General features: G+C 37.4%; 51 protein-coding genes and 2 pseudogenes (2 of these 53 running past the window's edge). 22 read left to right on the top strand and 31 right to left on the bottom strand.

The genetic code is table 11. The annotated features are described in order from the left end of the window. Positions 1–1002, top strand: partial view of a 3-deoxy-7-phosphoheptulonate synthase gene (locus J663_RS12120; protein ID WP_081404725.1) — the 3' portion only. Its footprint begins 108 nt before the window's first position; only the last 1002 of its 1110 coding nucleotides appear in the window; its start codon lies off the left edge, out of view; the stop codon is at positions 1000–1002. A gap of 72 nt (positions 1003–1074) precedes the next feature. On the opposite strand, the gene J663_RS12115 is transcribed toward J663_RS12120, so the two are convergent. From J663_RS12115 to ybaK, 9 genes are all read right to left on the bottom strand, one after another. Further along, complete coding sequence (locus J663_RS12115) at positions 1075–1818, bottom strand: adenosylcobinamide-GDP ribazoletransferase (RefSeq protein ID WP_033849944.1); 744 nt, start codon at positions 1816–1818, stop codon at positions 1075–1077. A gap of 106 nt (positions 1819–1924) precedes the next feature. After that, positions 1925–3493, bottom strand: coding sequence for a histidine-type phosphatase (locus J663_RS12110; RefSeq protein WP_033849943.1), 1569 nt, complete (start codon positions 3491–3493; stop codon positions 1925–1927). Positions 3494–3617: 124 nt separating this feature from the next. Then, a complete protein-coding gene (locus tag J663_RS12105; protein ID WP_033849941.1) occupies positions 3618–4217 on the bottom strand; it encodes a histidine phosphatase family protein in 600 nt (199 codons plus the stop codon). Then, a complete protein-coding gene (cobT, locus tag J663_RS12100) occupies positions 4210–5265 on the bottom strand; it encodes a nicotinate-nucleotide--dimethylbenzimidazole phosphoribosyltransferase (RefSeq protein WP_033849940.1) in 1056 nt (351 codons plus the stop codon). The genes J663_RS12105 and cobT overlap by 8 nt, the downstream gene beginning before the upstream one ends. 1 nt (position 5266) lies before the next feature. Continuing rightward, a complete protein-coding gene (gene cobU / locus J663_RS12095) occupies positions 5267–5785 on the bottom strand; it encodes a bifunctional adenosylcobinamide kinase/adenosylcobinamide-phosphate guanylyltransferase (RefSeq protein WP_032062329.1) in 519 nt (172 codons plus the stop codon). Further along, positions 5773–6399, bottom strand: coding sequence for a 2'-5' RNA ligase family protein (locus J663_RS12090; RefSeq protein ID WP_032062331.1), 627 nt, complete (start codon positions 6397–6399; stop codon positions 5773–5775). Before J663_RS12090 ends, cobU begins: the two co-directional genes overlap by 13 nt. Positions 6400–6503: 104 nt before the next feature. Continuing rightward, on the bottom strand, positions 6504–8651 hold the full coding sequence (gene mtlD, locus J663_RS12085; RefSeq protein ID WP_033849937.1) for a bifunctional mannitol-1-phosphate dehydrogenase/phosphatase: 2148 nt from the start codon (positions 8649–8651) through the stop codon (positions 6504–6506). 562 nt (positions 8652–9213) lie between these two features. Continuing rightward, positions 9214–11445: a TonB-dependent receptor gene (locus J663_RS12080; protein WP_033849934.1), complete on the bottom strand. Its 2232-nt coding sequence runs from the start codon at positions 11443–11445 to the stop codon at positions 9214–9216. Between the two features lie 158 nt (positions 11446–11603). Next, positions 11604–12071, bottom strand: a complete 468-nt coding sequence (gene ybaK / locus J663_RS12075) for a Cys-tRNA(Pro) deacylase (protein WP_017386867.1) — start codon at positions 12069–12071, stop codon at positions 11604–11606. Positions 12072–12261: 190 nt separating this feature from the next. On the opposite strand from ybaK, the gene J663_RS12070 reads away from it, so the two are divergent. From J663_RS12070 to J663_RS12055, 4 genes are all read left to right on the top strand, one after another. Beyond that, positions 12262–12564, top strand: a complete 303-nt coding sequence (locus J663_RS12070) for a hypothetical protein (protein WP_004792622.1) — start codon at positions 12262–12264, stop codon at positions 12562–12564. A 234-nt stretch (positions 12565–12798) separates the two neighbouring features. Beyond that, the gene (locus J663_RS12065) at positions 12799–14172 is read left to right on the top strand and encodes an ABC1 kinase family protein (RefSeq protein WP_033849930.1); all 1374 of its coding nucleotides are present in this window, start codon (positions 12799–12801) and stop codon (positions 14170–14172) included. Positions 14173–14400: 228 nt separating this feature from the next. Then, positions 14401–15684, top strand: a complete 1284-nt coding sequence (locus J663_RS12060) for an acyl-CoA dehydrogenase family protein (RefSeq protein WP_171073665.1) — start codon at positions 14401–14403, stop codon at positions 15682–15684. A gap of 23 nt (positions 15685–15707) precedes the next feature. After that, a complete protein-coding gene (locus J663_RS12055; protein WP_033849928.1) occupies positions 15708–16913 on the top strand; it encodes an acyl-CoA dehydrogenase family protein in 1206 nt (401 codons plus the stop codon). Between the two features lie 111 nt (positions 16914–17024). Here J663_RS12055 and J663_RS12050 read toward each other — a convergent pair. Beyond that, a pseudogene (locus J663_RS12050) lies at positions 17025–18248 on the bottom strand (alkane 1-monooxygenase). Between the two features lie 189 nt (positions 18249–18437). On the opposite strand from J663_RS12050, the gene J663_RS12045 reads away from it, so the two are divergent. Beyond that, positions 18438–19382 (top strand): AraC family transcriptional regulator, encoded by a 945-nt coding sequence (locus J663_RS12045; protein ID WP_033849926.1) that lies wholly within the window; start codon positions 18438–18440, stop codon positions 19380–19382. 48 nt (positions 19383–19430) lie between these two features. On the opposite strand, the gene J663_RS12040 is transcribed toward J663_RS12045, so the two are convergent. From J663_RS12040 to J663_RS12030, 3 genes are all read right to left on the bottom strand, one after another. Next, positions 19431–21296 (bottom strand): SurA N-terminal domain-containing protein, encoded by a 1866-nt coding sequence (locus J663_RS12040; RefSeq protein ID WP_032056987.1) that lies wholly within the window; start codon positions 21294–21296, stop codon positions 19431–19433. A gap of 131 nt (positions 21297–21427) precedes the next feature. Further along, a complete protein-coding gene (locus tag J663_RS12035) occupies positions 21428–21700 on the bottom strand; it encodes an HU family DNA-binding protein (protein WP_001043034.1) in 273 nt (90 codons plus the stop codon). A 169-nt stretch (positions 21701–21869) separates the two neighbouring features. After that, the gene (locus tag J663_RS12030; RefSeq protein ID WP_005069443.1) at positions 21870–22325 is read right to left on the bottom strand and encodes a phasin family protein; all 456 of its coding nucleotides are present in this window, start codon (positions 22323–22325) and stop codon (positions 21870–21872) included. Positions 22326–22533: 208 nt separating this feature from the next. On the opposite strand from J663_RS12030, the gene J663_RS12025 reads away from it, so the two are divergent. The 8 genes from J663_RS12025 (at position 22534) to fdx (ending at position 28649) form a co-directional block, all read left to right on the top strand. Next, entirely contained in the window at positions 22534–23181 is a 648-nt protein-coding gene (locus J663_RS12025; RefSeq protein ID WP_005076210.1) for a hypothetical protein, read from the top strand. A gap of 109 nt (positions 23182–23290) precedes the next feature. Next, on the top strand, positions 23291–23764 hold the full coding sequence (locus J663_RS12020) for an Rrf2 family transcriptional regulator (RefSeq protein WP_002117915.1): 474 nt from the start codon (positions 23291–23293) through the stop codon (positions 23762–23764). A gap of 1 nt (position 23765) precedes the next feature. Then, the gene (locus J663_RS12015) at positions 23766–24983 is read left to right on the top strand and encodes an IscS subfamily cysteine desulfurase (RefSeq protein WP_002117998.1); all 1218 of its coding nucleotides are present in this window, start codon (positions 23766–23768) and stop codon (positions 24981–24983) included. A gap of 66 nt (positions 24984–25049) precedes the next feature. Continuing rightward, positions 25050–25436, top strand: a complete 387-nt coding sequence (iscU, locus tag J663_RS12010; RefSeq protein ID WP_002117907.1) for a Fe-S cluster assembly scaffold IscU — start codon at positions 25050–25052, stop codon at positions 25434–25436. A gap of 30 nt (positions 25437–25466) precedes the next feature. Then, positions 25467–25787, top strand: coding sequence for an iron-sulfur cluster assembly protein IscA (gene iscA, locus J663_RS12005; RefSeq protein WP_002117986.1), 321 nt, complete (start codon positions 25467–25469; stop codon positions 25785–25787). 90 nt (positions 25788–25877) lie between these two features. After that, positions 25878–26396 carry a Fe-S protein assembly co-chaperone HscB gene (gene hscB, locus J663_RS12000; protein ID WP_002117921.1) on the top strand — a complete coding sequence of 173 codons (519 nt, stop codon included), beginning with the start codon at positions 25878–25880 and terminating at the stop codon, positions 26394–26396. 37 nt (positions 26397–26433) lie between these two features. After that, positions 26434–28293: a Fe-S protein assembly chaperone HscA gene (gene hscA / locus J663_RS11995; protein WP_033849922.1), complete on the top strand. Its 1860-nt coding sequence runs from the start codon at positions 26434–26436 to the stop codon at positions 28291–28293. Between the two features lie 17 nt (positions 28294–28310). Further along, positions 28311–28649 (top strand): ISC system 2Fe-2S type ferredoxin, encoded by a 339-nt coding sequence (gene fdx, locus J663_RS11990; RefSeq protein WP_009387062.1) that lies wholly within the window; start codon positions 28311–28313, stop codon positions 28647–28649. A 54-nt stretch (positions 28650–28703) separates the two neighbouring features. Here fdx and J663_RS11985 read toward each other — a convergent pair whose 3' ends face one another. The 8 genes from J663_RS11985 to J663_RS11950 form a co-directional block, all read right to left on the bottom strand. Further along, positions 28704–30170 carry an adenylate/guanylate cyclase domain-containing protein gene (locus J663_RS11985; RefSeq protein ID WP_033849918.1) on the bottom strand — a complete coding sequence of 489 codons (1467 nt, stop codon included), beginning with the start codon at positions 30168–30170 and terminating at the stop codon, positions 28704–28706. 56 nt (positions 30171–30226) lie between these two features. Then, on the bottom strand, positions 30227–30661 hold the full coding sequence (locus J663_RS11980; protein ID WP_002117900.1) for an HIT domain-containing protein: 435 nt from the start codon (positions 30659–30661) through the stop codon (positions 30227–30229). 201 nt (positions 30662–30862) lie between these two features. Next, positions 30863–34324: a transcription-repair coupling factor gene (gene mfd, locus J663_RS11975; protein ID WP_033849916.1), complete on the bottom strand. Its 3462-nt coding sequence runs from the start codon at positions 34322–34324 to the stop codon at positions 30863–30865. Positions 34325–34458: 134 nt separating this feature from the next. After that, on the bottom strand, positions 34459–34815 hold the full coding sequence (locus tag J663_RS11970) for a hypothetical protein (RefSeq protein WP_033849914.1): 357 nt from the start codon (positions 34813–34815) through the stop codon (positions 34459–34461). 81 nt (positions 34816–34896) lie between these two features. Then, complete coding sequence (locus J663_RS11965; RefSeq protein WP_081404739.1) at positions 34897–35829, bottom strand: Dyp-type peroxidase; 933 nt, start codon at positions 35827–35829, stop codon at positions 34897–34899. Between the two features lie 143 nt (positions 35830–35972). Beyond that, entirely contained in the window at positions 35973–36755 is a 783-nt protein-coding gene (locus J663_RS11960) for a glutathione S-transferase N-terminal domain-containing protein (RefSeq protein ID WP_081404724.1), read from the bottom strand. Between the two features lie 21 nt (positions 36756–36776). Then, entirely contained in the window at positions 36777–37283 is a 507-nt protein-coding gene (rraA, locus tag J663_RS11955; RefSeq protein WP_033849910.1) for a ribonuclease E activity regulator RraA, read from the bottom strand. Positions 37284–37295: 12 nt separating this feature from the next. Then, complete coding sequence (locus J663_RS11950) at positions 37296–37961, bottom strand: NAD(P)H-binding protein (protein WP_017399521.1); 666 nt, start codon at positions 37959–37961, stop codon at positions 37296–37298. Positions 37962–38173: 212 nt separating this feature from the next. Between J663_RS11950 and rpsT the strand changes: the two genes are divergently transcribed. After that, on the top strand, positions 38174–38440 hold the full coding sequence (gene rpsT / locus J663_RS11945) for a 30S ribosomal protein S20 (RefSeq protein ID WP_002117906.1): 267 nt from the start codon (positions 38174–38176) through the stop codon (positions 38438–38440). A 57-nt stretch (positions 38441–38497) separates the two neighbouring features. Here the strand turns inward: rpsT and J663_RS11940 are convergent, their stop codons facing one another. Then, a complete protein-coding gene (locus J663_RS11940; protein ID WP_002117975.1) occupies positions 38498–39232 on the bottom strand; it encodes a histidine phosphatase family protein in 735 nt (244 codons plus the stop codon). Between the two features lie 57 nt (positions 39233–39289). Further along, positions 39290–40147 carry a 3'(2'),5'-bisphosphate nucleotidase CysQ family protein gene (locus J663_RS11935; protein ID WP_033849907.1) on the bottom strand — a complete coding sequence of 286 codons (858 nt, stop codon included), beginning with the start codon at positions 40145–40147 and terminating at the stop codon, positions 39290–39292. A 294-nt stretch (positions 40148–40441) separates the two neighbouring features. Between J663_RS11935 and J663_RS11930 the strand changes: the two genes are divergently transcribed. Beyond that, on the top strand, positions 40442–40810 hold the full coding sequence (locus tag J663_RS11930; protein WP_005069482.1) for a hypothetical protein: 369 nt from the start codon (positions 40442–40444) through the stop codon (positions 40808–40810). Between the two features lie 59 nt (positions 40811–40869). Here J663_RS11930 and J663_RS11925 read toward each other — a convergent pair whose 3' ends face one another. The 7 genes from J663_RS11925 to J663_RS11895 all read right to left on the bottom strand — a co-directional run bounded on the left by J663_RS11925 (position 40870) and on the right by J663_RS11895 (position 51147). Further along, positions 40870–41529 (bottom strand): SOS response-associated peptidase family protein, encoded by a 660-nt coding sequence (locus J663_RS11925; RefSeq protein WP_031944137.1) that lies wholly within the window; start codon positions 41527–41529, stop codon positions 40870–40872. A 107-nt stretch (positions 41530–41636) separates the two neighbouring features. Continuing rightward, positions 41637–43370 (bottom strand): ABC transporter ATP-binding protein, encoded by a 1734-nt coding sequence (locus tag J663_RS11920; protein ID WP_033849905.1) that lies wholly within the window; start codon positions 43368–43370, stop codon positions 41637–41639. Positions 43371–43382: 12 nt separating this feature from the next. Then, positions 43383–44525 carry an ABC transporter permease gene (locus J663_RS11915; protein WP_033849902.1) on the bottom strand — a complete coding sequence of 381 codons (1143 nt, stop codon included), beginning with the start codon at positions 44523–44525 and terminating at the stop codon, positions 43383–43385. Positions 44526–44532: 7 nt separating this feature from the next. Then, the gene (locus J663_RS11910) at positions 44533–45471 is read right to left on the bottom strand and encodes an ABC transporter permease (protein ID WP_000881922.1); all 939 of its coding nucleotides are present in this window, start codon (positions 45469–45471) and stop codon (positions 44533–44535) included. A gap of 12 nt (positions 45472–45483) precedes the next feature. Continuing rightward, on the bottom strand, positions 45484–47517 hold the full coding sequence (locus J663_RS11905) for a M3 family metallopeptidase (RefSeq protein WP_081404722.1): 2034 nt from the start codon (positions 47515–47517) through the stop codon (positions 45484–45486). Then, a complete protein-coding gene (locus J663_RS11900; RefSeq protein WP_081404721.1) occupies positions 47518–49341 on the bottom strand; it encodes an ABC transporter substrate-binding protein in 1824 nt (607 codons plus the stop codon). Between the two features lie 15 nt (positions 49342–49356). Beyond that, on the bottom strand, positions 49357–51147 hold the full coding sequence (locus tag J663_RS11895) for an ABC transporter substrate-binding protein (RefSeq protein ID WP_081404720.1): 1791 nt from the start codon (positions 51145–51147) through the stop codon (positions 49357–49359). A 131-nt stretch (positions 51148–51278) separates the two neighbouring features. Here J663_RS11895 and J663_RS19315 point away from each other — a divergent pair. The 6 genes and pseudogenes from J663_RS19315 to J663_RS11870 all read left to right on the top strand — a co-directional run bounded on the left by J663_RS19315 (position 51279) and on the right by J663_RS11870 (position 57251). Next, positions 51279–51400, top strand: a pseudogene (locus tag J663_RS19315) (hypothetical protein). 520 nt (positions 51401–51920) lie between these two features. After that, a complete protein-coding gene (locus J663_RS11890) occupies positions 51921–54635 on the top strand; it encodes a TonB-dependent receptor (RefSeq protein ID WP_033849898.1) in 2715 nt (904 codons plus the stop codon). A gap of 109 nt (positions 54636–54744) precedes the next feature. After that, positions 54745–55458 carry an energy transducer TonB gene (locus tag J663_RS11885; RefSeq protein ID WP_033849896.1) on the top strand — a complete coding sequence of 238 codons (714 nt, stop codon included), beginning with the start codon at positions 54745–54747 and terminating at the stop codon, positions 55456–55458. 40 nt (positions 55459–55498) lie between these two features. Next, the gene (locus tag J663_RS11880) at positions 55499–56380 is read left to right on the top strand and encodes a MotA/TolQ/ExbB proton channel family protein (protein WP_075382891.1); all 882 of its coding nucleotides are present in this window, start codon (positions 55499–55501) and stop codon (positions 56378–56380) included. Between the two features lie 15 nt (positions 56381–56395). After that, positions 56396–56818: an ExbD/TolR family protein gene (locus J663_RS11875; protein ID WP_033849893.1), complete on the top strand. Its 423-nt coding sequence runs from the start codon at positions 56396–56398 to the stop codon at positions 56816–56818. Positions 56819–56837: 19 nt separating this feature from the next. Beyond that, on the top strand, positions 56838–57251 hold the full coding sequence (locus J663_RS11870; RefSeq protein WP_033849891.1) for an ExbD/TolR family protein: 414 nt from the start codon (positions 56838–56840) through the stop codon (positions 57249–57251). Between the two features lie 68 nt (positions 57252–57319). On the opposite strand, the gene J663_RS11865 is transcribed toward J663_RS11870, so the two are convergent. After that, on the bottom strand, positions 57320–57671 hold the 3' portion of the coding sequence (locus tag J663_RS11865; protein WP_033849888.1) for a GNAT family N-acetyltransferase. 98 nt of this gene lie beyond the right edge of the window; 352 of the gene's 450 nt are visible here — the last part of the coding sequence; the start codon falls outside the window, past its right edge — the gene reads right to left on this strand; the stop codon is at positions 57320–57322.

Genomic DNA, 57671 nt, shown 5'->3' with positions numbered 1-57671 from the left:
CTTAAGTCAGAACTTCCTTTATCTGACGTTGCTTCGCAAACTGTTCTAAAAGGCCGCGAAACTATCCGTAATATTTTAGATGGTTCAGATAAACGTTTGTTTGTCGTTATTGGTCCTTGCTCTATTCACGACCCCAAAGCTGCTCACGAATATGCTGATCGCTTAAAAGTACTTAGTGAAAAAGTTAAAGATTCATTGTATTTAGTTATGCGCGTTTATTTTGAAAAACCACGTACAACTATTGGTTGGAAAGGCCTAATCAATGACCCTGATATGAATGACTCATTTAATATCGAAAAAGGTTTACGTATTGGCCGTAAACTCTTGCTTGAGTTAAATGAAAAAGGTTTGCCATGTGCAACTGAAGCACTCGACCCGAACTCTCCACAGTACTACCAAGACTTAATTTCATGGTCTGCGATTGGTGCACGTACAACAGAGAGCCAAACTCACCGTGAAATGTCTTCTGGTTTATCATCACCAGTTGGTTTTAAAAATGGTACAGATGGTGGTTTAACTGTTGCAACCAATGCGATGCAATCTGTTAAATATGGCCATAGTTTCTTAGGTCTAAATGAAGACGGCCAAGTTTCAATTATTAATACAAATGGTAACCCTTATGCACACGTTGTATTACGTGGTGGTAACGGTAAACCGAACTATGACGCAGGCTCGGTTGCAGAAGCAGAAAATGCTTTAGCAAAAGCTAAAGTGAGCAACAAAATCATGATTGATGCGAGCCATGCTAACTCAAATAAAGACCCGTATTTACAACCACTTGTTCTTAAAAATATTACTGAACAAATTTTAGATGGTAATAAGTCAATCGTAGGTATTATGGTTGAAAGTCACTTAAAAGGTGGACGCCAAGATATTCCTGACAATCTTTGTGATTTAGAATATGGCAAATCAGTAACTGATGGTTGTATCGATTGGGAAACTACTGAAAAGACATTGCTTGAAATGCATGAAGCTTTAAAAGATGTTTTACCAAACCGCTAATTCATCTTTTTAAGATTGAAAATTAAGCCCTCATTTTTTGAGGGCTTTTTTATTTTTGGATGAAACTCAAAATTAAAGTAAATAAAAATAACTCAAAACAAAAGCAAAAAGGAGTACGGTTTCACTTAGTTCAATCGCTGCACCAACTGTATCCCCCGTAATACCACCAATTCTTTTAATAAACAGATGTCTTAAATAAACGAGACTTATTAAAAAACTAATGATGGCAATAAGTCCTTGCAACTCCCAATACAAAGGTAATAGTAGAACGAACCCAGTGATTATCCATGAAGTTGTTTTAGGTGAGTGATCTGTCAAAGAACGCCCTAACCCTTTTTCACGTACATATGGTGTAGTTAAGAATAAAATAGATGGCACCACACGCCCAAGGCTAGGAACAAAGACTAAAAATAACGTTTGATGCTGTTCAATCAATACATAAACCAGTGCAAATTTGAGCAAACATATGATAACTAAGCTGAGGGCTCCAATTGGGCCACAACTTGGATCCTTCATGATTTGTAAAGTTCGTTGTTTATCACCAAAACCGCCTACCCACGCATCGGCTGTATCTGCTAGCCCATCTAAATGCAGCCCACCTGTTAGCCAAATCCATAAAGTCATGATGATAGTAGCAAGCAAAAGAACGGGTAATTTAACTAAAAGACACGAGATAAGAAAAAGAACGCCACCAATAATCAGCCCAACCAGTGGATAAAACAAAATAGCTCGACCATTTTGTTGCGCCGTCGGCATTGTCTTTAGCTCAATAGGCAGAACAGTTAAAAATTGCAATGCAATCCAAAAAGGTGTCATATCCAAGTCTCTAACTGGTCTATATTTAAAAGCAAATTAAATTATGAAGAAATAAAAATGGGAATAGCAATCCCTATTCCCATTAAAGACTTCAAAAACTGAAAATCTATTGCATTTGATAGCACTGTTTCAATTTAATGTAGTCGTAGTAAAAACTAGTTGGTGTATAACGTGCATAGTTACATGCAGATTTAAATAAAGTTTCCTTTTCGTTATAAAGCATTTTTACCAAAGTAGAGCCTTGGCTATTTTGATAAATATCCCACTGTACATTTGCCGCCATAGGTGAAACTACTTCACCACGCCATGTACTTGTTGAATAGTTATAAGTCTGACGTAGTGGTAACGGCTGCATCATATTATGCAAATCTAAGCTAGTTGCCAGAGGAATAATAATTTCAGCATGGGCAAACCGTAAAACTGCTTTGTAAGCCTGAGCTTTATTCACCACAGCATCAACTTGTTGGAACAGATCCTGTTTGAGCCCTTGGGCAATTTCACTTGTGACTTGATTTGACTCTGTGAAACTTGGACCTTTTTCATAAAAATCATTCGCATCATTAAATTCAGCATAAAATTTTGCAGCATCTAACGGCATATATTTATCAAAATCAATACCTTTCAACTCATCTTTCATACCACCAGAAATTGAATAGAGCTCATAAATATAAGCTGCTGGATCTACTGCACTAGCAATCGTATTTTTGCCCTTACCTTTTTCTGTAATTTGCTCACCTTTAGGTGAAGTGACTGTAAAAGATCCAGTGTTGCTAAAACTATAACCTTTTGTACCAAGTTTCTTAATAAAGTCTGCTTTAAAAATCGGGCTGAGCACTATTTGAGCTGTTTTTTTAGCTTCTGAATTTTTTGATAACTCATCTAACTTTTGTGCTAAATCTTTATTATTTTCTTCAAACTCTTGATAGGCCTGACTAGCATCATAAATTTTTTGTTGGCTAGCACTCAGGGGTTGAGCTAAGTCTTCGTCTGCATTCAAACTATGAAAATAGAGTTTGAAACGATCTACGCCGCCATCTTCAACACTCGCCACGCTCTCACTTGATAAATTGGTATAAGACAATGGAAAAATTTTATCTTTCAGTTGCGGTTGTTGTTTTATAAGTTCAGCAGTGAAAAATTTAGCACTATCTACCGCACGATCCACCCCAGAACTTTGTACCAATATAGACGCCTGCGTATTTAAAAGAGTTGGTAAGCGCTGTAATAAGCGATCGGCAATACCGCGGTGTTCTAAAATACCAGTCATGGTTTCATTTCCATAACCGTACTGACGAATCCCTTCAACACCATAACCTAACAAAATATTCGCTTTCATCATTGCTTCTAAATCAGCACCTAATTGCTCACCTAATGGTGTTAAGGCATTTTCAGCTTTCGCCTGTTTCCATAAATTATAAAGTGCTAAATCATATTTCAGACTTGATAAACCTCTCGAACCGTGACGTGCCACTAACTCTGTAAAAACTGGCTGGAACCCAGTCGGCGCTTGTTCATAGCTTTTTAAGTCTTGTTGAGGTTGGTAAGGCGTTTTGGTTTGATAATATTTTGATGAGTTTGTAGATGGTGCAATTTGAGCTTCTTGATCATCATTGTTATTACAAGCCGCGAGCAATAATGATGCTGCAAGCACAGTTGTTTTAAATAAAATATTCATAAGCCAGATGTGTGATTAATAAGAAATGCCAATAGCTTAGATACTAGCAATGACAGTTCTATTACACAGGCTAAAATAACATTTTAAAAATAATAACTTACAAGTGTATAAAAATATAAAACTACTATCTTAACTTAAAAGTTAATTGACCATCTGTTTCAGAAAATTCGAGTGAATATAATTTTCCAAGCTCTGCCGGCATTTTAAGTAAGTCATCTAGAGGCTGTTGTCTGGCTAAACAAGCCAATAGCTTAATCACACCGCCATGAGTAATAACTAAAGCATGCCGTAAGTTTTGCTTTTGCATATACTCCAGCAAATCCTGAAAACCTTTAAGAACCCTTGTTTGAAACTGATTTAATGTTTCTGCGTGAGGTGGACAATATTGACTTGGTTTTTGCCAAAAGTTTGCCAGTAATTCGGGTGAGGTTTCATAAATTTGCTGAGTTGAGACGCCTTCCCAATCACCAAAATACATTTCCTTTAAGTCATGATTTAGAAGTAAAGGGAGTCCAGTTGTTTTAGCAAGTTGCTCAGCAAAACAAGCGCAACGTTTTAATGGTGAACTTACAATGACATCCCATGTCTGGTTTGTAACTTGCTCAATGGTTGACTGCATTTGCTGCCAACCTTTTGCTGTTAACTCATCATCTAAATGTCCACGTAAAGTATGGCTATATTGACTTTCGCCATGTCTGAGCAAATCAATTCTAAATTTACCCAATTTTATCCCCGCTAACAGCAGCTTCGGCAAATGTAGCCATCTGGTTGTGTAATACACATGCCATTTTAACCAATGCCAAAGCAGCGCCAGCACCACTACCTTCACCTAAACGTAAATTCATTTTTAAAATCGGCTCAGCATTGAGTTCTTGTAAAATACGTTGGTGGCCATATTCTGCCGATTGATGGCCAAAAAGCATCCAGTCACGCACTTTAGAATTCATTCGTACTGCGCATAAAGCAGCGACCGAACTAATAAAACCATCCACAATGATAGGTAAGCCCACCTGCGCACAGCGGATATAAGCACCTGTAATTGCCGCAATTTCCAAACCACCTACGGCGCATAATGTTTTGAAGACATCACCGACGACATGTTTATGGTGAAGTTCAATTGCCTTTTCAATCACTTCAATTTTATGTCTTAACTGATCGGCACCAATTCCTGTACCAACTCCAGTTAATTGCTCGGCAGTATCATTTAATAAAAGACATGCTAAGGCAGAAGCAGAACAGGTATTTCCAATTCCCATTTCACCCGCAATATAAATATCTGCACCTTTAGATTTGGCCGTGTCTACACTGTTTTTACCTAACTCTAAGGCAGCACGGCACTCTTCAGCATTCATTGCAGCTTGTTTGGCAAAATTTGCTGTGCCGGCACGAATACAATGACGTTCAACCCCTGCATATTCATATGCTTCACCAACTGTACCGCAATCAATCACTTGTAAATGAGCTTGATGATATTTGGCAATGACACTAATTGCTGCACCACCAGTCGTGAAGTTTTGTAACATTTGACGGGTAACGGCTTGAGGATATGCAGAGATATTTTCTTCAACCACGCCATGATCGCCAGCAAAAACTGTAATCCATGGATGGTTAATGTGTGGATGCGCATTTGATTGCAAACTAGCAAGTTTTACTGCTATCAGTTCTAGATCACCTAAAGCACCTGTAGGTTTGGTCAGTTGAAGCTGGTGTTGCTCAGCTTGTTGTTTTGCGTCCACATCAGGTTGCTGTACAGATTGTAACCACCAGTTCATTTTATTTCTCACCTTTTAAAATCATTGGAAAACCAGCCACACAAAACACAACCTTATCTGCAATTTGCCCTAGAGCTTGATGTAGTCTGCCTGCTTCATCGACAAACCGACGACTGATCTCACCGAGTGGTACAACACCAAGACCAGTTTCATTACTTACTAAAATAATTTCTGACTGAAGCGTGGGTAAAATTTTTAACAGCTGCTCACATTCAAATTTCTGAACATTTTGATCTTCTAAAAGTAACAAATTGGTTAGCCAAAGTGTTAAACAATCCACAAGAATAATTTGATTAGGTCGATCAATTTTTTGCAGAATCTTTGCTAAATATAAAGGTTCTTCAACCAAGGACCAGTGAGAAGGACGCTGATTTTGATGATGGGTTATTCGACTTTGCATTTCAGAATCTAGCGCTTGCGCCGTTGCAACATAAGTGACAGCTAATTGCCTGTCTATTGCCGTTTGTTCAGCCAGTCGGCTTTTGCCAGAACGGGCTCCACCCAAAATCAGTTGCAACATGCATCACCTAAAAACAAATGCTGATACGGATATAACTTACCTTGTAAAGTTTGAGCTTGATAATAACCAAATGTTAAATGCTCAACTTTAAGGTCAAATTCAGCCTGTTTATATTGTACAGGTAATTCAGAAATTTTTTGTAAAATCAAATCACTACTATAGTCTGTTTTATACAACCCCAAAGTGATGTGTGGGCAATAATCTAAAGCCGCAATTTCATTAGAAACTAAACCTAACTTTTGGCGTATCTGAAATAAGATATTTTCAGTGTCTCCTATTTCTACAAATAGAGCACTACTAAAGCTATCGATTGAACCAATTTTTAAATGAAACGGAGCAAAATCTTCTTTTTTTAAGATTTCTCTTTGCTGCTCAAATTCACTCAAACTAAAGTCATCACTATAAACTCTGGTTTCGTGGTCTAAAAATCCACATATAAACAGTGTGATATGATATTGACGACTATTGGGTTCTAATAAGAATTCTGAAAAATGCGCACGCAATTGATCTAGATAATGAACTAATTTCTGATCATTAATTTCTAGATACCACAATGCGTAATTTTGACGCCCAAGGTGCCATTCGGGATAATCCCGTATAGGTGTTGGCACCATGAGTGTGGAGGGTTTTAACAGCACAGTTTTAATTCAAAATTATTCAAATTTTGTATTAAAACATGTTTGTCTTTCAATTGTTGAGGTTAATTCAATAAGCAAACTCAAACATATTGATTTGATGTAGTTTTGGTATTGTTCAGCTTAATGTCCAAAGGTTGTTTACCTTGTTCAGAAAACAAATATTGGATAAGTTGAACCAATTCAGCTTCAAGCTGTCTTCTTTGAGTTGTACTCAAGTCTAGGTTCTGAATTTGTTGCTGCAGATGTTCAACAGCTTTAGTCTCTTCAATTTCTAAAAATTGAATCGCATAGGCATAACCTAAAGCAGCACCTTTTAATAAATTTTTATAAGGCAAATCATGACAAATATTCACAGCAATTGATGCCATGACACGTTCATTATGAGTGAGTTTGCGTAGTGGATCTCTAGCTACGCGTTGACAAGGATCTTTAAATGCATATTCACATGAGTCTAGAAAACTTTGTGACATTCGATCCAGATCTTTTGCATAGTTAGGTAATACAATAGCAAGTCCCTGCTTCACTTCTGCAATTAAGTTCTCTGCAAATGCTTTAACTAAATGATCACCCATGGCAACACCAATAGATTCATAACCCATTAAAGATGCATACCAAGCAAGCATCGCATGTACACCATTCCATAAACGATTTTTAATGAGTTGAATGTCAGTAATTTGGTCAACCAATACCACCTGACGCAACTTTTCAAGTAAAGGACTGCCTTTCTCTACATAGATTGGCATATCAGTTTCACTATGGAACAAGATTAAATCCATGCTTTGTAAGATATGTCCCGGCTGGAAATTACGGCGCATGTTATCAACATAGATAGAAGCCTGATTTAGTTTATCTTGATTCAGTTTATTACAGTCTTCAATTTCAATTTGGTCTTCTTGCTCCACATCTTCTAAATGCTGTTCAAGAAAATTATGTTTAATACGAAGTTGACGATATAAATTCTGATTAGAAAGTTTTGAAACCATGCGATTAACTACGGTGTCGCAAAAGTAATGCTCTTTTAAAATATGCTCGGTTACATCTTCATCGTTGGTTAACTCTAGTAGAGCTTCTTTAAGATGCTTCATAACCAAATATTTCGCACCAACCTTATTTAAAATAATTAGAAAGGTTAACGGTTCTATACATGTTTCAAGTTGCGAATTAAAACGCGCATATAACCCTTTTGCAATTATTTTTGCCTCAACTTCGATGGCCTGTTCGGGTAAACAAAGTGCGATCAAACTTGAATGGGTATACATCTCCAACATTTGTTGTTCATTTTCAGAATCAACAATGGTCATATTCTCAATACGTTCATCATAAGAAAATTGCCCATAGCGAATACTATAGGTTCCAAACGCATTTACAGCTTCGCGGAAAAGACTATTTCGTGTTGACGCAATTATACGTTTTGGTTTCGTATAACCATCCCAATGCGACAAGATCTGCGCTATATAACCACCGCCAATAGCACCGAAACCATGTATTCCAACAGTAAGCTGATTCAGACTTTGCGGAAAAGGTTCCTGTATCTCTGGCATATCCATAACAGGAATAAATTGGTCAAGATCAGTTAAAAAGTCATACATCTGGTCATAATAAAAATGCGCTTTTTCCAGCATTTCATCATTTGGTTCTTTAATATCTTTTAATAAAATCGTTAAACCTTTCGATGTGTGGGCTGAAGTTAAACCATTTTCAGAATCTTCAAACATAAGACACTGGTTGGCATCCAAGTGAAGTTGACTAGCAGTTTTTAAAAAGATTTCTGGATGCGGCTTGCCTTGCTCTACTTCATCACCACAGGTAATCACATCAAAAAATTTATAAACATTCGCATTAATTAAATATTCTTCTGCAATTGCCCTACGGCTTGAAGTCGCAACAGCCATTCTCAAACCAGATTTTCGTAAACGTTCTAAAACTTGAACTAAACCCTTTTTGATAGGTACGCCGTGTTTTCGAATATATTCGAGTTCCATCTCATCAGCTTTTTTTCGAATTTCTTTATATGGAACATTTACGCCATATAGACGTTGCGCCAATTGCTCAGCAGTAGTTGCACTTAAACCTAAACATTGCATTAAATATTCGTTTGAAAACTCCTGTCCAATGAGTTCTTGAGATGCTTGTTGCAATGTTTGAAACCGCAATCTCTCAGTATCAAACATTGTCCCATCCATATCGAAGATAGCTCCGTGAACAGGTTTTCCATGAAAAATAAGCACGTTTTTACCTCTTTTTTTGATCATGTTTTATTCAGGGTATACAAAAAATGGCTAAAAAGGCAGGATGTTAATAAATGAAACATTAGTGGTTATTTTTTAATCAAAAATATAATCGATCTGTTACTGAGTCAAGTTAAACATCCAAAAGAGTTGAAATATATAAATAATTATGAAATCAACTTTAACTACAAAAGCAGCAGGCCATCCTCGCCTGTTGCTTTTGGTTAGTTCTTTTTGTTGCGCTGATAATGTTTATTTTTCTTTGTTCCATTTACCGCTAGTTGAACCTGCCTATTTTTATAATATCCTGCAGGCGCTCACATACCAGAAATCAACTCATATTTTTCAACACCATTGTTATTGGAGTCTCTGGTATAACTTTAAATCGCCTAAAACTTAGCATTACAGTAGTAGACGTTAATCTTAATTACTAGAACGTTTCTCAACTTTCAATATGGATAATGATAATCATTTGCATTTAATAATGCAAGTTTATTTTATTATTTTTTAAATTTATTAAGGAATACCTATGATTTATAAATATTCCCTATCTCACTTCATATTAATAATTAAATGTATAACTGATGCCGTAAGTACGTCCTTCAGCTGGAATACTTTCTACAAGACCGTATACTTTTTCTGCTTGTTGACTATAGACTGTTCGATAGTCTCTATTCCAAACATTATATACACCAAAATCTATACGTCCTTTCCAAGCTGGAAAATGTGCCAAAACATCCATCGTGCTATAGCCTTTAATTTTTACAGCTGAAAGTGAGCCATCTTTTACTGCTTCATTTGTACCTTTTACAGCAAGCATTTGCACACGAGCACCATATCCTTCATCACTGTTCCACTCGGCAAAAACCGTACCTTTGATTGGTGAGACTTGAAAAGCATTCAACTCTTTCCATTTACCATCCGTATCTTTATATTGACCTCGCGTATAACCAAGTGTTCCTCCAACTTTAAACTCTTCCATAAATGGATAGGTCGCCGTTAGTTCAGCACCATAAACACGTTGGTCTTTGTCCATAACCTCAGCAACAGTTTCTTTATTACTGTTCTTGTAGAATTGAACAACTTTGTCTGAGGTATTATAGAAACCTGTTATACCTAGATTTAGACTCTGCTCTCCTTGTAAACGCCAGCCTAATTCATAGCTGTTTACACTAATAGGTTGGATGTTAGCGGTTGATATATTAAATGCATCACGCATCATCCGTTGTACATCTGGAAAACTAAAACCTTGAGAAAAATTAGCAAATATTTGCTGCTCATCTGTTAATTTATATATCGCTCCCAAATTGAATAAAACAGCATCGTCATTTACAGATCCGCTTGGTTGTATCCCATTTTTAGTCGAGTACTGTTCTGTTTCAGCTTTGATATATTGGTAACGAGTACCAGCTTGGACATTCATACGGTCTGTTAAAGCGTAATCACCTTGTAGAAAAATGCCAGCGCTTTGAATTGTTGTATTTGGACCGGCATCGGAAGTTTTACCTGTAGGTTTATAGGTCAAACCTGTATTAAATGCTGTGAAATGCTCGTAGTGTTGTTGATCTTTTTCATGTTCATAATCTAAACCATAAGTTAGATTAAGATCACGATTCATAATATTTAAATCACTTTGTACCGTTGAACGCAAACCAGCAACTTCGATTTTAGATTGAGATTGTTTTGCTTCTGTACCTTCTCCTCCTAAAAAGACTGGAAAGAAACGAGCATCTTCTTTACGGTAATATCCTTCTAAATTTAAGACCTGACCTAAAAGATCTTTATTTTGGTATTGAGTGTTGAATGCATAGCGCTCTGTAAAAGGCTGATTAGGTATTTCTAAACCCTTCTTCCCAATATATGAGTTAGGCGCTCCTCCATAAATATAATTTTTCCCATAATCAGGACCATAATTCGTATCTTGTTCATCCTTATAATACTGTGCACCCAAACTTAGTGATTGGTTATCAGTTAAATCTATATTTATACGACTATTAATATCAATTGTATCAGTATCAGGACGGCTACCTTGCATAGGTGCTATAGCAATACGATCACCATGGCTATCGAACTGAGATCCGCGACTAGTGAAATTAGCCCCTAAGAAACCATTTACATTATCTTTATTAAATGAAATAGATTGGCCAATTTCATAAGCTAGACTATCACTCCGAAATGTATCGGAAGACGTCATACCAAATTTAGTTTCAAAACTTACAGGTTTAGTCGAATCAGCACGTTTCGTAATAATATTAATAATCCCGCCGGTAGAACCTGATCCATAAATACTTGTAGCTCCTGAAAGAACTTCAATACGTTCAATCATGCCTGGACTAATACTATTTAGCTGCCGAGCAACATCGCGTGAGCCATTTTGTGATACGCCGTCAATCATAATCATGACATCACGACCACGCATTGTTTGCCCATAGTTGGTAGTCGTTCCACTACTCACCCCAAGTGATGGAACCAACTGAGCTAGAATATCGGCAATTTTCCGTCCAGCAGTTGCCTGTTGTTCAATTTGCCGCTTTTCAATCGTTTGAACTGTACCGGCAATTTCAGCAATATTTTTGGGGGTCCTTGTCGCCGTCACTATAATTTTTTGCAATTGAGCTACAGGCTTTTGTGTCGGTTGATTATTAAGGATTTCCTTTTCAATATTTGTATTTGCATAAACGTGCTGCGCAAATACTGCTGCTAGAGCAATACAACAAGGTTTTAATTTAAAATACTGTGATTCAGCACACATCAGATGATTTGAGTTAGCCCCAACCTTTTTGTATTGATTCATTTTCCCTTTCTCCAAACCCAAAAGTTATTAGATAGTTATAAGGCTCGGAATAATACTAAATATAAATAATAATGAGAATTGTTTTTATTAAAATAACTTGATTTAATACTACCTATCTTAAAATTAGTTAATTTAATGAGATAAGAAAAAGATTTATTTTACTCATCAAGCACATCAACAAATTGAGCGTTTAAGAGTTGTGCTAAATCTTTAGGATTTAAACCAATATCTAGTCCCCGTTTCCCTCCACTCACATAAATTTTGCTGAACTCTTGTGCAGATGCATCAATAACGGTTTTTAAGCGTTTCTTTTGACCTAACGGACTAATTCCTCCGACCAAATACCCTGTTAAACGTTCGGCATCTTTAGGATTAGCCATCTGTAATTTTTTACAGCCAAACGCCGTAGCAACTTTTTTTAAATTTAATTGATGATTAACTGGCAATACTGCAACAAAAAAATTTTTATCGTCACTTACCATTAAGGTTTTGAATACTTCCCTTACATCTAAATTTAGTTTTTCAGCTGCTTCTAATCCAAAACTTTTGGCATTTGAATCATGTTCATATTCATGAATAGAAAATTCAATTTTATTACTTTTTAACAGTCTACATGCAGGAGTCATAATAGGTTGTGTTATTGATGAAATTGTTTCGATTATAGTTTTTTTAGAAAATTTTTAAAATTCGCTTAGGCTATTTACAAGAGTTACATAAAAATTCAAACAGCAACTGAAGAAAAGATAATCTCAACTTGATATTCATGGCTCGACTCCATATATTTTATTTAGAATTGAAGTCTGAGCTGACAATTTTATGAGTTATAAACACAACAATCTGATGGCGATGCGTCACCGTTTTTGGGATGAATCTTCAGATTCTGTATTAAACGAAAAGCAATTTTTACAGCAGACATTAATTGAACAAGGTATTTTTAATAACGCAACTCTTGATGATGTTAAGTATTTTTTCTATACCCTACCTAGCATCATTATTGTAAAAGCTCATGCACTTGGTTTTATGCATGATTCAGTCAAGCAAATGTTATTACAACATATTCAGACCAATCGCCTTCATTTGATGCAAAAATCTGAATTGAAGATCCAATTTAAAATGTAATCTAAGTTTTTGTGCAAGATCAGTTTTTACCCTAGTTCTACTCACCTGAACGCTGTAAATTTCTTAGATTTTAAAATTGCTTAGGCTATTTTAAAGTTAATGAAATAAAGATAGCCAATTAGACTGATCATTCAGTCCGAGAGAACTATTTTAATACGCTCAAAACATGTAATATTCGTTACAATTTTAGATCACCAGCGTTTGGCTGCATGATGCGCATAGGATTCTATTTTCATGTCAAATCAGAAAGATAAGCTTAAGAGTTTAAAAACTTCTTCCATGGATCGACGCTTATCAATCGCGAAAGCTTCTTTACTTGCAGGAACACGTTGGGCAACTGCAAGTGCCTCTTCTTTATTTTCTAATGAGGAAGAAAAAGAAAAGAAACGTAAAAAAGCGATGAGCGAGCAAGCTAATTATCTGGTTTCTGAAATAGGTAAACTTAAGGGTTCTATTGTTAAGATTGGCCAAATGATGGCTCTTTATGGTGAACACTTTTTACCAGAAGAGATTACACAAGCATTAAATACTCTAAATAACCAAACTGTTGCCTTAGATTGGCCTGCAATTAAGCCACATCTACAGGATCAACTTGGCGCTAAGTTAAATGATTTAACAATTGATCATGAGCCAATTGGTACGGCCTCTCTCGCACAAGTACATCGTGCAACACGTAAATCAGATGGCTTAGAGCTAGTTTTAAAAATTCAATATCCTGGCGTTGCAAATGCAATTGACTCAGATATGAGTCTTTTTAAAAACATGCTTAAACTAACACGTATGGTGCCACAAACCCGTGAATTTGATCAGTGGTTTGATGAAGTACGTGAAATGATGCATCGCGAAGTTAACTATGATGTAGAAGCTGCGACTACCCGTCGTTTCGGTGAACGCTTAAAAGACGACGAGCGCTATATTGTTCCTACGATTGTAGATGAGTATTGCACAAATCAAGTGCTCTGCATGACTTTCGAACGTGGTGTGCCAATTAACAGCCCTGTTATGTTGTCATTACCTCAAGAACGTCGCAATCAACTCGGTGAAGCATCATTGGAGATTGCGGTTCGTGAAATTTTTGAATGGGGCGAAATGCAGACTGACCCTAACTTTGGTAATTACCTTGTCCGTTTGGGGAATGGTCAAGACATTCAGGACAAAATTGTATTATTAGATTTTGGTGCTATTCGCCAGTTTGATGAACACTTACTAACAGTTGCACGTCAACTCATTCAGGCTGGTTATCAACATAATAAAGATGCAATGGTGAAAGCCATGACTGGTTACGAGTTTTTTGATGCAATGCCTGAAAGTATTAAACCGGGTATGGCTGATGTCTTTTTACTTGCAACAGAAGCATTCAGCACTCCTGCAAATAACCCAGATATGCCCGCTGGTCTTATGGATGAACATGAACGTTATGACTGGAAGAAAAGTCAGCTTCATAGCCGTGTTATGCAACAAGCTAGTAAATCAATGGCATCACGTTATTTTTCGGTCCCACCAAAAGAGTTTATGTTTATTAGCCGTAAATTCATTGGAGCTTACACATTTATGACGGTTATTGATGCAAAAACCAATGTGCGACGTATGATTCGTAACTTTGCTTGATTTAATGCAGACTAGAATGATTCCATGTCATTCTAGTCAATCCTTCTCGACTCACCCAATATTAAAACTTTTTTAAACAAATAAAATCAAAAACTTATAATTTTATTATTTTCTATTTGCCATTTATCTACTCATTTTTCTAATGTCAGTAGCGACATAGTTTTTTAATATAAGGCGTGTCAGCATAAAACAATAACGACATTTTAGGACAATATAATCATGACAAGTATGATCAATAAAGCTCAGGGTTTGGGTTTATCGCTGATCACAAGATTGGCTGGAAGCGATGTACTTGATCAACTCAAGTTGCGTAAATTTGTTGAGAAATCTCTTTATCAAGGTTCAAAAGCAGGTTTTAGAGCATTAACTCAGACTCAAAAAGCATTTAAGCCCAAGCAAATTTCTCAACAACGTTTGCCTCGCCAGCAAAAAAATTTATTTGATTTAAGTCTAACTGAAGAACAACAAATGACTGCTGAGGCAATGACTCAATTTGCTCAAGAAGTTTTATTAGGATTGGCTCATGATGCTGATCAGAATGCTCAGTTTCCTGAAAGTCTTTGGCAATATGTTGAAGATTTAGGACTTAACTACTATGCACTTCCAGAGGCATTAGGTGGTGTTGCGACTGAACAAAATATTGTTAGTAACTTATTAATTGCTGAAAAACTAGCTGAAGGTGATTTTAGCCTTACAGCAGGATTACTCAGTACATTTAGCGTTATCAATGCAATCACACGTTGGGGTTCAGCCGAAGTTCAGTCGATGTATCTACCATGTTTTGCGGAAGACTCAGACATTACAGCAACCTTTGCAGTTCAAGAGGCAACTCCAGCATTTAATCCTTATGCTTTAAAAACAAAAGCATCACTTGAAAATGATCAATTTCTTATTAATGGCGAAAAAACATTAGTGATTTTAGGTGATTTAGCTGACGTATTTTTAGTAAGTGCAGACTTTAACGGTAAACCAGATATATTTGTCGTGCAGAGCAACGAAACTATTTCTATTAAAAACACTCCAGCCATGGGGCTTAAAGCGACTGAAACAGCAACACTTCACTTTAATCACACACCTGCTCTACGATTAGGTGCAACAGATTTTGATTACACTGCTTTTTTAGATTTGGGCAACTTAATGTGGTGTGCAATGGCTGTAGGTACATGTGAAGCTGTAAAAGCTTACTGTATTAAATATGCCAATGAACGAACTGCGTTCGGTGAACCTATTTCTCATCGACAAAGTGTCGCGTTCATGATTGCAGATATGGCTATTGAAATTGATGCAATGCGTATGTTGGTTTTAAATGCCGCAAGCCTTGCTGAGTCAGGCAAACCATTTCACCGCGAAGCTTACTTAGCACAGATACTTTGTGCTGAAAAATCCATGAAAATTGGTACAGATGGTGTACAAATTCTTGGTGGACATGGCTTCACAAAAGAACATCCAGTTGAACGTTGGTACCGCGATTTACGGGCTACTGCAATTTTACAATCTGGCTTACATGCTTAAATGATCAATCAGAGGATACTTTAATGAATTTACAAAATCCTAAAAAATTCAAAATGATGATTGATCAAGCACATGATGTTGCGATCAATGTTTTACGCCCTATTTCTCGTAAATATGATAAAGCTGAGCATGCATATCCAAAAGAACTTGATATGCTTGCCTCTCTCATTGATGGCATGAATGAAGGTGGCGAAGGTATTAATGCTGGAGCTGCAGGAGCTGGAAAGCGCGGTGATACCGACAATGAAGGTATTCGTAACGGAACCAACATGTCGACCGCTCTTGGAATTATTGAGATGTGTTATGGCGATACAGGCTTATTACTGAGTATGCCTCGTCAGGGTCTCGGAAACTCAGCTATTGCTGCTGTTGCAAATGATGAGCAATTAGAGCGGTTCAACGGAACATGGGCAGCAATGGCAATTACTGAACCAGGATGCGGCTCTGACTCTGCCGCGATCCGCACCACTGCAACCAAAGATGGTAATGACTACATTCTAAATGGTGAAAAGATTTTTGTGACCTCTGGTGAACGTGCTGATTCTGTTGTTGTTTGGGCCACGCTTGATCGTAAACTTGGGCGAGCAGCTATTAAATCATTTGTCGTACCCAAAGGTACGCCTGGAATGAAGGTTGAGCGCCTTGAACATAAATTAGGAATTAAAGCATCAGATACGGCTGTGATTAGTTTTATTGACTGCCGTGTACCTGCAGAGAACCTTTTGGGTAATGCTGAAGTAGATGTCGCTAAAGGTTTTGCTGGAGTAATGGAAACCTTTGACAATACTCGTCCTTTGGTCGCAGCAATGGCAATCGGTTGCGCTAAAGCTTCACTAGAACGTATTAAAGAGATCTTTAAAGATCAGCTTGACCCTGACTATTCTACCCCCTATCTGCATGCTTCTAATCTTGCAGCACAAATCTATCGCATGGAAGCTGAATGGGAAGCTGCTCGCCTACTCATGTTAAAAGCAACATGGATGGCTGATAACAAAAAGCCAAACTCTAAAGAAGCTTCTATTGCAAAAGCAAAAGCGGGTCGTGTTGGTAACGAGATCACTTTAAAATGTGTCGAGTTAGCAGCAAGTGTTGGCTATAATGAAGATGAGTTACTTGAAAAATGGGCACGTGATTCAAAAATCCTTGATATTTTTGAAGGTACTCAGCAGATTCAACAATTGATTATTGCACGTCGTGAGCTTGGCAAATCATCGAGTGAGTTAAAATAATAGCCAAAGGGAGTTTCAAAGCTCCCTTTATTTTCTATATAAGTCAAAATTTAAAAAGCCCTCTAGTCAAAATACTAAAGGGCTTTTACTTTTAAGAAATGAACTTTCTATTTATTCAGTAGATGTTGATTCTAATGATTTATCAACCACACCAAATTTCTTAAAAATTTTTGCGCGTCGTTTTGGTGAAATATTTGCTTTGTTCAAATCACCTTTATAGTGATCAAAAACTCGTTTATCCATCATTTTGAACCACAACGAAGGAATTAACGCAGGCAGTAACATACTTGCATAACCACTTGGTAATTCTGGCGCCTCATCAAAATGACGTAATGCTTGGAATGGGCGAGTCGGATAAGCATGATGATCTGAATGACGTTGCAATTGGTACAAGAATAAGTTTGTTACAACGTTGTTATTATTCCAGCTATGCTCTGGCATTGTACGTTCATATTGACCATTTTCTTTTTTCTGACGTAGTAAACCATAATGTTCAATGTAGTTAATAATTTCAAAAAGACTAATGCCGTAAAATGCTTGTGTCGCTAAATATGGAATTGTGCTTTTACCAAAAATTCCCACCATAGAAGCATGGAAAGCAGCGCTCATTCCCCAGCCCTGTAATAATTCATTATCTGTTGACCAGAACTCTTTTCCTTTACGTTTTAAACGATTTTTCTCGATCTCAATTGCAGACTTAAAAGAACCTACAACTGTACGGGGCCAGAACTCATAAAATGTTTCACCCATTCGTGAAGAAGCCGGATCTTCAGGAGTTGCTGCACGTTTATGGTGTCCATAAGGATGTTCGATACGGAAATGGTTATAACCAGTAGGAACCAAAGCAAGATGAGATAAAATATGATCAATACGATCATGTTTGTGGCTTAATTCATGGGCAGTATTAATCGCAATACCATTAATCGCCCCCATCGAAACACCGAGCAAAATTTTATCAATAAATGACGTGCTTTTACGGCTTTTTTAATAAAAACCATAAAAAATTTCAGCATATTGCAGGGGAATAAAACTCTTCACGAGACGTGAGTAATATGGATCTTTTTCAAGGAGTTTAATTTCTTCATCAGTTGGATTACGTGCATCCTTCCCAATAATCGTATCAATAGCTGGAATCACCACATGTAATAATAGTGGACCACCTAAAGCGAAAACTTTTTTTAATGGGCGTGGACCAAAATGGTAACCAGCTAAAATACCTAAACCAATTACAGGTAGAGCCGGACTAATCATCCATAAATAGCGCTTACGATCTATCTCACGCATAGACGCTGGCACTGGCATAAGTTCTTGCTGAACATTTACTGGTGCATTCATAGTCATATTTCCTTTTTCTATATATCTATATAGTTAAAGAAATACTAATTACTTAACAGTAGTAACCGTCCAAAAAACCTATTTCAAAGTCTTTGGCATTTTCTTCCACTTTTTTGTCCTAAAAACACATGTTGATCTATTCTTATAGCTCACTATAATTTTAATAAAATAATGATTGATCATATAAACATGGATGCACTAAGTAAGTTTTTTGATGATATTCACCTTAATAAGTCTGAATACATCTATTTAAAAGCTCAAGGAGAATGGGCTTTTAAAACACAAGATCAATCTGCTTTACTTGCCTATATTGTTTTAACCGGTTCAGTATATATTCAACTTAATGCTTTAGAAAAAATAATTGCGACAGCAGGAGATATTATTTTAATACCTTCTGGAAAAGCACATAATGCCACTGACTCAAAATCAACAGCGAATAAACTAGTAGATTCAATAGATATTACTTCGTTTTTTAACGGTCATAGACAAGACGCGATTGAGTTTGGCACCTCCTCTCAAGATACAACCTTGTTGCTCTGTTTGCGCTGTCAGATTGATACTCATATGGCAGGCCCTTTGATTAATGCATTGCCTTCGATTATGCATATTCAGCACGAAAATCAAACCAACCCACCCGAATGGCTACAAATTGGGCTTTATTTTTTAGCAATTGAAACTCAAAAAATCAGGCCGGGACATGACAAAATTATTGATCATTTGGTCAGCATTCTTCTCATTGAGTGCATTCGTGATCACGTTCAACAAATGACAGATCAACAAAACTGGCTAAGTGCGTTAACCCATCCTGAATTAAGTAATGCCCTATCTGCTATTCACAGCCAACCAGAAGTCGCTTGGACAGTTGAATCTTTAGCAGAACGATGCTGTATGTCACGATCCAAATTCGCAAATCTATTTAATAGTATTATTGGGGAACCACCTCTAACTTATTTGCAACATTACCGTTTTCGTTTAGCAAGTCAGTACTTACGCACAAGTAATTTTTCAATTCAGCAAATATCAAACAAAGTCGGCTATTCATCCGAAACTGCTTTTAGTCAGGCCTTTAAAAGAATTTTTGATTTATCACCTAAACAATATCGACAGCAATATATCGAACATCATCTCGATTAATAGAAAATAAAAAAAGCGCCGAAGCGCTTTTTTTATTTGATCAAATTATTATTTAATTTTTGCATGTGATTTTAAATATTGGCTGTAATCTTCCAATATTTGTTGACCACGAGATTGACGATAAAGTTGTTTTAGCTGTTGTAATTGATCAGCAGGAATAGCATTAGCGGCTGATGAATTTACATTTGAAACTGCAACGACTACCAGCTCATTTGGCAAGTTTGCTGTTGTAACAGACCACATACCCGGTTTTGGGGTAGCTAAACTAAATGCTGCACGTTCAATTTCACGCTTTAAACCCTGTGAACGACTAAATACGCCAGCTGATTCAAATGCGACTTTATTTTTAGCAACTACTTGTTCTGCTGGTTGAGTTTTAAACTCAGTCAACATGGTAGCAATTTTTGCTTGGGCTGCTTTACGCGCTTTCGCATCGATAACTTTGGCTTTTGCTTCATTCATCGCTTGCGCTAATGGTTTTACACCAGCTGCGTGGTAATCACGCACTTTAACCCATACCGTATCACCATTTGCTAATTGAATATTAGATGATGCATTACGGTCACCATTTTTCACATCATCATTAAATAACTTAATTTTGACACTTGGATCACTTAAATATGGGTTTTGAGTTGCTAAAGTTACACCATTCAATGATTCAACTTTTGCACCTTTTACTTCTTGTACAACAGCTTCTAAAGAATCATTACCAACAATTGTTTCATTCAAACTGTTTACGGCATCTGAATAAACCGTAGCAACTTTATTCTTTTCAACCTCAGCCGTTAAACGCGCTTTCTCAGCTTCAAATGAAGGGATTTGGTTAGCTTGAGTTTCTGCTTCAATAATATGATAACCATATTGTGTTTTTACTGGCTGCGAAACTTGTCCATTTTTCAAACTTAAAACAGTTTTATCAAATGCATCCGAGAAAACACCTGGAGCATATGCTTCAACTAAACCACCTTTTGCTTTTGAACTAGGATCTTCAGAGAACTGCGATGCAGCTTGTGCAAACGAAAGACCACCCTGAATTTTCGCATAAACTTCTTTTGCAAGTTTTTGAGCAGCTGCGTCATCACGAGCATCAGTAGTAATTAAAATATGCTTTACAGTTCGTTTAGCATCTTTTTTCTGAGTTTCAACAAACTTTGCATAAGCTTGCTGAAGTTCAGCTTCAGTTGCAGGAGCTGGTTTAGCCATCATTGATGGAGATAAGACAACATAATCAACATCAACCGAAGCCTGTTGCTTAAATTCATTTTGATGCTTGTTATAGTAATCTGTAGCTTCTTGATTAGATGCCGTTAAACCTGTTTTGTAAGCATCTAATTTAATACTAGCTAAATGTAACGTACGTTGTTCAGTTTGCAAATTCGCAATTTGCATTAGATCAACTTTGCTTACTAAAGAGTAATCAGCAAACGTTGACGTTAACATTTTCAATGCATGATCTTGACGTAGGCTTGCTATTAAACCCTGACTCGTCATGCCAATAGAACGTAAGTAATTTTCATAGAGTTTTTGTGAGAATTGACCATTCTCTTGCAAACTAGGCTGCTGAGCTAACATTTGCTCAATTTGAGCATCACTCAAAGAGATACCTAATTTTTCTGCTTGCTGTATTAATAGATTACGTGACACCAAAATATCGAGTGCCTTAGCCTGAATGACAGGCAAATTAAGTAAACTTTCATCCCCTTTAACAGCAGCTAAATATTGTTCTTTGTAAGACTGAGTTAAAGTTTCAAGGTCTTTTTTAGATATTTCTTGGCCATTTACTGTCTTAGCAACATCAGCCTTGTTTCCCCTATTAAAATATCCTTCAATACCTACAAGTGCTAAAGGGGTCAAAAACAAAATTAGAAGGACTTTGCCGAGCCAACCCTTAATGACTGTACGAAACGATTCCATAAGTATTCCAATATTTTATTTCGAGGAGAATTTTAACTGAAAAACCACAATCAATGAATGAGCAATATTGGTCAATTCAGATATTTAATAAAAAACGCGCCTATATTGGCGCGTTTATTCATCTTAAAAGATTAAGCTACTGAATCTTTAAGACCTTTACCAGCTTTAAAGCTAGGTACTTTTGTTGCTTTAATTTGAAGCTCTTCACCAGTTTTAGGGTTACGACCAGTGCGTGCAGCACGTTCTTTAACACTGAAAGTACCAAAACCAACTAAAGTTACTGTGTCACCTTTTTTAAGTGCTTCAGTAATTGACGCAATTGTCGCATCGAGTGCCTTGCCTGCATCAGTCTTAGATACTCCCCCTTTTTCAGCAATTGCATCGATTAATTCTGATTTATTCATGAATAAAACATCCTCTTAATATCGTTTGTTTAAGGTCCAAGGCTATAGTTTAAAAGGCCATGACGCCTTTATAGCAATGCTTTAGGGGAAAACGCAATACTAGAGCAGGGCTTTTAGCAAAAATAAATGCTAAAAAACTGTTATATATTTGCTAAATCCCAACATTTTTTTACTTTTTATTCAATTTTGCTTTCAACTGTTGATTTTCTTCTATTAAAGCATCCACCTTAATATGCAGTTGTACGAGCAGTTGTTCGATGTGTTGCAAATCCTTCGGCGTCACCAAACCAATACGGTTTAAAGAGTGATTAACACTCGTATCAAGAATCTTTTCTACTCTGTCTTTTGTTTCAGATACAGATTCTTTTGCTTTTTCTGTGACTTTGCCAACTGTATTGTCTGCCAAGTCTCCAGTTTTTGATTCTAGCTCCTCACCCACTTTAACCAAAGAATCAAAAAGCTTATTTCCCTCCTCTTCCGCACGTGAAAAAGCACCAAGTCCTGCTAGCCAAATTTGCTTAGTATACTTCCTAAAATCTAAAGCTGATTTTCTTGAACTTTTTGATTTTAATTTATTTTTTTCTTCCGACTCTTCTATCTGGGTATCTGTATTTGCATTATCCATTAATCTAAACTCCTAATCAGATGAGAGAAATGATGACTGATTTGACCACAAAATATTTCTATAATATCAAAGTAAAGACTTGATCCATTTACAAAACTGTTCTACAAAGCAAATAAGTCATGTAAATATATTTAACACGACATTGTGTTAAGTTTGGGATAGGATGTCCCATTCTTCGGTTAATTGCTATTTCTAAGGATAAACTTTTATGAGTGAAACGCAACAAAGACAAAAACATCCGCGTCTGTTGCTGAATATTGTTCTAATTATTTTAGAAACTTTTTTTTCATTTATTCTCACCCACGATGGTGCCCTTCGCTTGCAAGCGAAAAAGTTTATTTTGAACAAAACAACGATTCGTATTAATAGCTATTTACCTTTCTTTGACTTCTATGTTCAATTTACAGAAAAAGGTTTGTTATTCGATATTCACTCTTTTGATAGACGTATTGATCTTGAGATCAATAGTACGCTTATCGATTTAATTAAAATTTTTGGTTTTTCTAACCAACGCAGCCTTAAAAATATGCGTATTGATGGTGATGAGGAAACGAAAAAGGAACTTCTAGATTTAATTTCTCATTTAACTCTTCCAAAATTGCTAGTTGACTGGAAACAGTGGTTTAACACTTCAGATGATGAAGCTGAAACCCTTGCTTCACGTAAACGGATTGCTCCATTACTTGAGAAAATTGATCAACAAAGATCAGAGATCAACTCCCTTCACGTGGAAATTAAACAGTATCAAAATCGAATTACTCGCTTACAACGACGTCAACGAAATATTAACTTCTCCTTTGGTATAATTAGCCTAATATTTATTGTTTATTTCATATATAATTTGTGGGTTGCCTAATTTATTTTTCTATTTTGTTCCTACACTTGAATTAAAAATAAAAAAACTTGACTATTTTAGTCGGGATTCATAAAATCCTATTATCTAGTCTTAACATGTGTATCGAATCATGCGCCTTACAACTCGCGGTCGCTACGCAGTGACTGCTCTACTTGATTTAGCTTTGCAGCCAACTGAACAAACGATCACGCTCGCCGAAATTGCCGCACGCCAATCCATTTCAGTTGCTTATTTAGAACAGTTATTCGCAAAACTTAAGCGTCATGGGTTAGTTTCTAGTGTTCGTGGTGCAAATGGTGGTTACCATTTGGCTCGAAATGCTGATGAAATTACTGTGTTAGAAATTATTGAAGCTGTAAATGAAACGGTTGATGCAACACGTTGTGACCATAAAGGTAATTGCCAAAATGGTGCAATGTGTCTCACTCATGATTTATGGCAAGAACTCTCTCATCATATTGCCGACTATTTAGCAAAAATCTCTCTTGCCGACCTCATTAGCCGAGACAACGTTCAAACTGTTGCATTACGCCAAAATGTGACTGGCACAGATTCAGCTCTTTTATCGGGTACAGGTATTTGATATGAAACGTCCAATTTATCTTGATTACGCAGCAACCACTCCAGTAGATCCGCAAGTTGCAGAACGTATGATGGAGTGTTTAACTTTCGACGGTACCTTTGGTAATGCTGCGTCTCGTTCCCACGCTTATGGCTGGCAGGCAGAAGAAAAAGTTGAATATGCACGTGAGCAAGTAGCAAATTTAATTAAAGCTGATCCACGTGAAATCGTTTGGACTTCTGGTGCAACTGAATCAGATAACCTTGCCCTTAAAGGTGTAGCTCAATTCTATGCATCTAAAGGCAAACATATCATTACAAGTAAAATTGAACACAAAGCTGTTCTAGATCCTTGTCGTGAATTAGAAGAACAAGGCTTTGAAATTACTTATTTAGAGCCAGAACCACAAACAGGTTTAATCACTCCTGAAATGGTTAAGGCTGCCCTTCGCCCAGATACTATTCTTGTTTCTCTTATGATGGTAAACAATGAAATTGGTACAGTCACAGATGTAGCGGCGATTGGTGAATTAACACGTGCCAACAAAACATTTTTCCACGTAGATGCAGCACAAGCAGCTGGTAAAGTTGATATCGACTTATCTACGATGAAAATTGACCTTATGAGTTTCTCGGCTCATAAAATTTATGGTCCAAAAGGTATCGGCGCATTATATGTACGTCGTAGCCCGCGTGTTCGTCTAAAAGCACAAATTCATGGTGGTGGTCATGAGCGTGGTATGCGTTCTGGTACTTTGGCTACTCATCAAATCGTTGGTATGGGTGAAGCTTTTGAAATTGCAGGCAAAACAATGCATGCAGAACAAGAGCGTCTCCGTAAACTTCGTGACAAACTTTGGAACGGTTTACAAGACCTTGAACAAGTGTTCTTAAATGGTCACCCAACTCAAAACGTTGCAAACTATTTAAACGTTAGCTTCAACTTTGTTGAAGGTGAATCTTTAATGATGTCGCTTAAAGATGCTGCAGTATCAAGTGGTTCTGCTTGTACTTCTGCAACTTTAGAGCCTTCATATGTTCTTCGCGCATTAGGTTTATCTGATGAGCTAGCACACAGCTCAATCCGCTTTAGTTTTGGTAAATACACAACTGAAGAAGACATTGACCACGTGCTTACAATTACCAAAGCCGCTGTTGAGAAATTACGTGAACTTTCTCCGCTTTGGGATATGTACAAAGAAGGTATCGATCTTTCTACAGTTGAATGGGCAGAACACTAATTATTGAAATTAGTGTTTTAACCCTCATATTAATATTAGGCTGACCCCGAGGTTTGGAGAAGCGAAATGGCTTATAGCGAAAAGGTAATTGATCATTACGAAAACCCACGTAATGTTGGTGTTTTAGATAAAAACTCTGAAAATGTTGGTACAGGCATGGTGGGTGCACCTGCATGTGGCGACGTGATGCGATTGCAAATTCAGGTAAATGATAGTGGTGTGATTGAAGAAGCACGCTTCAAAACTTATGGCTGTGGTTCTGCAATTGCATCAAGCTCACTTGTAACTGAATGGTTAAAAGGTAAGACTCTTGATGAAGCTCAAGCGATCAAAAATATTGATATCGCAACTGAGCTTGCTCTTCCTCCAGTAAAAGTTCACTGCTCTGTACTAGCTGAAGATGCAATTAAAGCTGCGATTGATGATTACCGCAGTAAAAAATCTAAAGCTTAATTTGTTACCATTGTAAACGTTGGAGTTTTCATGATTCATTTAACTGAAAATGCTGCGACTCATATTAGCAATTACCTTAAAAATCGAGGTAAGGGTGAAGGCATTCGCGTGGGTGTGAAAACTTCTGGTTGTTCTGGGTTGGCTTATGTTCTCGAATTTGTTGATTCTGTCGATGAACATGACCAAGTTTTCGAACAATTTGGCGTTAAGGTTTTTGTAGATCCAAAAAGTCTTGTCTATTTAGAAGGCTTAGAAATGGACTACGTAAAGAATGGCCTTAACGAAGGGTTCGAATTTAACAATCCCAATAAAAAAGGTGAATGTGGTTGCGGTGAGTCTTTCACTGTATAACGCCCTCTTCTCCTTCCATCCTTTTCATTAAAACAGTGACTTTTTATAGCACTGTTTTAATGTATTTAATTAACGTGGACCTCCTTTCTAATGAATCATTTTGAGTTGTTCAATTTACCCGTAGAACTCGATATCGATTTGGCGAGCTTAAAATCTAGTTTCTTAAGTTTGCAACAGCAATATCACCCAGATAAAGCAGAAGATAAAGATCAGGCATTGATCAAATCAAGTGAAATCAATCAAGCTTTTAAAGTACTTTCGCAAGTAGATAGCCGCGCTGCTTATCTATTAGCGTTAAAAAAGCAAGATCACCACCTCGATCAATCCATTAGTGATTTTGAGTTCCTACAATCAGCTCTAGAACTTCGTGAGCAACTTGATGAAGCAACTTCACAAGAGCATTTAAGTACTCTTAAGCAAGAAGTTTTTCAGTGGATTGATGGCTTAGTTCGTGAATTTAAAATTGACTACTCAGATGAAGATTGGGGCGAAGCTCGAGATACTGTACGTAAATTACGTTTCTTTCAGCGCGTTCTTAACGATATTGAAAAAGCAGAAGATCAACTGTTGGATGATGAAGACAACTTTGATTTAGACGATGATTTTTAATTTGCTTTTTCCAATTTATATTCAAAGGATTTAACTCATGGCACTTTTGCAAATTGCTGAACCGGGTCAATCCAGTGCCCCACATGAACACCGCATTGCGATTGGTATCGACCTAGGAACAACACATTCTTTAGTTGCGACAGTGTTATCAGGCAAACCAAAAGTCCTTAACGACGAAAAAGAAAGACGACTTCTTCCTTCTATTGTGCATTATGGAAATGATGTCACTCATTATGGTGAAGAAGCAAAACCTTTCATTATTGCTGATCCAAAAAATACAATTGTTTCTGTAAAGCGTTTCATGGGACGCTCAAAAGCAGATATCAAATTTCAACACCCATATGAATTAGTGGGTTCTGAAAATGAGATGCCAGCTTTCGAGACACGTTCTGGTCGTAAAACGCCTGTTGAAATTTCAGCTGAAATTTTAAAACAACTAAAAGAGCGTGCTGAATCTAGCTTACAAAACCCAGTAAATGGAGCCGTAATTACTGTTCCAGCTTATTTTGATGAAGCACAACGCCAAGCAACACGCGATGCTGCACAGCTGGCTGGTTTAAATGTATTACGTCTACTAAATGAGCCAACTGCTGCTGCTGTGGCTTATGGTTTAGATCAAGAAACGAATTTAGCTACAGATCATAACTATGTGATTTATGACCTAGGTGGTGGTACTTTCGACGTATCAATCCTACGTTTTTCACAAGGTGTCTTTGAAGTATTAGCTACAGGTGGTCATACTGCTTTAGGCGGTGATGATTTAGATCGTCTCATTGTTAAGTGGGCTAAAAAACAATTAAATATTGATACGCTAAGTGATGAAAACTATGCAGTATTTATTGTTGCTGCTCGCCAAGCAAAAGAACAACTCTCTACACAAGAATCCGTTCAGTTAAAACTACTTGAAAATGTACTAACACTTGATCGCTCAACCTTTGAGAGCATTATTCAAGTTGCTTTAGACAAAACAATCAGTGTTTGCAAACGCGTTTTACGTGATGCAAAACTTGAATTATCAGATATTCAAAATGTTGTTTTAGTAGGTGGCTCTACCCGTTCGTATGCTGTTCAGCAAGCAGTTCGCAATGTGTTTAATCAAGAACCACTTTGCACGATTAATCCTGATGAAGTAGTCGCGATTGGTGCTTCTATTACAGCCAATCAATTAATTGGAAACAGCCAAGACGGCTCACTACTTTTAGATGTTACTCCTCTTTCTCTTGGCTTAGAAACCATGGGTGGATTAGTAGAGCGTCTTATTTCTCGTAATACAGCTATTCCGGTTGCTCGCCGCCAAGAGTTTACTACTTATCAAGATGGCCAAACTGCCATGCTGATTCATATAGTTCAAGGTGAAAGAGATCTAGTCGAACACTGTCGATCGTTAGGAAGATTCGTTCTTCATAGCATTCCTCCAATGACTGCTGGTCAAGCACGTATTGAAGTTACCTTTCAGGTAGATGCAGACGGCTTGCTTACTGTTTCAGCTCGTGAAACAACTTCAGGTGTACAAGCTCAAATTGATATTAAACCATCTTATGGTTTATCAGAGTCTGACACTGAACGCTTGCTAATTGAAGGTTTCCAACATGCAGAAGAAGACAAAAATCTGCGTCATTTAAAAGAAACCAAAGTTGAGGCCCAACGTGAGCTTGAAGCATTAGAACAAGCTTTGAAAGTGGATGTTGATTTACTCAATAATGAACAGCTCGAAGCACTTAAAGCCGCTGAAAACTTGCTTAAAGTACAACTTGAAGACAATGATATTCAAGCAATTGAAAAAGCTGTAGAACAACTTAAAGTACATAGTGATGCTTTTGCTGCACTACGTATGAATCGACATATTGACCACGCCTTAAAAGGTACAAAACTTGAAGATTGGTCAAATTCAAACTAAAGGTATAGGTGATCAATATGCCCCGCATTAAAGTACTTCCTCACGCTCAATTTTGTCCTGAAGGTGCAGAATTTGAAGTTGAACAGAATGCAAATCTTTGCCAAAGTTTGCTTGATCGAGGAATTAAAATCGAACACGCATGTGACATGTCATGTGCTTGCACTACCTGTCACGTAGTAGTTCGCAAAGGTTTTGATAGCCTAGAAGAAATGGATGATGTTGAAGCAGATCTTTTAGATCGCGCTTGGGGTCTTGAACCAGATTCTCGCCTTTCATGCCAAGTAAAAATTGTTGATGAAGATTTAGAAATTGAGATCCCTAAATATACAATCAACCACGCTTCAGAAAATCATTAATCGTGTTAATAAAAAAGCTGCTTTAAAAGCAGCTTTTTTTATGTTTTATAAACTCTAAACCTGATCTTGCCGGTCTATTTCTAAAGGTTTAACTTCATCTTCAAGTCTTAACTGTGCAATACCTTGAGTATTCACTAAAGTTTGTTGAACTTTAATTCGTTGAATCATTTTTTCAAGCACTTCTACCAGTTCAGGATATTCATAGTTTTGTACTTCCTCTAAATTAAGTACCAAGTGAAAGCCTTTATACTCATAATCAAACCATTGCTGATGATCTGACTTATTCCCTGTATATTTCTCCATCACTTGCCATGTCTTTACGGCACCTTGAATACCTTTTAGATAAATCGGTGTTTTAGGTGCGCACAGGAAATCACTTTTGATTAATTGATAAGTATCATCTGAAATTAAGATTTCATCTATTTCAGCAGCATATTGCAGACGAGCCGCTAAATTCACATCACGCCCCACAATCGTATAAGCCATACGATGGGTTGCCCCATAATTTCCTACGTGGCAATAACCAGTACTAATACCCATCCGGATATGCAATGCTGAGTAACCCATTTTTTTCCAGCGCTCGCGCAACAATTTCATTTGCTGACGCATAGCGATTGCCATTTCTACACATGCTTTAGCATCTTGCTCCACACCTTGTGAATTCGGATCACCAAAAAATATGAGGATGGCATCACCCATAAATTTATCGACTGTGGCTTCATACTGTTTAGCAATTTCTGTCATATGACTTAAATAATCATTAAGCAAGAATGCTAAATCATCTGGAATTAAAGTTTCTGATAACTCTGTAAAACCCTGAATATCAGAAAAAAACACCGTCATTTTTTTACGCTTATATTCAATCTTTGCTTCAGCCTCACCGCGCATGATAGATTGCCATAACTGTAATGGCGCATAACGACTTAATTGATTAGCAAAAGCAATATAGCGGGTCATTTGATCATAGTAATGTTGACGCTGCTGACTGATTTTTTTAACCCAACGATGCTGGTAGTAGTTTCCAATAGTAATAAACATAACCAAGCCAAGAAGTGTAATTACAGTCAATTCTTGGCTAGTAGCCTCAAAATATGTATAAAAACCAAATAAAAAGAAAGTACTTAAATAAAAAATAATCGCACCTAACAAACTGGTCAAACAAATGACTGCGAAAGAAATACGACTATTAATTGCTGAATAAAATAATGCGAAGAGTGCAATAAATGTAGGCACCAAATTAAGATGCAGACCTGCTAAGGTAACGGCTACAACAATTGCATCGATTGCAAAGAAAACACTTTTTTGAGTTTTTTTATCGAATTGGTACTGAAGCCAGTGTTCTAACTTCGAACTAATAAAAAGTAGGAATAGGAAAAAAGGTGGAACATAGATCTGATAATTAGTATTAGGTGAGGTAAAAGCATAGATCACTAAAATTAATGACAGAATTGAATATCCCATCAAACGATGAAAATATGCAAACTGCTTAGGCTCTCTATCGATAAACCTCTCTAATTGCACCCTATCCTCCACACCTCAATGTAGCCACATTCATATAAATGTGGCATTGCATTGATTTAGTCCATGCGCCAATCAAATGGCATATCACCTTGACCACGTAACGCAAGCATAAGAGTTTGACGCATATGAGCCAGCACATCATTTGTATAAGGAACCGCAGGTGTCCCCCATACTGGTTTAGGCCATGCAACATCATTCTGATAACGTACCACATGATGGAAATGCAATTGAGGCACCATATTTCCCAAAGCGGCAACATTCATTTTATCAGCGCGGAATACACGAGATAGCTGGCTAGATAACCAACTTGATTCACGTAAAAACTGTTCTTGGTCAGCTTGGCTCAACTCATATAATTCTGTGATTCCCGGCACACGAGGGATTAAAATCAGCCAAGGGAATTGCATATCATTCATTAAACGACATGTTGAAAGCGGGAAATCGCCTACAAAAAAAGTATCTTGAGCAAGTTGTGGATGCAAACTAAACATATCTTTTATAAATGACAATAAACAATAATGGCTAATACTATCACATCAGTTTTGATGTGAGTATTGCTAGTGTCTGGTTTGATTACAAATAACAATGATTTTATGCACTTATTATCCCAACAGACCGAGAAATCGTGCATAAAACTCTGTTATCAACATACAAATAATTTATATGGAATGAAAATCAATTTAAAACACTATTTAAGCATGTAATTCATTCAATAATTTCGCTAACAAATCATTAATAAATTGGATCCGCTTTTCCTGTTCTTCAAGCTGAACCATAACCTTTAAACGTTGACCACCTTCCATACGATAATAGGTTGGATGCTTTTGCATGAGTTGAATAATACTAATGGCCTGAACAGGTGTATCAGGCGAGAATTCAATATTGCCACCTTGCGTATTAATATCGATCTTAGTAATCCCCAGCTGTTCAGCTTTCAGTCGAATTTGGTGAACACTAAATAAGTGTTTAACTGATTGCGGTGGAACTCCAAAACGGTCAATAAGCTCCATACGGATATTGTCGAGCTTTTCTTGGGTATCTGTATTACTAATACGCTTATAGAATAATAAACGCTGATGCACGTCACCTAGATACTCATCTGGAATCAGTGCAGGAATGTGTAAATTAATTTCTGCAGTTAATGATAAAGGCGCATCAAAATTCGGTGTTTTACCTTGCTGAATCGCTTTAGTAGCTTTTTCCAGCATTTCCATATATAGGCTATATCCAATTGCCTGCATTGAGCCACTTTGCTGCTCACCTAAAAGCTCACCTGCGCCTCGAATTTCTAAATCTTCTGTAGCCAGCATAAAACCAGCACCAAGAGTTGAAGCACGTTGAATTGCATCTAGACGTTTTTCAGCATCACCTTTTAAATGCTTTATCGAAGGAACCAATAAATAGGCATAGGCTTGGTGGTGTGAACGTCCTACACGGCCACGTAATTGGTGTAGTTGAGCTAAACCTAGTTTGTCGGCCCTTTCTATCAAAATAGTGTTGGCATTTGGAACATCGATTCCGGTTTCGATAATTGTTGAGCATACCAATACATTGTATTCTTTGTGATAGAACTGTTGCATGACTTGCTCAAGTTCTCTTTCCCTCATTTGTCCGTGTGCAACAGCTACACGAGCTTCAGGGACAAGCACACGAATATTTTCAGCTGCTCTCTCAATCGTATCAACTTCATTGTGCAAGAAATATACTTGTCCACCACGCAGTAACTCACGCAAGATCGCTTCTTTAATAGACGCTTCAGTATGTTCTTGTACAAAGGTTTTAACAGCTAAACGACGGGCTGGTGGTGTAGCAATGATAGATAAATCACGCATTCCCGAAAAAGCCATATTAAGCGTACGAGGAATTGGTGTAGCTGTAAGCGTTAACATATCTACATCTGCACGTAATGCTTTAATACGCTCTTTATCACGCACCCCAAAACGGTGCTCTTCGTCGACCACCATTAAGCCTAAATCTTTAAACTGCACATTTTCTTGTAAAAGTTTATGGGTGCCTACCACAATATCGACTTTGCCTTCAGCAAGGTCTTCAATATTTTTCGTATGGGTTTTATTTGAACCAAAACGTGATAATACTTCAATACGAACAGGCCAATCGGCAAAACGGTCTTTAAAAGATTCATAATGCTGTTGAGCAAGTAATGTCGTCGGTACTAACACAGCGACCTGTTTGCCATTTTGCACCGCAACAAATGCCGCACGCATCGCAACTTCTGTTTTACCAAAACCAACGTCCCCACAAACAAGTCGATCCATCGGTTTAGCTTGTTGCATATCGTAAAGCGTCGCTTCAATAGCATTGGCTTGATCAAGTGTTTCTTCATACGCAAACCCGCTTGCAAATTGCATATAAAGTGACTGATCGACTTCAAAGCCAAAACCAGGTTTTGACTGACGACGTGCTTGTATATGTAACAATTCTGCTGCGACATCATGAATTTGTTCTAAAGCTTTACGTTTTGCCTTACTCCACGCATCAGTTCCTATTTTATGTAATGGTGCTAAGTCCGGATCTCCACCACTGTAACGACTAATAAGATGCAAATTCGTCACAGGCACATAAACTTTTGCCTCTTCAGCATAGTCTAATTGCAAGAACTCGTAATCTTGCCCTTCAATTGCTAAAGTAATTAACCCAGCATAACGCCCTACACCATGGTCAATATGAACAACAGGAGCACCAATGCTTAATTCGGTCAAACTACGAATTAGGAACTCTTCTGAAACTTCTTGCTGACGTTTACGACGACGTTGGACTACCCGATGCTCATATAACTGATTTTCTGAAATAACAGACAATTGATCAGTTAAAAGCAACCCACGGTCTAATGGCGCATTCGTAATCGCAATCGCAAACTGACTTTTCTGAAATTGCTCAAAACTATCTACACTAGGAATATCTCCCAGACTAGCACGCAAACCATCTCTTAAACTTTCTCGTCGACCAGCGCTTTCTGCAACCAATAAAACAGGATGATTTGCTTCATCAATATATTTTTTAACTACGGCAAATGGTTTGTCTTTTTTCGGATCAACTGGCAACTTAGGGGGTTGCTCAACCTTAAGATTTAGAGCCCCAGCTTTTTCTTCAACTGCTTCAGCGCTCACAAGCATACGTGGGAACTGATTTAAAGCACTTAGTAAGTTATTTGGTGCAATAAATAATTCATCAGGTGGGAGAATTGGCTGGTCTGCGTTATGACGTCTATCTTCATAGCGACGGAAAACTTCTTTCCAAAAACTGGTTAAATCAGTATCAATATCATTATTTGTAATTACAATGCAATTATTTGGAAAGTACGTTGTGAGTGTGCTTTGAGATTGCATGTAAGTTTTATCAAAAAATAATGGTAAATAAAACTCAATTCCCGGAGATGCGATTCCATCAAGAACATCTTGGTAAATTGGGTTTTTCTTAGGATTTGCGGTCGGAAAAAGTTCAGAATAACGATCTCTGAAAATAGAACGAGCTTCTTTTAATGGGAACTCTTTCGCGGGAAGAACTGTAAAACTTTTTAAAGTTGTGGTGGTTCTTTGCGTTTCTGGATCAAAGAATTTTAAAGTATCAATTTCATCATCAAATAGGTCAATACGGATAGGTGCATCTTGACCAGATGCAAAAATATCCATAATGCTGCCACGTACAGCAAACTCACCATGGTCGTAAACTGTATCTACTAAATGATATCCAGCTTGTACTAAACGTAGCTTCTGTTGTTCTAAATCAAATTTTTGCCCCACACGTATATCAAAATGCTCACCTAAAACCCAAGAATATGGTGCAACTCTTTGAGCTAAAGTGCTTGCTGAAATGAGCAATACACCTTTTTGCGGCATATTGGATAAAATCGCGAGTCGTTCTGAAACAATATCTTGATGAGGTGACAAGCGGTCATACGGCAAAATTTCCCAATCAGGGAAAATTGTCGGTTTTATGCCATAAAATTCAAGTTCACTTTCTAACTGAGCAACATGTTGGTTATTTCGAGCTACTACAACGAGCAAAGACGAATGCTGAACAGCAATTTCTTTGAATAATAATGCAGCAGATGAACCTAATAACGACCCTACCCAACGCTTTTCACCGGCTTTGAGCTGTTGTAAATTCAATTGAGAGATTTCTTGTTGAAACATGTATATGGCTTTTATCAGCTAAGAAGATATGAGCTCAATAGTAGCATGATGTTTTTAGTGAAATGAGTTATTTTTTTGAAAATCAAACTACTAGTTGGCCCTACTTTTTATATTTTTTAATCAATCAACTATGATTATTTATCACGCAAAAACAAAACATAATATTGATTTAAAATTTGTATAATCGCTTTGAGTTGAAGTAGCTTTTCTTGATTATTTTCCAATCTTGCAACATAACGCTGTGTTGCGATTTCTAGATCAATCTTTTCATTAATTTGTGGCGTAATTTGAAATAACTTTTGAAGATTATCAAAATTCTGTAATTTACGGTTTGAGAAATATTTAAGATGCTCTGACCACTTTTGATTAATCACTACATCATTAATGATAGGCCCACGTTCAGAATCAAATTTTAATTGATTCTCTTGCAAGTAAATTTGTTCAGGTGTCTCTTTCGAGCCTTGAAAAAGCTGTGTTATCTTTTTAAACATTTCATCACATCATATTTATTTCAATTTAAATAATGGAAGTAACCTAGTCACTCCCATCATTTGAGTCTTCTAAATTAAAGATTATTCATCGCCTAAATCATCAAGAAAATCTATAGTCGGTACAAAAAATAAAGTACCTGTTTGAGCAGTACTAAAGTCAAGTAACCGATCTAGGTTACCATGCTCATTGCCTAAAAACATGTTCTCAAGCATTTGTCGGGTTGTACTAAATTTACGCGAGTAGCCAATAAAGAATGTGCCATATTCATTTCTAGAAGGATTAGAAAAAGGCATATTAGCTCGCATAATTTTAAGTTCATTGCCTTCTGCGTCATGAGCTTTACTAACGACATTATGAGCAGTTAAAGGTTTTTCATCATCGCCGAGCTCAACATCATTGAACTTTTTACGGCCAATCACTTTTTCTTGCTCTTCGTCAGTTAATGAACGCCATTTGTCCATATCATGTGTATATTTTTGGATAAAAGCATAACTTCCCCCGATAAAGTCAGGGTCTTCATCGCCTACTAATGCCCACTGTGCTGCAATAACAGGTTCAGGATTCTCAGTCCCATCCACAAAGCCAATAATTGCACGACCGTCAAAATAACGAAAACCATGAACTTCATCAATTGGATACGTTACTTTACCAAGCTGTTGATTAATTATATTGCCTAACTCGTAACATAAGGCCTGACGATCAGCACGAATATGAAAAAATAAATCACCTGGAGTTGAAACAGCCGTGTATTTCGGACCTCTAATTTCTTGAAATGGTTGTAACTCTTGAGGCTTGGATTGCTCTGGAAATAATATATCCCATGCATTGGAGCTAAAACCTAAAGTAGCATTAAATTTACTATCTGGATAACGGTTAGTTAGACTTCTGGTTAGTGCTGAAAAATTAGCAGCAAAATCTTTTACTTTTTCTATTACAGAATCACCTTGAGCTAGCCCCAATACAATAAATAATGCATTTTCACCAGGAGCACTCGTTACAGGTTGAATTCTCATACATTCCATAAAATATGCCTTTTTAGGTATTTAAGCTTATTAATTTAGCATACTCATATTTTTTTCATACAACCTATTAAGAAATCTGATGTTAATAAGAGCTTAAGCAAAACGCCTTAAACTCTTACACAGATTAAGCTTAATCAACGTCCATATTGCTTTTTTAAATACTTTACGATTTGAGCAGACTCAAACATCTTCACTCCCGTATTTGGATCCACCAAATACGGCACCTGCATTTTATCTTGCATAATAGGCAACAGCTTTTCCCTTTTTCCACCTTCTAAAGGTATATATTTCCCTGGTTTTAAGCGAAGAATAGCAGGTCCCATATCTTGCCATCTCTCTTTTGCTACATTATGCAAAATATATGGAAGCTCAAGTTCAGAGAGTAGACTTCTTACAATTCGTGAATACGGACTTGCTTCAAAACTCCATAACTCAAGTTTTTGTTCAGGTGCAGCTCTATTAACAATTTTTTTATTTATCCATATTCCGCGAGCTCCATTTAATAGAGTTCCAGCAACTGCAGCATAAGGCATGTTTGGGTAACTCGAAAATTTCTGCGGCGTTTTCCCTGTCTTACCATAATGTTTAAATAAATGATGAATAATATCCTGTGATTCATATAGCTGATCGCCAGTATTTTCATCAATTAAAAATGGAAACTGTAATTTACCGCCTTTTTCTTTTACAACTGAACGATACTTTGTTCCACCTTTAGGACATGGATAAATTTCAACGTCCAGATTCAAAAGTGTAATCACTTCACGAACACGACGGCAAAATGGTGAACCTTCAAATTCATATAATTTCAAAGCCTTTACAGGTTGTTGTGGAAATGCTGTTCCTGAAACACCTCTACCACCTTCAGCAATTGCAGATACAACTGCTTGAAGTACTTTAATTTGATAAATCACCATCATGCCTTCCTTTATATTAGAGAATTAGACTAATTTTTCTTTTGCTATCACAACCCCATTATTATCAGCATAGATAAAATCACCAGATTGAATTGTGACTCCACCAAAATACAAAGGAATATCTACTTCACCAATGCCTTTACGATTACTTTTTTGTGGAATTGCAGCCAATGCATGTACTCCCAAATCTAAGGTCGCAAGTGCATCAACATCGCGTACACAACCGTAAATCACCACACCATTCCAATTATTTTTAACCGCTGATTCAGCAATCAAATCCCCCATGAGTGCACAGCGCATAGATGCACCACCATCCACAACTAATACTTTACCTGTACCATCTGTTGCCAATAACTCTTTTACACGTGAGTTATCTTCAAAGCACTTTACTGTTACAACCTGTCCCCCAAAAGTTTTACGTGCTCCATAACTTTGAAAGAACTTGCCATCCATTGATGGGATTACAACCTGTAAGTCTTTTTCAGGGTTATCATCTAATAAATCACATGTTACAAATGGTACTGTCGACACTTTAATACTCCCTTATCGAGTTTGTTGTATGCTCAGATTATCATATCGTTTAAAGGCTTCAATTTGCGTTAGCGCCGCTACGACCATCGTATGAGCCAATTGCTCGGCAGTTACTGGCTTATATTTGAATGGCTTTTGAAATTTATTCTCGATAAGTTTAAATAGACTTTGCCCTAAGTCTTCAATAAACCGTACATCGCTGCGTTTACCGATCAGTAAAGACGGTCTAAAAATAGATAGCTTTTCGAGTTCTAGACTCTCAATATAATCTTCTAACTGTCCTTTCACTTTATTATAGAAAATTGGAGAATTTGCATTTGCTCCAAGGGCACTCACTAGCAATAGATGAATATGTTTATCTTGCACTAAATCTGCTAAATGAGCATTGATTTCATAATCTACAGCGTAAAAAGCCTGTTTTGAACCAGCCATTTTTAATGTTGTTCCAAGACAGCTAAATGCATGGGTATGGCCATTCACATCTTCATCATTGAGTAATAAAAAATCCTCTATAACGAGTTGAGTAACTTTTTTATATGTATTAAGTAGTTGTGATTCTTTTCTGACCACAACAGTAATCGCTTCAAATTCCGGAGTTTGCTCAAGCTGTTCGACAAGCGCTAAACCCACAAGTCCCGTAGCACCTATCACAATTGCTTTTTTAGTACTTATAGTCATTTTTTATCCAACCCTCTTTAAGTTTGTATCAAATTTAACCTTTTCTTACCGTTTTAGCAGCCCCTAAAACCGCTTAAAATGCTCGCAAGGCTTGACTTCACGGTGTTGATTCATCACAATATGGCACTTGTTTACGGGCTGGTGATGGTTACACCAGTTTACTGAATTGACCACAGCCCGCCCAGACCAACTTATTTTCAAGGAGTGCAAGAGTGGCAAACTCTGCTCAAGCTAAAAAACGTGCGCGTCAAAACGTTACAGCGCGTAAACACAACGCAAGCTTGCGTTCTATGGTTCGTACCTACATCAAACGTACTTTAAGTGCAATCGCTGGTGGTGATTATGCTGTTGCTACAGAAGCTTACAAAAAAGCTGTTCCTGTAATCGACCGCATGGCTGATAAAGGCATCATCCACAAAAATAAAGCTGCTCGTCATAAGAGCCGTTTAAATGCTCAAGTTAAAGCGTTAGCTAACTAATTTGAACATGTAAAAAAAGCCCAATAGGGCTTTTTTTATTATCTATTGTTTTTGAGCTTATAGCACTTTATGAAATTTAGCTACATTCAGCTCATAGGCCTTTCCTCTCCAAATCCACTTTAATTTACAATTTGGAAACTCTTCACCTTCAAACCAGACAAATAATCCTTCCATCATTTCCGGCCAGTCTTCTTTCTTAATTTTATTCTCACCAGAAATTACAGCAACAATTGCTGCAATAATCGTGTCATGACTCACGGCTAAACTAAGACCGCCTTTAGTTTTTGGATGAGTCCGGTAAATAAGCTCTAGTACATCTAAAACACCCGTAATGGGATGTTTCATACCAGGTAATGCATTATTTACAAAACTATTAATAAAACCTAAAGCACCCTGCTTTTTAAAATAAGGAGCAGCTTGTTGTATATCCAACACAAAGCTACCCGGTTCAACAAGTAGCCCTTGCTCAATAATTTCAATTGTATGAGTATTTGATTGAGGACTTACATCGTCAGCCCCTTCAATCATGAGCGCAGCCGTATCGACACAGCGTTGTATTGGACTTGAAATACAATGCTGAATAACACGATCTGTATTTTTAATTAAGTAATTACCCCATGCCTGCGCAAGCTCACGTCCTTGAGGAGTAAGTTGGAGATCATAACCAGCCAAGCCCTGCCCATCTACAAGTTCTCTTAAAGAATGGCGCGTAAATAAGGTTACAGGAGTTGAAGCATCGGGCAATAAATCAATTGCTTCAAACATACTTTTAGGCAATAAATCGAGTGCCATCTTTATCTTGTCATCTTTTTTCAATACTTTGCCACTATAACATGTCTGGCATAACTCTCAATCGATAACACCTGATTGGGCTAATGCTTCAAATGCTATTTTTTTGCTTTCCTGATCACGAAAAGCGATAAAGCCCTTATTTAAAACCGTGTTTCTTTGATTATATTCAAAAGGTTTCCCATCCAGAGTAAGTAGACCACCGCCTATACTTTCTAAGAGACCTTGACCAGAACTGGTATCCCATTCAGAAGTAGGATGAAAGCGTGGGTAAATATCTATTTCACCTTCTAACATCATACAAAACTTATAGGCACTACCGGCTTCTCGTCGAATAATGCGATGTTCTTTTTCTATAGGTTGAATAAATTTTTGGTATTTTGGATTTTTACTACCGTGACTAAGTCCTATTTGTATGGGCGCATCTAGCGAAGTTGAACTAACCTGATATTGATACCATTGTTGTTGGCTAAAGCTATATTTAAAAGGTAAATCTTGCAGATATCCTAAGTACACAACTTGTTCACATGGCACGGCAATAACTGAGAAAACCGTTTCTTTGCCGTTGATGATGCTTAGATTGATCGTAAATTCATCACGTTCATGTATAAATTCTTTGGTTCCATCAAGCGGATCTAACATCCAGCAAGTAGACCAGTCATGACGGGCACTATAATCACTTTCTTCAGACAATACGGGCAACTCTGGAGTAATCTCTGCAAGATGTTTTAGTAAAAATCTATTTACCTTTAGATCTGCTTGGGTTACAGGTGAGTCATCTTGCTTTTCATGAATAGTAAACTCATAACCCGCAGAATAATTTTGATATTCTTCTAGTAAAATCTGACTCGCCTGTTCCAAAATAGGCAAAAGTTGATTAATTAAATTATCTTGTGGGCGCGTAGTTGTTATAAACATAAATATGCTCTACATAGTTTCACTTCTATTATAGGTGAATTATGAACAATTCCATATTCGCCAACAGTTTGATTTACTAAAATAGTCATTTATCTTAATCATTAGGCCGTTGCTTTCCGCCTATGCTATTTAGTTAATATGAATAATTATATTATTTATAAAAGCCTTTATTTCGTACAAAAAACAATCTATAAGTTATGAAAAATAAACAACTTAAATCAGATTTATCCATTTCCTTTTCATATATTTCTTGGTATGTTCAAGGACACAATAACAAGATGGAAGAAAGTGCACATGATGCTATATGGATATCATTTCTCGACAATAGAACATAACTGGGAAGACCTTAAGCCCTTAAATGAGTTTCTACAAACATTTGCAGATGATGATGGTGATGTTTCAACACGAGATAAAGAATCTCTCAAAGAAATCATAGCGAAATCTGATACAGCTTTGGCTCTCGCTAGAGAAATGGGTTGGGATGGTAGTTATACAGGCTGTCCTTATCTATTCTGGTTACCAAGTAAAAATAGCCAATCTTTTGAATATGGTTTTGTATTTAAACAGACCTCAGATAATACAACTTTTGTGATTTCACCGATTGAATTAAGCTATTTAGCTGAAGATTCCGAGGTACAAACATTAAGTAAAAATATTGAATAAGTCATATAGGTTATTGATTCAAATTTGACATCAATAACCTCATCTTAATTTTAGATAGATTAGTCAAACATGCTTAACTGAGGTGTAGGTTTTATAATTTTTTCTTTTGGGACATGAGAGCATTCAAACTCTTCAACTGGAAAACCTTCGATAAAGCTGGAAATATCTGGTGATTCTAAACTTAACCATTCATCTAGTCGGTCGTGTGGAATCACAATAACTGATCGTTTAACATCGCCTGGCTCGTGAAAGTCTTTCATCATTGGATGGTCTATAGCGTCCATGGTCAACATACTTGCAGAACGAATAATCGTTTCATTCATTTTGCAAATTTCGTAGATCGCTGCAATAAAAAAAGCCTGCCCATCTTTACGGCGTACACCCCACCGCTCAGGCTTATCATTTATATACTTACTTTCATAAAATTCGGTCACTGGAATCACACCAAATTTACATTTAAGTGCAGCTTCTTGAAAACTCGGTTTTTGGAAAATCGTTTCATGACGGGCATTGTAAGTATGTTTCGCTATGTTAGTATCTTCAGCCCATTTGGGAACCAATCCAAACATCACTTCGCGCCATTCAAACCCTTGTGGTGATTTGAATAATAGTGGCATTGTTCCTGCAGGATAAACCTCTTCGGCATAGCTAAAGCCGACCACAGGCAACTGAAGTTGCTGTAATTGGGCAAGCGTTAAAGGTTTAAAATTGGCGCACATAGCAAGAATAAAATACTCTACATTTACTTCTTTTATTTTATAAGCATTTACCACATAAACCAAATAAAAAGGCACTCGAAAGTGCCCTTAACGACATAACTTTACGCTTATGAAACGTGTTGAATCCCTTTAGGAATGGCCTGTAATAGTCGTTTAGTATAATCATGTTGAGGATGTGCATAGAGCTCATCTGAATTGGCTATTTCTACAACCTCGCCATGATTCATGACCATAACCTGATCAGAGATATATTTCACGACCGATAAATCATGTGAAATAAAGATATAACTTAGTCCAAACTCATCTTGTAAGTCTTGCAATAAATTAAGTACTTGTGCCTGAACTGAAACATCGAGCGCAGAAACAGATTCATCACAAATTAAGATTTCAGGCTTTAGCGTTAAACAGCGTGCAATGGCAATACGTTGACGTTGTCCACCTGAAAACTCATACGGATATCGGTAGTAAGCTTGTTCAGGTAAATTGACTCGCTCAAGCAGTCCGAGAGCAATTTGCTTGCGCTCAGCATGATCTTTACCAATGTTATGAATTTGCATAGGCTCTAATAAAATCTGCCCGATGGTAAAGCGCGGATTAAGAGACGCATACGGATTTTGAAAGATGATCTGGATTTTCCGTTGATATTTAGCAAACTCTTTTTCAGTTAATGAAAGAATATCTTTACCTTCGATGAAAGCCTGCCCACCAGATGCCTGATGTAAGCGCATGAGTAATAGCCCAACAGTCGTTTTACCTGAACCTGACTCACCAACTAATCCTAAGGTTTTTCCTTTAGCCAGCTTAAAAGAAACACCTTTTACGGCCTGAAACTCTTCTTTGCCAAATAGACCTTTACGGCTATAAAAGCTTTTTTTCAGGTCTTTTACTTCTAAAATGATTTGTTCATCACCATTTAAGCCACGTTTGCGCTCGGGAATTTCTGAAGCATCAAAACTTTGCTCGACCAATACATCGTCTTCTTGACGCATAAAATCGCTGGTCACTGGTAAACGATAAGGTCTTTGTGACATTTGCGGGCGGCAATATAACAAAGCTCTCGTATATACATCTTTAGGCTGTTCAAGGACCTGATCAGCAGCACCTTGCTCTCTAATCTCGCCATGACGCATTACAATGACTTTATCTGCAATTTCACCAACCAATGCTAAATCGTGGGTAATAAAAAGCATCGACATTTGACGGCGCTTACGCAATGACTCGAGCAAATCAATAATTTGCTTTTGAATCGTAACATCAAGTGCAGTGGTCGGCTCATCAGCAATCAGCAGTTTAGGTTCACAAGCAATCGCCATAGCAATCATGACACGTTGCTGTTGACCACCCGAAAGTTGATTTGGATAAGCGTCAATTTTAGTTTCAGGTGAAGGAATACCTACTTCTTTAAGCAACTCTAAAACGCGTTGTCGGGCCTGTTTACGGCTCAATCCCATATGCAAACACAACACTTCTGCAATTTGATTGCCAACCGTAAAAACTGGATTTAATGATGACATCGGCTCCTGAAAAATCATCGCAATATCTTTGCCACAAATTTTACGCATCTCTGTACGAGATAAGCTCAGTAAATCTTTGCCTTCAAATATAATTTTACTTTGCTCATCAATTTTACTCTGACCTACAGGCAGCAATCCCATAGTTGCCAAAGAAGTAACCGATTTACCACTCCCCGACTCACCCACTAAAGCAACCGTAGTATTTGCAGGAATATCAAAAGTAATTCCTTTTACGGTTTCAATATATTGCTTATCTTCACCTTTAAAACTTACTCGTAAATTTTGAACATGCAGTAACGGCGCATTCTTATTTTCTTGTTCTAACATTTGACCTTCCTCTTATTTTAGTTTTGGGTCTAATGCATCACGAAGTGCATCAGTAAACATTGAAAATGCCGTTACCAAAACAGCCATTGCGACAGAGGCTGCTACAAGCTGCCACCATTTGCCTAAAAGAAGTTCACTTTGTGCTTCATTTAGCATACTCCCCCAAGACACTACGCCTACTGGCACACCGAAGCCCAAGAAACTCAAAATAACTTCAGATTTAATAAAAGAAACCACCAGAATTGACATTTGGACCAAAGCGATATGGCTGACATTTGGGAAAATATGAATGAACATACGGCGGAAGTGACCAACACCAATTGCTTTGGCAGCAAGAACGTACTCACGTGCAGTGTGTTTCATATATTCAGCACGAATTAATCGATAAACACCCGTCCAGCCCGTTAAACCTAAAATCAGAACAATAGATAGAATGCCTTTTTGTTGAAGTACGGCAGCAATAGCGAGAACTAATAACAAATATGGAATTGAGGTAAAAATGTTATAAAACCAGTTGAGAATATCATCAACCCAACCACCGAAATATCCAGAAATTGCGCCTAAAAGTGTACCAATTCCTACTGCAAGTAAAGCCGATATCACCCCAACAATAATTGAAGTTTCAGCACCTTTAATAGTTTTCTTTAAAACGTCCTGTCCCCATTTATCAGCTCCAAACACAAGGGTACTTTTCAGTTCTGCTTGTTGATCAAGTAAATGTCCTCCAAGTTGCTGATCGATCGCTTTCATATCATCGGCTAATGGGTCAACTACACCATAATAATCAATTGCACTTCCAGAGCTCTTTTCTTGTTTAATTTCAGCGTTAAGCTTGTTAATTACATCTTTTAAAGGATCGACTGGATTTTCTGGTAATTCTTCCTCAATCGCTGCCGCCTTTTGCCCTGCATCTGTTGTCTTATCTGCCCCTATAAATGTAGGCGGTGCATAACTTACGGCTACCTCTTTATTCCAGTCAGATGCAATCACGCCCGTCATTGATAGAACCAAGATAATAAAATAAAGTAATACAATCACTAGCGATGACATTGCGATCTTGTCGGCCCGAAGACGACGCATGGCAAGTTTCCACAGGCCAGATGAATGAGCTTCGGCTTTTGTTTGTTGTTTTCTTTTTGATAAAACGCTCAGCATAGCCCACCTACTTCAACTGTACACGTGGATCAACCACTTTGTAGACCAAATCGGCAATCAGGTTAAAAATCATGGTTGCAGCTGCGATGTAAACTGTAATTGCTTTAATAACAGGAAAATCACTCCGCTCAACTGCAATAATCACTTCTCGACCAATCCCGGGAATACCAAAAAAACGTTCAATTAAAAATGCGCCTATGAGCAATGCAGGTAAAGTTGACATCACATCGGTAATAATCGGAATTGAAGCATTACGCAGTACATGTACACCTAAGATTCGGCTTTCACCCACACCTTTAGCCCGTGCTGTTCGAACATAGTCCTGATTAATTTCATCAAGCACAAAGCTACGATATAAACGTAAAGTCGGGGCAATACTCACCACCAGCATGATTAGAATTGGTAGTAAAGCAAACTTAAATAAATTATCAGTAAAGGTGTCGCTCCAGCCTTGCACAGGAAACCAACTTAGCTGATACGCCAGAACATATTGAAAAACGATAATGTAAACTAAGATGCTGATCGACATGCCAATGGTACATAACATCATGACCATACGGTCAGTTAGAGATCCACGTACCGCGGCAACAGCCAATGCCAAAATAATTGAAATAACCGTCTGTAAAATAGTCAGTGGAATTAGAAGCGTGAGTGAAGGTCCTAATCGGGTTAAAATAATTTGAGAAACAGGTTCGCCAGTACTCCAACTCGCACCATAATCAAAAGTCAGTATTTGTTTAATGAAAATCCAGAGCTGAACGTAATAAGGCTGATCGACACCTAACTGCTTACGAATGTTTTCGATCTGCTCAGGATTAGACATCTTGCCCGCTAAAATATAGGCAGGATCGCCACCTACCCAGTTAAAAAGAATAAAAATAAGTAAGACTACCCCCAACATCGTTGGAATCATCTGCCATAACCGCCGAATAACATATGCCAGCATAGTGATAATTCCTTATTTAACCCGTTGTCCGGTAATTTCATTAAAAAACGCTTTGTTATCAGGTTCACGGCCAAGGAAATCTTTAACTAATTCAGCTGCCGGTTTTTGGCTACCTTGTGACAAAATGGTTTGACGGTAACGCTGTCCAACTTGCGGGTTATTAAGGTTGTCCCCATATGCAGAAAGCATGTCTAAAGCTAAAACCTCAGACCACATATAGCCGTAATAACCTGCTTGATAACCGCCCATCAAATGCCCAAACTGCCCAGGAAACTCGGTTGTTGGTACATAACCTAAGGCTGTAGCAGCTTCCATTTTTTGCCAATTTTCTAAAGGTTTTACTTTTAAGGCATCAGCAGTATGCAATGACATATCGTACTGTGCATAAAGGGTCTGACGCGCATAACGTAAGCCACGACCATAGTTATGTACTGCTTTTAATCGGGCAATTAACTCATCGTCAACACGTGGACATGCTGGATCACAATAATCAGCCACTTTAGATAAAGTCTCTTTACGGCGTGCCCACTCTTCATACATTTGAGATGGTGCTTCTACAAAATCACGCTCTACGGATGTTCCAGACTGACTGGTATAGCGGGTATTTGACAAAATGCCGTGTAGAGCATGACCAAACTCATGGACAAACGTTTCAAGCTCATCGCTATTTAGCCCTTTACGATTAAAGTTCGTAACTAGGGCTGAAACTGGTAAGCGGTTTGTTAATGTGCTACCACCATATACTCCCCAAACGGCGGCATGGCCATACTTCCCTTCGCGAGGGAATTTATCCATATATAAGCCACCAAGGAGTTTTCCTGTTTTCTTATCAACTACATCGTAATATTCAACTTCATCCTGCCATGCTTTAACTTTGACAGGTTTAAAATCAATACCATAAAGGTCAGATGAAATGGCAAACAACCATTTTTGAGTAGCTAAAGTTGGGAAATAATCACGAAGTTTTTCCTGATCAATCTGATATTTGCTCTTACGAAGTTTTTCACTCCAGTAAGCTTCACTCCAACGTGTAATCTCGGTTTTTTCTAATGGCGTTTTTAAAGTTTGCGCTTTAAATGCACGGAGTTCTTCTACTTCTTTACGTTCAAGTGGTGCTACTGTTTTTTGGACTTCTGCTAAAAATTGATTTACAGCCTCAGGTGTTTTAGCCATACGGTCTTTTAAAACCCAATCTGCATAACTTGCTTTTCCAAATAACTGCGCAAGCTCATAACGCAAATCAATTGCCTGTTTAAGTAGTTTTAAATTTTGTTCAGTACCCCTTCGAGTAAAGGCAATTTGATATCTTTTTCGAGCATCATCATTATCTGCCAACTCCATAAAAGGACGGTACTCTGGATATTCAAAACCTAATAAATAATTGCCTTTAGTATTTTTCTTTAATGCTGAAATATAACTTTGAGGTAAGCCTTTCATCTCTTCAGGAGTAAACTCAAGTTTCTCTGGATTATCACGGACGTTACGGGCATATTCTTGTTCTAGTTTAGTCAGCTCATCCAGAATAGCTTTCATTCGTGCACGCTTTACTGGCTCAAGTTGAACACCTGTGTCTTCAAACTGATCTAGAATATCTTGACGATATTTTTGGTCTATCGGATCAGTAGCTTTGGTATTCTTAATGACGTTATATAATTTTGAATTTTGGAATATATCAGTATGAAACTGATTAATTTTGATTTCACAGTCTTCAGCTGCCTTACGTAACTTTGCATCTGGGTCTACGTTACTATATAGACTTATAGGACCTGAGAAATCTTCAAAATGCGCAAAAATTTTATCCCACTTTGCCAATATAGGTGCCGCTGCTGCATTATCTTTAACAGGCGTTTTTTCAAAATTTGAAATCTCTTTCTGAATCTTTTTTAAATTCGCATCACACCATGCTGGAAGTTGTTGTGCTTTAAGTAATGGCAAAGTAGGACGTGTTGTCTCTGCCGTTGCAAATTGACTTATACCCATGGTCAACATACATAAGGTTGTCATTTTCAGTGCATTATTTTTCATCGTATCTCCAATTTTTTTCATTTAATGATTAGATTTAGTATTTGTATCAATATCGAAATACATCCACTCTGCATGTAAAATTGGATGCTTCTTATATCCAATGATTTTGGGTTGAGCCAGCATATTCCGGTAGCGTGCATATGAGATTTGGACAGGCATATACACTTCTAACAACCGTGTCATTTTTCGATAAAGTGCATCTCTCTCAGCACCTGCTTGCATTTGTTGCGTTTGGCGATACAACTGATCAAACTCTGGAATAGAGCCACAAGACCAGTTCGTCATATGTGTATTAGGTCCATAAAAATTCTGCATAAAATTATCCCCATCTGGATAATCGGCTATCCATGCAGAAGACCCGAACATACCGTCGCATTGTTTTTGCGCACGAATAAGATCTGCAAAGAGCATGGGTTTAAAGACCATACGGATATTCAAACTATCAAAATTTTTCTTCCAGAGTTCAGCGCTTTGCTGTCCAATACTGTCACTACGCGCCATATATTCAATGACAAGTGGTTTTCCGTCTGGTTGCGTACGCCAACCTGAGGCATCTTTTTTATAGTGATATCGATCTAATAGTAAATTTGCTGCTTTCACAGAATATGGCGTACTGGTTCTGTATTGAGGGTCATTACCCACTACACCTGGTGGAATTGGAAAATGTAGACGCTGTGCATCATCATTTCTTACTAGTTTAATTTCTTGATCTATTGAACGAGACATCGCAATCGCACGGCGTAAAGCAATTTTCTCTTTACTCATTCCCCCAACAACTGGATTTTTAAGATTCCAATAAATATAACTAATTTCGGGGTCAACAATGCGAGATAACTGCACACCTTCTTTAGCAAGTTCAGGTCTTAGTTTGCCGTCTTTAACCGCTTTTGCGACCAGTTGGCCTTCAAGCTGAAATATATCAACCTCACCACGCTGAAATGCTAGCCACCGCGATTGGTTTTCTTCCATCACCTGAATATCAATTGTGCCGATTTGGGGCATTTTTTTACCTTTAAGTCGCTTCACAATTGCCTGATCTTCAGGGCTGCTGGCATTAAAGTTCCAAGTAAAGCCCCGATAATCAGGATTCGCTTTTAAAACAATACGCGATGCTGGTACCCACTTGCTCAGCACATAAGGACCTGTACCTACAGGATGGCCCATAACATAACCGGCTTTGTCTTTATACTTTTCGATGACTTCACGTGCCACTGCACCTGTCGGGTCATGGGCCAGTAATAAAGGAAAGTTATAGTCTGGCTTAACTAAACGAATCACCAAAGTGTATTTATCAGGTGTTTGTAAACCACTTACCTTTTGGTCATAGTTAAATTTTCCGGATTTATTAGCTGCTTTGACTAACGCATCCATACCTTCAATTTTGTTTTCTAATAACCAGCTATTTGGAGAGCGCAGATTCGGGTCCAATAAACGCTTAAAAGAATACGCATAATCATTGGCTGTTAATTCTCTAGGTTTGCCTTTAAAAACAGGGTCTGGCGTAAAATAAACTCCCTTTTTAATGCGAATGATATAGCTCAGACCATCGGCACTGACTTCTGGCATAGCAGTTGCTATTTGCGGAATAAGCTTTGCCGGCCTTGCTAAATAATCATAGGTATATAGAGTTTCAAATATCGAAGTGGTTACATGCGCCGAATATAAATCATGGATATAAGCGGGGTCGAAACCTGTCTCAGCTGTTGGAAATACGTAACGTAAAACTTTATTCGGATCGGCTGGGCTTTTCGCAAAAATACTTGTAGATCCCGTTAAGGCCATACTAGCGAATAGCAAGCTGATACTACAATGCTTGAGCTTTTGTTTTAAATTTTCAGTCATCATGATCTTTATCTAAAATTATTTTTTAATAGGGGTAATATCAAGATATTGCCAGTTTGTATTCATCATAGGATGAGGTTTAAAACCCTGAACTTGTGGCCGTACTAACCAGTTACGAATTCGAGTTACATGAACAATCCATGGGTTATCAGCTTCAATCTGGCGATTGAGCTTTTCATAATATGGTAGACGTTGTTGCGGTGGTAAATGAATGGCCTGAGTATAAAGAGCGTCATATGTTTTAGACTGATAACAAGCATGGTTTCCCTGACCAGCATTAGGTCCATAAAGCAACTGTGCAAAATTATCTCCTTCAGGATAGTCAGCAATCCATGCCCCACTCCAAATCATATATTTACATTGAGTTGCGGCTTTTAAGTTATCTGCAAAATTACTTACCTTAAAGTCAGCTCGAATGCCAATTGCATCCAGATTCTTTTTCCAGAGTTCGGAGTGAATAACTGAAGCCGAGCTATTTTCCGTATTGATTTTTAAAATCAAAGGTTTCCCGTTTAGCTGGGTTCTATAACCATCAGCACCTTTTTTATAACCATAATAATCAAGTAATTTATTTGCTAGCAGCGGGTTGTACGCTACGCTACTTTTATATTTCGGATTATAGCCATTCACACCTTCAGGTATAAACATTTCAGCCCGAACAGCTTGCCCTTTATAAGCCTGTTTTATACTTTCTTTTTGGTTGTACGACAAAGTAATTGCTCTACGAAGAGCGATCTTTTCTGGGCTAAAACCACCAATCACCGGATCACGCATGTTCATCATCGTATAGGTAATTTCAGGTTCCTTATATGGGAAGTGTTTAATTCCTCTCTTCTTAAAAGAAGCTTTAAGCTGATTTCCATCTAAAGCTTGAGGAACAGCATTTGCTGTAAGTTTGTCAAAGTCTAGTTGACCCGACTGGAAAGCTAACCATCGTGACTGCTCTTCTTCAATAATACTTACGACCACCTTTCCAATTTGTGGCATTTTCTTTCCAGACATTTCCTTAACAAGCTGGTTATCCCAAGGTGTTCCTGTCGACTTAAAACTCCAGATGAAACCACGATAATCAGGATTAGCAACTAACTCGACCTTACTTCTTGGTACATACTTACTTAACATGTAAGGGCCAGTACCTACAGGATGCATACCAATACGGTCACCGTAATAATCGACAACCTCTTTAGCAACTCCGCCAAAAGTAATATAGGCAAGAATATAAGGGAAATTATAGTCTTGGCGAGTTAAGTTAAATTGCAAAGTATATCGATCAAGTGCTTTGACTCCTGCAATTGGAGCAGCATAATCAAATTTTCCAGTTTTCTTTGCTTGGGCTACAACCGCATCGGCACCTAGTAACTTACCATCAATGAATGAAACAGACGGTGCTCTATTTTTAGGATCTAGAATACGTTTAATTGTATAGACGTAGTCTTCGGCTACTAGCTCACGGCGTTTACCTTTAAAAGCGGGATCATTAGTAAAATAGATACCTGGCTTAATTTTAAAAGTATAAACTTTACCGTCTTGTTCCACTTTGGGCAGGCTCTCTACTGTATAGGGAGCTAACTGTAATGGACGTGCCAGATAGTCATATTTGAGTAAAGGCTCAAAAATTGCTTCAGCAATATTAGCACTATAGAAATTGGTAGTTTTAACCATATCAAAGCCATCATCTGGGGCTTCATAGGCAACATGCAAAATTTTGTTTGGTTGTGCTGGTGTAATTGCGTAAGCACAAGGAACTGATGTAATAGCCAGACTTAAAATGGCGAGCTTAAAAAATTTTAATTTCAAGTTCATACCCACGTAATTAGTTTTTTAAAAGATATTATCCTTTTGAGTAACATCTAAATCTGCATAAGAAAAGTTCTTTTTCAACAGATAAGCCTATTTAGGTTTAATTCTTTACTTTTCTATGAGCATTTTTATTTGAACAAATGGAAAAACAAAGTCAAAAACCCAATCTTTTGTAACTACTGAAAATAAAGCGAATTTCATGCCATTTATTAATATTCATCACAAAATAATTAATAATATTAGAAATTCATATTTTTATTAGATACTTAAAATGGTTTGAACTATATAAATAAAAGTAACTTTTTGCCAAATATTATATTTGCATATGTTAATCATCCAATACCTTAAATGCACAAATAAAATACATTAATGACACATTATGATTCATATTAAGACAAGCCAAATTAACAAATAATTATAAAATAAGAAATTGATTTAAAATAAAAAATATAACAAAAACCGACATTATAAATAGTATAACATTACATATAAAAAGGTTCTAAAACGATACATTTTTATTTATTAAGCATGTGAAGAGTCCAGTAATGTATATTTTTTATACAAAAAAATTTGAAACTTTTGGCCAGCGTTAAAAAATTTTCCAAACGGAAAATTTATTTTTGCTTAATAAAAGATGAACCTTCGTGCTGAACCATAATAAAATCAATATATATCAATATTTTGCATAAACTAAAAAAAGAAAAATATATAGTTGGCACTTGCTTTGCTTAAAAACTTTCCAGCAATATCGCTAACGACAACAAAAAGGGATCAAATCCACGATGAAAAAAAAATACAATGTTCGATCTCAGGCAACCCCCAAGATCAGCAAAACAATTCTTAAATTAAGCACCCTTAGTTTAAGTATGATGTGTCTTACCCTGGCACAGGCAGCAGAAACTGAACAATCAAGTACTGATGAAAAACCAACAAAAGTCGTAAAAGTTGCCGTTACAGGTTCTTCAATCAAAGGAGTTGCAGCACAAAGTGCTTCCCCCATTACCATCGTAAAAGTTGATGAAATCTTAAAACAAGGGGTAACAACAACAGAGGAGGCATTAGCAAAGATCAGTGCAAACCAATCAAGTTTTGTTACTGCTCAAAATGTAGGTGCTAGTGGAACGGTAGGCTCAGCAGCTGACCTCCGAGGAATTGGTGCCAATAAAACCTTAATCTTACTTAATGGTCGTCGTTTAGCTGCAAATGCTTATGATAGTGGCGTTACCAACTTAAATATTATTCCGCTAGCTATGTTAGACCGTATTGAGGTCTTACGAGATGGCGCATCAGCAATTTATGGTACAGATGCAATTGGTGGTGTAATCAACTTCATTACTAAAAAACAATTTACTGGTTTAAACATCAGTGGTGGTTTGACGCAACCAGAGCAAAATGGGGGGGATACACAAGATGTAAGTGTATTTGGTGGTTATGGTGATCTTGATGAAAATGGATTTAATATTTTTGGTGTCATCGATTACCGACATGGTAACGACGTTATGGCTAAAGATCGTAAAGTTAGTAAACGTGGAGGATTAATACCAGAACTAGGTATTACAAAAGGGAGTAGCGGTAGCTTTCCCGCTAATTTTTATGACAAGGAAACTGGTGCCGAAGGAAACCCATATGCAGCCACGGGCTGTGGAGGTAACCCGCTCGTTTACGTACAGAATGGATCCTGCCGTTACAACAGTCAGGCAGTGATTGGAATTGTTCCAAAAACTGAAGACATCTCAGCACTAGGGCGTGCTACTTTTAAACTCAATGATAATTTAAATGCTGTAGCGGAATACGTCTATGCGCGTAATGAAATTACTACCTCTGTGGCTCCAGATGTTTTCTTTGATTTAACATTAAATCCTGATAGCAAATATTATCCAGGTAATGGTATTACTCCTGGAATGAATAATGTGAGCGGTCCACTTGAACTTTATATTCGTTCTCAAGCTGGTAATCGTGTTAGTTCTAGTATTAACGAGTCACATCGTGTATTCGGTGGTCTAGAGGGTGAAGCATTCGGTTGGGATATTAATACTGGAGTTACTTATGCTCATAGCGAAGCGGAAGATCGATTAAACAGTGGGTATCTTAACTACAACAAAACTCAAGAGGCTTTAAATAATGGTATTTTAAACCCATTCGGTCCACAAGCACCAGAAGATGCAGGTTTATGGGATACATTAGGTGTAACTGGTGCTTATTTAAAAGCAGACGTTGACTCAACTACTGTTGATTTCACCGCCAGTCGACCTATATTTAAATTACCTGCCGGTGACGTTGGTTTTGCAATTGGAACTAGCTATCGCCACGATGAATGGACCTCAAACGTAGTATCTGAAGTGGCTAGTCAAGCACCAAGTACAGGAGTTGATCCGAATGAACCTACGAATAAAGGAAAAAGAGATATTAAAGCAGTCTTTACTGAACTGCATATTCCCTTACATAAAACTTTAGAAGCTCAACTTGCTGCTCGTTACGATGATTATAGTGATTTCGGCGATACGTTTAATCCTAAATTCGCACTTCGTTGGGAACCAATTAAACAATTAATGTTCCGTACTTCTTATAGTACAGGATTCCGAGCACCAACTTTATGGGAAGTAAATGCTCCTAATTCTATAACAAATACTTCAGCCTATCATAATGACCCTGTACTTTGTCCGAATGGCCCTCCTAAAAAACCAGGAGATACTCTTCCACCTGGTGGTGTTGCCAGTCGTGATTGTGAAACCCAATTTGATCGCAAAAATGGAGGAAATAAAGATCTCGACCCTGAAGAATCAAAATCATTTACTGCTGGCCTAGTTCTAGAACCAATTAAAAATTTAGTTCTAACTTTAGACTACTTTAATATTGAAGTTGAAAATCAAATTGCTGCATTACCTGAGATTGATATTTTTAACAATCCAACAAAATATGCCGACAAGTTCGTACGCAACCCAGATGGAACACTTAACCATATCATTACTACTCAAGACAATATGGGTGATTTAAAAACTTCTGGTGTCGATGTAAGTCTAAATTATATAACCCCAATGACAACAACAGGTCGATTTGGCTTTGGAATCGATGGGACTTATGTCATTAAATATAAATATCAAAATGAAAAAGATGGAGAATGGATTAGTAGTTTAGGCACATATGTTGGAGATGCCCCAATTATTCGTTGGAAACATACTGCTAATTTATACTGGAATTATCAAAACTGGGGCGTAAATTTCCAACAACAATTCACTCGTGGTTATGATGACCAAAACTCAAGCTCCACTGTCAAGGCAGGTTATCAAGACCACAAAGTGAGCGACTATACAATTTATAATATTTCAGGTACTTACAAAGGCTTTAAAAATCTAGAAGTCACCGCAGGAATTAAAAATATTTTTGATGAAGATCCTCCTGCTTCAAATGTTGGTGACAACTTCCAAATGGGATATGACCCACGTTACGCAGATCCTTTAGGACGTACTTACTTTGTACGAGGTACATATAAGTTCTAAATGGTTGTTCTGCAAATATAACTCTCAACGGTTAGTTTGCAGAACAAATACTCATTCTTAGCCAAACAGTCATTTTAAAAATTGTTTGTCTACAGTTTCAGGAGTAACTATGGGCATGACTTTTACAGACATAGAAAATAAATCTGCCAAACGCCTAATTGGTATTGCTGCAGTTATTTTTCTGCATCTTCTTGTTGCCTATATTCTGATGTCAGGTTTAGCAAACAATATTCAAAAACCAGCAGAAAAACCTGTGGAATTACAAATTATTCAGGACATTAAGCCGCCTCCTCCACCAAAGCCGGAAGAGCCGAAACCAAAGGAAAAACCGCCTGAGCCACCAAAAATGGTAGAAAAGGTTGTCAAGGTTCCTGAGCCGCCTAAACAAGTAGAGAAAGTAGCAACACCGGTACAAAAAACGACACCAGTGGCTCAACCGACTAAAGCGGCTACCCCGGCTCCTGCTGCACCTAGTACCCCATCACCAAGCCCTGTTGCTGCACCTGCTCCAGTAGCTGCTGCGCCGGCACCCAAACCAGCTGGTGTAAGTCGTGGTGTTTCAGAGGGTTCTGCTGGCTGTGAAAAACCAGAATATCCACGAGAAGCACTTATGAATGAAGAACAAGGTACGGTGCGCATACGTGTTCTGGTTGATACATCGGGCAAGGTTATTGATGCCAAAGTAAAAAAATCGAGTGGCAGCAAAATTTTAGATAAAGCGGCAACTAAAGCTTACAGCTTATGTACGTTCAAACCAGCAATGAAAGATGGTGTACCTCAGCAAGATTGGTATGAAATTGAATATCCATTTGTAATTGAATAAACAATTGAATTAGCAAGAAATTAAAAAATATTGGAGATATATGATGAAAAAATCAACTCAACCTTTAGTTCGTTTCGCTTCTGCAAGTCTAATCGCAGCTTGCTCGTTACTTCCATTAAGCTCAGTTTTCGCAGAAGAAACAAGCAATACTCCTGTGGCCACAGCAACTACTGAAGCTACATCAAGTACAAATACTCCAACTCCACCACCGAAACCCGCAACGAGTGAAACTGTTAAAAACCCTTATGGCCTAGAAGCCCTTTGGCGCGAAGGTGATTTAGTTGCTAAGTCTACCTTATTTATATTAGTACTCATGTCGATTGGAACTTGGTACATCATCATCTCTAAACTATTGCAACAAGGTAAAGTCAAACGCCAAGGCAAAGAAGCTGAAAAACATTTCTGGGAAGCCACTTCCCTTGATAATGCTGCAGAAGGTTTAGAACAAAGTAGCGCTTATCGCTTTATTGCAGAAAAAGGCATTAATTCAACTAAATCACATGGCGGTTCTTTACTTGAACGAATCGATTTTAATACATGGGTGAGCATTTCAATTCAACGCGCAATTGAGAAAATACAAAATCATTTAGGTGGTGGTTTAGCCTTTTTAGCAACAGTAGGCTCTACTGCACCATTTGTTGGTCTTTTTGGTACCGTTTGGGGAATTTATCACGCATTAACAGCCATCGGTATCTCAGGTCAAGCATCTATCGATAAAGTTGCAGGCCCTGTTGGTGAAGCTCTCATTATGACAGCGATTGGTCTTGCAGTCGCAGTACCTGCTGTACTTGGTTATAACTGGCTTACTCGCCGCAATAAAGCCGTTATGGAAAATGTCCGTTCATTTGGTTCAGATTTACACGCGGTTTTATTAAGTGGAGAAATTAATACCAATAATTCAGTTAATCGCAGTATTAAATAATCAGGAGCAAACATTATGGGTATGAGTGTTGGTTCTGAAGATGATGACGAAATGATTGGCACAATTAACACGACACCTCTGGTTGATGTCATGTTGGTTTTACTTATTATTTTTCTTATTACTATTCCGGTAGTCACACATACGGTTCCAGTGAAACTACCAGAAGAAAAAAATACTCCATATGCAACCACGCCTGAAAATATTCAACTCTCAGTAAATAAGAAAGGCGATATTTTCTGGAACGAAAGTTATGTACCTAATAAAGAGATATTGCTGGCAAAACTTCAAGCAGTTGCACAAAAAAGACCTCAGCCAGAAGTTCATATTCGGGGTGATCAACTTACCCATTTTGAAGCGATAGATCAGGTCATTAGTACGACCAAAGAAGCTGGTATTGGCAAAATTGCTTTTGTTACTACCCCTCCAGCTTCCCCGTAATTAACTTAAGGAGAATTTTATGGGTATGAATGTCGGTTCAAATAATGATGACGATGTGATGTTGGAAGTCAACATGACACCTCTTATTGATGTCATGCTGGTACTCATTATTATGTTTATTATTACCATACCTGCACCAAACAACGCGATTAATATTAATTTGCCAAATGGCACACCGCCACCAACAAATGAAAAACCACCTGAAGTGATTGATGTAAGAATTGATGCAGTAGGCAAAGTATTTTGGAATAACCAAGAGGTTTCTGACCGAAAGGCACTAGAGATTTTATTTCAAGGTGTTGTTGCTAAAAAAGATCAAGACCAAATCAAACTCAAACCAGACCAGATGGCTGAATATAAGAATGTAGCGATGGTCATGGCTACAGCACAACGTTTAGGTGTCACTAAAATTGGAATTGTGAGCAGTAACTAATATTGCTTTTCAATATATTTAATTCTATTAACTCCTGCGCTAACTTGAATCTTCAGTTAGCGTTTTTTTTAATTAGAAATATTCAACTCTAAAATAATATCTCCACACTCATCATATTCTCCAGTTTCTTGAAAACCCTTTTTTTTATAAAGTTTTCCAGCCACATAGTTGGATGATTTATACATTGTTCGAATACGCTTAGCTCCTTTTGCAGCCATTTCTTCAATCGCTATTTGCAATGCCTTAGTACCACAACCTTTAGCCTGATTATTTGCATCAATCATAAAACGAAACAACCAAAATAATGACTCATCAGGTGGATCAACTTCGACACAATACATTAAGAATCCAATGACTTTATCATCCGAAAAAATCACTCTTGGACAATAATGTGCTTCCACTTTAGACTCAGCAATAGAA

This window comes from Acinetobacter sp. 826659, from assembly GCF_000588515.1.
GTDB classification, from domain to species: Bacteria; Pseudomonadota; Gammaproteobacteria; order Pseudomonadales; family Moraxellaceae; genus Acinetobacter; species Acinetobacter pittii.
Note: the sequence above shows the minus strand (reverse complement) of the source record. Positions and strands in the feature narration are given on the sequence as shown.

Bases quoted from the DNA above. Each gene is read 5' to 3' on its own strand.
- J663_RS12070 (WP_004792622.1), top strand. From the start codon at position 12,262: ATGAGTTATAAACACAACAATCTGATGGCGATGCGTCACCGTTTTTGG.
- cobT (WP_033849940.1), bottom strand. From the start codon at position 5,265: ATGAACTGGTGGTTACAATCTGTACAGCAACCTGATGTGGACGCAAAA.
- J663_RS12080 (WP_033849934.1), bottom strand. From the start codon at position 11,445: ATGAATCAATACAAAAAGGTTGGGGCTAACTCAAATCATCTGATGTGT.
- J663_RS11970 (WP_033849914.1), bottom strand. From the start codon at position 34,815: ATGTTTAAAAAGATAACACAGCTTTTTCAAGGCTCGAAAGAGACACCT.
- hscB (WP_002117921.1), top strand. From the start codon at position 25,878: ATGAATCATTTTGAGTTGTTCAATTTACCCGTAGAACTCGATATCGAT.
- J663_RS12065 (WP_033849930.1), top strand. From the start codon at position 12,799: ATGTCAAATCAGAAAGATAAGCTTAAGAGTTTAAAAACTTCTTCCATG.
- J663_RS11915 (WP_033849902.1), bottom strand. From the start codon at position 44,525: ATGCTGAGCGTTTTATCAAAAAGAAAACAACAAACAAAAGCCGAAGCT.
- J663_RS11930 (WP_005069482.1), top strand. From the start codon at position 40,442: ATGATGCTATATGGATATCATTTCTCGACAATAGAACATAACTGGGAA.
- J663_RS11950 (WP_017399521.1), bottom strand. From the start codon at position 37,961: ATGACTATAAGTACTAAAAAAGCAATTGTGATAGGTGCTACGGGACTT.
- J663_RS11920 (WP_033849905.1), bottom strand. From the start codon at position 43,370: ATGTTAGAACAAGAAAATAAGAATGCGCCGTTACTGCATGTTCAAAAT.
- J663_RS12035 (WP_001043034.1), bottom strand. From the start codon at position 21,700: ATGAATAAATCAGAATTAATCGATGCAATTGCTGAAAAAGGGGGAGTA.
- J663_RS11910 (WP_000881922.1), bottom strand. From the start codon at position 45,471: ATGCTGGCATATGTTATTCGGCGGTTATGGCAGATGATTCCAACGATG.
- J663_RS12040 (WP_032056987.1), bottom strand. From the start codon at position 21,296: ATGGAATCGTTTCGTACAGTCATTAAGGGTTGGCTCGGCAAAGTCCTT.
- J663_RS11880 (WP_075382891.1), top strand. From the start codon at position 55,499: ATGATGAAAAAATCAACTCAACCTTTAGTTCGTTTCGCTTCTGCAAGT.
- J663_RS12110 (WP_033849943.1), bottom strand. From the start codon at position 3,493: ATGAATATTTTATTTAAAACAACTGTGCTTGCAGCATCATTATTGCTC.
- J663_RS11885 (WP_033849896.1), top strand. From the start codon at position 54,745: ATGGGCATGACTTTTACAGACATAGAAAATAAATCTGCCAAACGCCTA.
- J663_RS11900 (WP_081404721.1), bottom strand. From the start codon at position 49,341: ATGATGACTGAAAATTTAAAACAAAAGCTCAAGCATTGTAGTATCAGC.
- J663_RS11960 (WP_081404724.1), bottom strand. From the start codon at position 36,755: ATGATGGTGATTTATCAAATTAAAGTACTTCAAGCAGTTGTATCTGCA.
- J663_RS11890 (WP_033849898.1), top strand. From the start codon at position 51,921: ATGAAAAAAAAATACAATGTTCGATCTCAGGCAACCCCCAAGATCAGC.
- J663_RS12045 (WP_033849926.1), top strand. From the start codon at position 18,438: ATGGATGCACTAAGTAAGTTTTTTGATGATATTCACCTTAATAAGTCT.
- iscA (WP_002117986.1), top strand. From the start codon at position 25,467: ATGATTCATTTAACTGAAAATGCTGCGACTCATATTAGCAATTACCTT.
- J663_RS12015 (WP_002117998.1), top strand. From the start codon at position 23,766: ATGAAACGTCCAATTTATCTTGATTACGCAGCAACCACTCCAGTAGAT.
- J663_RS12030 (WP_005069443.1), bottom strand. From the start codon at position 22,325: ATGGATAATGCAAATACAGATACCCAGATAGAAGAGTCGGAAGAAAAA.
- J663_RS11935 (WP_033849907.1), bottom strand. From the start codon at position 40,147: ATGTTTATAACAACTACGCGCCCACAAGATAATTTAATTAATCAACTT.
- cobU (WP_032062329.1), bottom strand. From the start codon at position 5,785: ATGTTGCAACTGATTTTGGGTGGAGCCCGTTCTGGCAAAAGCCGACTG.
- iscU (WP_002117907.1), top strand. From the start codon at position 25,050: ATGGCTTATAGCGAAAAGGTAATTGATCATTACGAAAACCCACGTAAT.
- hscA (WP_033849922.1), top strand. From the start codon at position 26,434: ATGGCACTTTTGCAAATTGCTGAACCGGGTCAATCCAGTGCCCCACAT.
- J663_RS12025 (WP_005076210.1), top strand. From the start codon at position 22,534: ATGAGTGAAACGCAACAAAGACAAAAACATCCGCGTCTGTTGCTGAAT.
- fdx (WP_009387062.1), top strand. From the start codon at position 28,311: ATGCCCCGCATTAAAGTACTTCCTCACGCTCAATTTTGTCCTGAAGGT.
- J663_RS12090 (WP_032062331.1), bottom strand. From the start codon at position 6,399: ATGGTGCCAACACCTATACGGGATTATCCCGAATGGCACCTTGGGCGT.
- J663_RS12060 (WP_171073665.1), top strand. From the start codon at position 14,401: ATGATCAATAAAGCTCAGGGTTTGGGTTTATCGCTGATCACAAGATTG.
- J663_RS11940 (WP_002117975.1), bottom strand. From the start codon at position 39,232: ATGGCACTCGATTTATTGCCTAAAAGTATGTTTGAAGCAATTGATTTA.
- J663_RS11870 (WP_033849891.1), top strand. From the start codon at position 56,838: ATGGGTATGAATGTCGGTTCAAATAATGATGACGATGTGATGTTGGAA.
- J663_RS12020 (WP_002117915.1), top strand. From the start codon at position 23,291: ATGCGCCTTACAACTCGCGGTCGCTACGCAGTGACTGCTCTACTTGAT.
- J663_RS11965 (WP_081404739.1), bottom strand. From the start codon at position 35,829: ATGAGAATTCAACCTGTAACGAGTGCTCCTGGTGAAAATGCATTATTT.
- J663_RS11905 (WP_081404722.1), bottom strand. From the start codon at position 47,517: ATGAAAAAAATTGGAGATACGATGAAAAATAATGCACTGAAAATGACA.
- J663_RS12115 (WP_033849944.1), bottom strand. From the start codon at position 1,818: ATGACACCTTTTTGGATTGCATTGCAATTTTTAACTGTTCTGCCTATT.
- J663_RS12055 (WP_033849928.1), top strand. From the start codon at position 15,708: ATGAATTTACAAAATCCTAAAAAATTCAAAATGATGATTGATCAAGCA.
- J663_RS11925 (WP_031944137.1), bottom strand. From the start codon at position 41,529: ATGTGCGCCAATTTTAAACCTTTAACGCTTGCCCAATTACAGCAACTT.
- ybaK (WP_017386867.1), bottom strand. From the start codon at position 12,071: ATGACTCCTGCATGTAGACTGTTAAAAAGTAATAAAATTGAATTTTCT.
- J663_RS11875 (WP_033849893.1), top strand. From the start codon at position 56,396: ATGGGTATGAGTGTTGGTTCTGAAGATGATGACGAAATGATTGGCACA.
- mfd (WP_033849916.1), bottom strand. From the start codon at position 34,324: ATGTTTCAACAAGAAATCTCTCAATTGAATTTACAACAGCTCAAAGCC.
- J663_RS11980 (WP_002117900.1), bottom strand. From the start codon at position 30,661: ATGTTTAGTTTGCATCCACAACTTGCTCAAGATACTTTTTTTGTAGGC.